This window comes from Pseudomonas sp. EA_65y_Pfl2_P74 (genome assembly GCF_963970575.1).
Lineage (GTDB): Bacteria > Pseudomonadota > Gammaproteobacteria > Pseudomonadales > Pseudomonadaceae > Aquipseudomonas > Aquipseudomonas baetica_A.
Window position 1 is genome coordinate 169,705 of sequence record NZ_CAXAOQ010000008.1, and the last position, 50,457, is coordinate 220,161.

Genomic DNA, 50,457 nt, shown 5'->3' on the forward strand with positions numbered 1-50,457 from the left:
ATGCCGCTTGGCTTGAGCACTTGAGTCAGTGCGGCGATCACGTCCTCTTTATGCGCTTCCATGGTCGCCGAGGCGATCTGCACGACCAGGATGTCGCCGAAACGGTCGACCACCAGGCCTGGGAGCAGGTCGGAATCGCCGTAGACCAACCGATAGAACGGCTTGTCGAACAGACGCTCGCGCAGGGACAGAGCCACGTTCAGGCGGTGCACCAGCAGCGATTTGTCCAGTGCTACCTTGATGTCGCGCGACAGCAGTCGGGCGCAGATCAGGTTGTTCGGGCTCATTGCCACGATGCCCAGCGGCTTGCCACCCGCCGCTTCGAGGATGGCCTGATCGCCGGCATTGAAGCCATGCAGTGGCGTGGCGGTCACGTCGATTTCGTTGCTGTAGACCCACAAGTGACCGGCGCGCAGGCGACGGTCGGCGTTGGCTTTGAGGCGCAAGCTAGGCAGGGACATGACGTCGCTCCGGAAAAAAGAGCGGGAGTATACCGTGTTGCGAGTTATGTCGGGTTTGATGAGCGATGAAACGCCGATGCGCCTTCGAGAGCCGCGAATTTGCCACCGAGCGGGTTTCGATTATCCGGTCGGTATCAAAAAGTCCGAAGCCAGGGCTTGAATGAAAGTTCCTGACAAATGCCCACCGAGGTGTCGTCTTGCGGTTTTTAAGCGTTAGAATCGCCGCCTGTCCCAGAGTGTGTACTTATGTCCCAAGAGCTGACCACCGAACAGATTCAACAATCCCTGCAAGGCATCAGCGTGCCCGCGCAGCCGCAGATCATGGTGGATCTGCAAATGGAGCAGTACATGCCCGATCCGGACCTGGAGGTGATCGCCAGACTGATCTCCCAGGATCCCGGCCTGTCCGGCTCGCTGCTGAAAATTGTCAACTCGCCGTATTACGGCTTGAGCAACAAGATCACTTCGATCCAGCGCGCGGTGAATCTGCTGGGCAGCCGTTCGATCGTCAATCTGATCAACGCGCAGTCGATCAAGGGCGAGCTGAACGACGACACCATCGTCACGCTCAATCGTTTCTGGGATACCGCCCAGGATGTGGCGATGACTTGCCTGACGCTGGCCAAGCGCATCGGCATTCAGGCCAGTGACGAGGCCTATGCCTTGGGCCTGTTTCACGATTGCGGTGTGCCGTTGATGCTGCAGCGCTTCCCCCATTACATGTCGGTACTGGAAAAGGCTTACGCCAATGCCAGTGCCGAATGTCGGGTGGTGGACACTGAAAACAGAGAGTTCAACACCAATCATGCGGTGGTCGGTTATTACACCGCCAAATCCTGGCGTCTGCCGGAGCATGTCAGCGCGTCAATCGCCAATCACCACAATGCCTTGGCGATCTTCAGGGATGAGTCGTCGCACGACAATCAGATGAAAAACCTGCTGGCGATCCTCAAGATGGCCGAGCACATCTGCGCTTCGTACCGGGTGCTGGGCAACCAGACCGAAGACTACGAGTGGGAAAGCATCGGTCCGATGATTCTCGATTACATGGGGCTGTCGGACTACGACTTCGAAACGCTCAAACAAACGATCCGCGACCTCGGCGCGCGTTGATTCGAGGACACCATGCCTGAACTGCCCGAAGTCGAAACCACCCGCCGGGGCATTGCCCCGCACCTGGAGGGCCAGCGCGTCAGCCGGGTGATCGTGCGTGACCGCCGGCTGCGCTGGCCGATTCCCGAAGACCTCGATGTGCGCCTGTCCGGGCAGCGCATCGTGTTGGTCGAGCGGCGGGCCAAGTATCTGCTGATCAATGCCGAAGTCGGCACGTTGATCAGCCATTTGGGCATGTCAGGCAATTTGCGCCTGGTCGAGGTCGGTTTGCCGGCGCTCAAGCACGAGCATGTCGATATCGAGCTGGAGTCGGGCCTGGCCTTGCGCTACACCGATCCACGGCGTTTCGGCGCGATGCTGTGGAGCAACGATCCGCTCAATCACGAGTTGCTGATTCGTCTCGGGCCTGAGCCCTTGACCGATCTGTTCGATGGCGAGCGGCTGTTCCAGTTGTCACGCGGGCGTTCGATGGCGGTCAAGCCGTTCATCATGGACAACGCGGTGGTGGTCGGGGTCGGCAATATTTACGCGACCGAAGCGCTGTTTGCCGCAGGGATCGACCCGCGCCGCGAGGCCGGTGGCATATCCCGTGGGCGTTATCTGAAACTGGCGATCGAGATCAAACGCATCCTCGCCGCCGCCATCGAACGTGGCGGTACCACGTTGCGCGATTTCATCGGCGGTGACGGGCAGCCGGGCTATTTCCAGCAGGAACTGTTTGTCTATGGTCGCGGCGGTGAACACTGCAAGGTCTGCGGCACCGGGCTGCGTGAAGTGAAGCTTGGTCAGCGTGCCAGTGTTTTCTGTCCGCGCTGCCAGACCTGAAGCAGGAAGCTGAAAAAATCCCACGGTCTATAGTGAGTTGTCTCACTGTTCAGCCCGAAGGATCGTGCCATGAAATCCTCGCAAGTGCTCCTTGTCGCATTGCTGCTGTGTTCCAGCCTGGCTGTTCAAGCCACGGAAAACGGCAGCGGTGATCCGCGCTACACCCTCCAGAACCCACCGGCCTACGCCATGATCGGCGACTTGCTGATTGCCCGACCTTTGTTGGTCGTGGCGACGGTCATCGGGGCGGGCGTGTTTGTTGTGTCGTTGCCGTTTACCGCGCTGGGTGGCGGGATAGGCGATGCAGGGCAGGCGTTGGTGGTTGATCCGGCAAAAGCGGCGTTTGTGCGGTGTCTGGGGTGTACGGGGGAGGGGTTTGAGCAGCGCGAGTGAGGTGTTCTGAATTCGGCGCGGTTGTTGATGGTCCTTTCGCGAGCAAGCCCGCTCTCACCTTTGGAATGCATTCCAGTGCGGGAGCGGGCTAGCTCGCGAAGAGGCCCGAAGAAACGCTACAAAGCGGTCAGATCAGGCCTTGCCGGTGATCTTGTTGTACTTCTCCATCAACTGTTCTTGAGTTTCAGGATGGGCTTCGTCCAGTGGAATGCAATCCACCGGGCAAACCTGCTGGCACTGCGGTTCGTCGTAGTGGCCGACGCACTGGGTGCACAGGTTCGGGTCGATCACGTAGATCTCCTCGCCTTGGGAAATCGCGGCGTTTGGGCACTCGGGTTCGCAGACGTCGCAGTTGATGCAATCGTCGGTGATGATCAGGGACATGCTCACTCCAGCCGGGGCGGCAGGCCCGGGCGCTATAAATCAATGCGCGCAATTGTGCCGCATTGGCGCCCGCAGTGCACGCGGGCGCCGTTTGAACGGTCGTTACTTCTTGAAGCGCAGGGTCAGGGCGTCTGCCACGGCTGGGTGGACGAACTTGCTGATATCGCCGCCCAACGCGGCGATTTCGCGCACCAGCGTCGAAGAAATGAATGAATAACGCTCGGACGGGGTGAGAAACAGGCTCTCCACATCCGGGGCCAATTGACGGTTCATGTTGGCCAGCTGGAATTCGTATTCGAAGTCCGACACCGCACGCAAACCACGCAGGAACACATTGGCGTTCTTCTCTTTGGCGAAATGCGCCAGCAACGTCGAGAAGCCGACCACTTCTACGTTCGGCAGGTGTTTGGTGACCTCGCGAGCCAGTTCGACCCGTTGTTCCAGCGGGAACAGCGGGTTCTTCTTCGGGCTGGCAGCGACAGCAATGATCACATGGTCGAACAGGCGCGAGGCGCGTTCGACCAGATCGCCATGGCCCTTGGTAATAGGGTCGAAGGTACCTGGGTACAACACTCGGTTCATCGCGTCGTCCTGGCGGGAGTCCGTTGGGGAGTCGGATGGTATCGCAGCCGTCCCGGTCGGCCAAGTCGCCTGTTGGGTAAGAAAGCACTATAGACGATGGGAATGATCCGGTTTTTCATGGGTTTTTCAGTCGATCGGCGAGGGACGTCGCCAATTGTGCCGTCAGCCCGTATACCGACAACTGCGGGTTGGCGCCGATGCTGGTGGGGAACAGCGAGCCGTCGTGAATCGACAGATTGGTGAGCTGATGATGACGGCCAAGGCTATCGGCGACGGCGGTTTTCGGCTCTTCGCCCATCGCACAGCCGCCCATGACGTGGGCGCTGCCCAACCGTGTGCGATACAGCTCAAGGCGCAAGCCATCGATCAACGTACGGGCCTCGGCCAGGGTCTTCACATAACGCGCGTCGGCGTGCATCGGCATCACCGCTTTGGCGCCCCCGGCGAACTGGATCTCGGCCATGCTGTGGAAGGCCCGGCGCAACCCCTCCCAGGCATAGGGCGAAACTTGATAGTCGAGCACTGGCGAGCCGTCGCCCCGCAGCTCTACGTTGCCGCCGCTGCTGTCGGGGTGAAACCCATCGCGAAGCAGCGCCAGCGTGACGTGGGTATGTGGCAGATCGGCCATGCGCTGCGCGTTGTCCTGACCAAAACCGCCGAGCAGGGTGGCCGCGAGCGCCGGTTGCAGCGGCGGCACTTCGAGTTTGTAGCCCATGGGGCCGGTGACGCCGTCCTTCCACTGGAAATGGTCGGAATAAATCGACTGCGGCGCGCCGTAGAACGGGTTGATGACGTCATCGAAGCGCCCGGCGGACATGTTCACCAAATGCAGGAATGTGCGTTTGCCCAAGGTTTTGTGTGGGTCTGGCGCGTCTGAACGCAGCAGCAGCGCCGGACTGTTGATGCCGCCGCCGGCGAGCACGTAATGCCGTGCCTTGACCGTGATGGAGCGCCCGGTCGGTTCGACGCAACGCTCGTCCATGGCGACGCATTGCAGGGCGAAAACCTTGTCGCCGGTGATCAACAGCTTTTGCACGCGGGCCAGATAAAGCAGCTCTCCGCCCTTTTCCAGGGTGGCCGGAATGGTCGTGACCATCATCGATTGCTTGGCGTTGGTCGGGCAGCCCATGCCGCAGTAACCGAGGTTCCAGCAGCCGCGCACGTTGCGTGGAATAACGTGCCAGCTATAACCGAGCTGTTCACAGCCTTTACGGATCACGTCGTTGTTGGCGTTGGGCGGAATCAGCCACGGAGCGACGCCGAGACGCTGTTCCATTTTTTCGAACCATGGCGCCATCTCGGCCGGACTGTGGCCTTTGACGCTGTGTTCTTTGGCCCAATGTTCGAGGGTCGGTTCTGGGGTGCGAAAGCTCGATGTCCAGTTGATCAGCGTGGTACCGCCGACCGCCCGGCCTTGCAGGATAGTGATCGCGCCGTCCTTGCTCATGCGGCCAATGCCTTCCTGATAGAGGCTGCTGTAGGCCTTGTCTTCAAGCATTTTGAAATCGGAACTGGTTTTCAGCGGGCCTTCTTCGATCAGCAACACTTTATAGCCGGCGGCGCTGAGGATTTCTGCCGTGGTACCACCGCCAGCGCCGCTGCCGATGATCGCGACATCGGTTTCGAGGGTCAGGTCGTCCGTGAGTTGTGCGCCGTTGTAGGTTTTCCAGCCTCGGGCGAGGCCTTCGCGGAACGGGTCGGGTACTGGCATGTTCAGGCTCTCTTGTTTTTGTTGTTCCAGCGGGCCCCTTCGCGAGCAACCTCGCTTGCCCGCGAAGGGCGCGTCTTGGGTTCAGACAGTCGGCGGGCCGGGATAACCGCAATGCGCCCAGGACTCGGCGCGGGTGTACCAGGCCATCATCACCATTTGCTGAAGCGAGCTGTGGCCCATGCGCAACAGGCTCAACGCGCTGTTTTTCCACCGGTCGAGGAAGTGGCGCATTGCTTCAGGGCTGGCGTTTTCCCAACTGCCCCAGATGCCGGTGAGGGGCCCGCGCGTCACGGCCATGCCCAGCACGTCGAACAACTGCCGGGTGAGCTTGAGCATTTCCGGCGACAGGTGATCGAGGCTGTAGTCCAGCGACTGGAGCGTGCCGTCGACCGCGCCGGGCATCTTCTCGACGGCCACGGCGCCGTCGAGCATTACCGGAATCAATGCGCGCAGAAACAAGAGATCGCCATCGCGCAAAACAGTGAAACCCTGGGCCGGGACGCTCGACGAACAACCACTGAGGCTGGCGCCGAGCCCGGCAGTGGCGAGAAACGCGGTGGCGCCGAGGCTGAATTTCAGCAGGCCACGGCGCGACAGGGCAGGTGTTTCAGTCAGGCTTGGGTGCATTGTTTTTATTACCCGGCGGCGATGACGAATGATTAGCGGATGAACAGCTTCTGAATCAGTTTCTGAATGGATTTTCCGTACGGTGGGTAAATCAGTCTGGCGGCGTTGAAACGCTGTTTGATCAGTACGCCTTTGGCTTTGCTGAACGTCAGAAAGCCTTCGCGACCGTGGTAGTGACCCATGCCCGAAGCGCCGATGCCGCCGAATGGCATGTCATCCTGAGCCACATGCAGCAAGGTATCGTTCAGGCACACACCACCCGAATGGGTTTCGTGCAGCACGCGGTTCTGTTCGCGTTTGTCGTAGCCAAAGTAGTAAAGAGCCAGAGGTCGTGGCCGCTGATTGATGTAAGCCAATGCCTGCTCCAGATCCTGATACGGCACGATCGGCAGCAACGGCCCGAAAATTTCGTCCTGCATCACGGTCATCTCGTCGCTGACATTGAGCAGCACGCTGTGTGGCATGCGGCGACCCTGGCCTTGGTCGAACAACGGAATCAACAGGGCGCCCTTGCTGGTGGCATCGCTGATGTATCCGTTGAGCCGCGCCAATTGGCGATCGTTGATGATTGCGGTGTAGTCCGGGTTGTCGGCGAGGGTTGGATAAAAGCCCTGCACGGCCTGGCGATAGGCTTCGACGAACGCGCCGACGCGGTCTTGCGGCACCAGCACGTAATCCGGGGCCACGCAGGTCTGGCCGGCGTTGAGGGTTTTGCCGAAGGCAATGCGTTCGGCCGCATCCTTCAACGGTACGTCACGGGAGACAATGGCCGGGGACTTGCCGCCCAGTTCCAGGGTGACCGGGGTGAGGTTTTGCGCTGCCGCGCGCATCACCTGCTTGCCGATGCTGGTGGCGCCGGTAAACAGCAGATGATCAAAGCGCAAACGGGAAAACGCCACGCCGATATCTGCTTCGCCGAGCACCACGCACACCAGATCCTCGGGGAAGATTCGCGCCAGCAATGCCTTGAGCAACAGCCCGGTGGCTGGCGTCGATTCGCTGAGCTTGAGCATCACCCGGTTGCCCGCCGCCAGTGCGCCGACCAACGGGCCGATGGCCAGATACAGCGGGTAATTCCACGGCACGATGACGCCAATCACGCCCAGCGGCTGGTAGACGACTTTCGCCGAGGCGGGCTGGAAGGCCAGGCCGACCTTGCGCCGCGAGGCTTTCATCCAGCCCTTGAGGTGGCGGCTGGCGTAGTGAATGCCGTGCAGGCTGGGCATCAATTCGGCCAGCAGGGTCTCGTCGGCGCTGCGGTGGCTGAAGTCGGCACTGATCGCCTCGATCAAGGCCTGACGTTCATCGCTCAGCACATCGCGCAGGGCCTTGAGCCATTGCTGGCGCTGGGCAGCAGGCGGCATCGGGTTGGCGGCATACGCGGCCCGTTGCGCGTTGAACTGCCGATCAAGCGCTTCCAGTGGCTGTTGCAGCGTTTGCAGGTAGGCTATATCGGCAGTCATAGTGGGCTCCGGAATTATTGTAATGGGGCAATTTTTAGAGCCTATACTCTAGAAAGTCAAATGGCTTCCTTGTGCAGCTTTGTTTTATCCATTTCCGGATAGGTCGTAAGATGCCCGTCACCGCACTCTGAATTAAAGCTCAAGCCATGGCCCCACGAATAAAAACCAGCGAGCGTATCGTGCTGAACAGCCTCGAACTGTTCAATCAACAGGGCGAGCGCAGCATCAGCACCAATCATATTGCTGCTCACATGGAGATTTCTCCGGGCAACCTGTACTACCACTTCCCCAACAAGCAGGCGATCATCGCCGTGTTGTTCAGTGAGTACGAAAGCCTTGTGGACAGCTTCCTGCGCCCACCTCAGGGACGCGCCGCGACGGTCGAAGACAAGCGCTTCTATCTCAAGGAGCTGCTGTCGGCGATGTGGCGTTACCGTTTTCTGCACCGCGATCTTGAGCATTTGCTCGACAGCGATCCGGAACTGGCGGCCCGTTATCGACGCTTTTCCCAGCGCTGCGTGATTCAAGGCGCGGCGATCTACGAGGGTTTCGTGGCCGCCGGGATCCTCGACATGGACCGTGTGCAGATTGAATCGCTGACCCTCAATGCCTGGATCATCCTGACGTCCTGGGTACGCTTTCTGTGCACCACCCGTGAGAACTCCAACCACCTCAGCGAGCAAGCCATCAAACGTGGCGTGTATCAGGTGTTGGTGCTGGAAGCCGGGTTTGTCACCGAGCAGGCGCGCGATCAGGTCAATGCACTGTTCGAAGAATTCTACGTACCGCTGGCCCAGGCCCTTGAGGACGTGAAGTAAACCGTTCTGTCGAATTCCACAGGAGCCCGTTATGTCGATTGCGCAACTGATCAGCCCTACCGCACTGGATGTCCGCAAGGAGCAGCCGGGGCTGGTGATTCTCGATTGTCGTTTTGCCCTCGATGACCCGGACTACGGTCAGCGCAGCTACGCCGAGGGGCACATTGCCGGAGCGAGTTTCGCCGATCTTGAGCGTGACCTCAGCGGCAAAGTGGTCAAGGGTGTGACGGGCCGGCATCCGTTGCCTGCGCCTGCGGCGCTGGTCGAGCGTCTGCAAGCCTGGGGCATCAACGCTGACAGCGACGTGGTTTTGTACGACGACGGCCCGGGTGCCTATGCGGCCCGAGCGTGGTGGTTGCTGGCGTGGCTGGGCAAGCGTGATGGCGTGTTCATTCTCGATGGCGGGCTCAAGGCCTGGCACGCGGCGGGTCTGCCGCTGAGCCTGGATGCACCGACCACTGTCCGTGGCAGTTTCAGCGGCCAGCCGGACACGACCTTGCTGCTCAGCGCCGAGCAATTGCAGCAGCGGCTCGGTCAACCGACGCTGACCCTTCTTGACGCCCGGGCCTTGCCGCGTTTCAAGGGTGAAGTCGAGCCTATCGACCCGATTGCCGGGCACATTCCCGGCGCGCAATGTGCAGCGTTTACCGACAATCTGGGTGGTGACGGTCGGTTCCTGCCGGCCGATCAACTCAAGCAGCGCTTTGCCGCCAGGCTTGGCGAGCGTTCGCCGTCGGCACTGGTCGCGTATTGCGGCTCGGGCGTGACGGCGTGTCACAACCTGTTCGCGCTGTGCCTGGCGGGTTATCCGTTGGGGGCGTTGTATGCCGGTTCGTGGAGCGAGTGGATCAACGAGCCTTCGCGTGGAATCGCTACCGGCGAGTAATTACCACGCCCTTCCTTGTGGGGGCGAGCCTGATCAATCATGACGTCAGGCCCGCCAGCCACTGCGGGATGCGCCTTTCCAGATAATAGCCGGGCTGGCGCAACGAGCCCTCGACGAATCCGACGTGACCGCCGCGAGCCAGCAATTGGAATTCAGTCGTCGCCGACAGTTCACTGGCTTGCGGCAGGCTGTGCGGGAACACGAACGGATCGTCCGCCGCTTGAATGATCAGGGTCGGTGTGCGGATCTCGCCGAGAAAGTAACGGCTCGACGCGCGGCGATAGTAATCCTCGGCATCGGTGAACCCGTGCAGTGGCGCGGTCACCCGGCCATCGAAATCCCAGAACGTGCGCATGTTTTCCAGCGAGCCGAGCGCCGCCAGTGCGGCCATACCGTCCTCGCGTCCGTCGTGCTGGAATTGCCTTTGCTTGTTCTTGATGTAGGCGACCATCTCGCGCATGAAGTGCGCCTGATAGACCCTGGAAAAACCCTGGCCGATACGATCGGCGCATTGGTCGAGGCGAAACGGCACCGACACGGCCACCGCACCACACACACCGCTGGTGTTGCCGGTTTCCCCGAGGTGCTTGAGCAACACATTGCCGCCCAGGGAATAACCGACCGCATACAGCGGCGCCAGTGGTCGTTTGGCGCGCAGGTGCCGAATGGTTTCGGCGAGGTCCTCGCTGGCACCGGAGTGGTAACTGCGCGGCAGCAGATTCGGTTCGCCTGAGCAGCCGCGCCAGTTCAGGGCGACACTGGCCCAGCCTTGCGCGGCGAGCGCGGCTTGAAGGCCGGCAACGTATGGCGAGTTCGAGGAACCGGTCAGCCCGTGCAGCACCAATACCAACGGAGCTTTGGCACTGTGAGGGCCGTGCCAGTCGAGGTCGAGGAAATCGCCATCTTCAAGCCACAGGCGTTCACGCTGGCGATCAAGATGAACGGTTTTACGCCACAACGGACCCCACAGGGTTTGCAGGTGTGGATTGCCCAGGCCAAAGGCCGGACGGAAACGAAGGGCGGGGGAAGGTGAACGTGGTTGCACGGCAAATCTCGACTAGGTCTTGCGCAAAGCAGCAGACGCCGGTCGTCTGCTGCTTTTCAATTTAAAACCTAACTTGCCACAAAGCCTGCTACGGCGCGACACATGCACTGGAAGATGTGCCGGGCGGTGTGGCCGGTGGTGCAGGCAACGGCTGCTGATCGACGGTTGCACCGATCGTCACCACGCGCCACTGATCGGCAGCCAGGTGTCGATTCAGCGCCTCTTTGATTTGCTTGAGCGTCAGGCGTTGCACCTGCTGGGCGATGTAATCGATGTCGAGTGGCAGATCATGGCGATTGATGTCCACCAATTGCTTGAGTATTTGTTTGTTGCTGGCGCTGTCCAGGGCGACCATGTTGGTCACTCTAAGCTTGATCTGGTCGAGCTCTTGTTGCGTCGGCCCGTCGCGCAGATAGTCGCGGAACATTGATCGGGTCAACGCCAGAATGCCTGCGCTCAATGACGGGCTGACTTGCAGGGAAATTGTCATCAAGCCCGCGCTGGCCCAGTGACTGTTTTGTGAATGCACGTCGTACACCAACCCGCGCCTTTCCCGTAGTTCGTTCATCAGTCGGCTGTTTGCCGTGCCACCAAAAATCAGGTTGGCCGCGTACAGCGCGGCATAGTCCGGATGCTGGCGCGACACACCGAGCTGGCCCAGTATCAACGAGGTCTGGGTCAGTGGCTGCTCCTCATGGAAGGTCCGTTTGGTGCCCAGCGGTCTTAGCGCAGGCATCGGCGTAGCCCCCGTGCCCGCAGGCATGACCGGTAATGCGTGGCTGACTTGCAGGCTGATGGCTTTTGCCTGGTCCAGCGTCAGGTCACCGACCAGGGTGATCTGTGCATGACTGGCGCCGTAGAAGCGTTGGTGGAAGTCTTTGACTGCCTGGCGGCTCAGCGACTGCAAGCCTTGATCCGTGCCATAGAACGGCAGCGAATAGGGGCTGCCCGGGGCAAGCAATGCCTTGACCGACTGCTCGGATGAATTGCCTGCCTGCTCCGACCTGAACAGGAGGTGGTCACGCAGTTCGTTTTTTACCCTCTGCAAGGCCTCGTCGGTCAGCAACGGTTCGCCGAGTATCTGAGTAAACAGGTGCAGTGCCGGGGTGCTTTTTTGAGCATCGCTCAAGCTGCGCAACACCAGGTTGGCACGTTCGTGATCGATCGTCATTTCGAGCTGCGCACCGAGGCCGTCGAAGGTTTCGACGATGGCAGGCAAGTCTTTGCCTGGCACGCCTTCGTTAAGCATGCCAAACGTGGCGGCGGCGAGCCCCGGCGTGCCGCCGTCCCGCGCACTGCCCGCCGCGAAGCTGACATGCAGATCGAACATCGGTAATGCCGTGGTGCGGATGAACAACACCTTGGTGCCGGTCAGGGTCTTCCAGCCCTTGATGGACAGCCCCCGTGGCGTGGCCGGATCAGAAACCGGCACCCGGAGAGACTCCAGGCGTGGCGCGGGGAAGTTTGCCGGCGCAACAATCGAAGTGTCTGCAAACGTTCGGGCGCCGCACAGACAGGCGATCAGGCCGAGACCTGACAATGCGACCCAGGTAGGCCAACGGTAGTCGTTCATGGGCGGGTCTCCTTGAACACATGCGCAACACTCAGGCGTTCGCGGGTCAAAAAGGTCATGGCGGCCTGCTGTATATCAGTGGGTGTCACCTGTGCCAGCTCGTCCGCATCCTGATCCAGCAACTGCCAGGGTTGGCCGATACTCTGCAATGCGGCTAACCCCTGGGCCTGCTCTACGATGGAGTCTTGCGCGTAGATCTGCCGGGCAATCAACTGAGTGCGGGCACGTTCCAGCTCATCGGCGGCTGGCGGGCTGGTTCGCAATTCTTCGATCATTTGCCAGACTCGCTGTTCGGCAGCCTCAAGATCGTCAGGGTGGGCGCTGGCAAGATTGGCGGTCAGCAATAGCAGGCTGTCACCGCGTGTGAGGGTGTCGTAAGAGGTTGCCACCTCGCTGAACAACTGCTCGGTAAATTGCAGGCGCTTTTGCAGGCGTGCACTGTTGGCACCGCCCAGCAATGTGTCGATCAGGCGCAGAGCGTGCACGGTTCGCCGATTTTCGGCGGTGACCAACCCCGGCACATTAAAGGTCATGATCAGTTGGGGGGCGGGGACGGGCAGATGCAGGATCAGTCTGCGCTCGCCGGGCTGTTTCAGCTCCGTGGGCCTTAACGCGCCCGGAACGGCTCTTGCTTGCAGATGGCCAAAGTAACGCTGCGCCAACTGCTTGACCTGATCGAGCGTCACGTCACCGACAACGACCAGCGTGGCGTTGCCGGGCGCATAGCGGGTTTCATACCAATGGCGCAGATCGCTGGCATTGAGTTGGTTCAGGTCATGCATCCAGCCAATAGTCGGCGTGCGATAGCTGCTGGCCAAATGCGTCACGGCGGTGAGACGCTCAAGTGCCAGGCCGCTGGGGTCGTCTTCGGTTCGCGAACGCCGTTCTTCGCGAATCACCGCCAGTTCCGGGGTCAGGTCTTCATCGCGCAGGTGTGCAGTTGACATCAGATCGGCCATCAGCTCGAACGCAACCCCCAGGTACCTGGGGGTCAGGGTTTGGTGATAGGCGGTGACATCTTTGCTGGTGAAAGCGTTTTCCCGGGCGCCGAGCGATTGCAGAATCGCCGTGGCCTCGCCGGCGCAAGTCTTGCTGCTGCCTTTGTAGAGCATGTGTTCGAGCGTGTGGGAGAGCCCGCTCTGGCCCGGTGCTTCGTCGGCGGAACCGACCTTGAACCAGAGTTGTGAGGTCACCAGCGGCGCGCGATGATCTTCGCGCACGAGCACCTTAAGGCCATTGTCCAGAGTGAAGTGGTGAGTCGGTGGGGGCGGGGCGGCCAGGGACATCAGGGGCGCCAGGCAAAGAAAGAGCAGCATCCGGCTGCAAAATGTGTCCATACGTGAATCGTCCTCAGTGGTTAACGCAGATTGCGGCAACCACTGTGGCGAGATTCGGAGGGGGCTGTGCGGTATCTATTTATCGCAGATCAGCTAACGCATGTTGCTTGTGATCAGGCGCTGCGTTGCCACAGCGCGTAATAGACACGGCCGGATTTCTGCTCGCGGTGCAGACGCCAGTTGGCCGGCAGGCCGAGGGTCGACGGCGCCGTTTCGCTTTCGGTGTACACCCAGGCGTCGTCGGCCAGCCACTGACGCTCTTCCAGCAGCGTGCAGACGGCGGGCAGCAGGTTCTGATTGAACGGCGGGTCGAGGAATACCAGGTCGAAAGCGCTGGCGGTCTGGGTTTCCAGATAACGCAGGGCGTCGGCCGTCTGCACCTGTCCGTTGGTGCAGCGCAGGGTGCCGAGGTGTTCCTTGAGGCTGGATACCGCGATATTGCTCGCATCCAGCGCCTGCCCCATGGCGGCGCCACGGGACAGGGCTTCGAGAAACAGCGCACCACTGCCGGCGAACGGGTCGAGGACCTTGGCCCCCTCCACATAGGGCGCCAGCCAGTTGAACAGCGTTTCACGCACGCGATCCGGCGTCGGGCGCAGGCCTGGCGCGTCGGGAAAGCTCAGCTTGCGGCTGCGCCACTGGCCGCCAATGATGCGTAGCTGGTTCACGCCGTTGTGGACGTTGTGGGCGGGTTTTTTAGGTGCTCGAGTGGCCATTAATGCTCCGGAACCCCGAGCGGTTGCTCGGCAGGTTTATCAGAAGGGGCCGGTAACGGCTTTTGCGGCACGGTCGGGCCAGCGGTGACGATGACCATTTTATCCGTGCTCAGGTGTTTGTTCAGGGCGTCGCGCACTTGCTCCACCGTCAGGCTCTGCGACTGACGCATGAAGTCGTCCAGATAGCTCAGCGGCAGATTATAGAAGCCCATCGCGCCAAGTTGGCCGACGATATCGGCATTGCTCGCGGTAGACAGCGGGAAGCTGCCGGCCAGTTCGCGTTTGGCGTCGTCGAGCTCTTTCTGGGTCGGGCCGGTTTTCAGATAGTCGGCGAGGACGTCCTGCACCAGTTTCAGGGTGCCCTCGCTCATTTCTGCGCGGGTCTGCAGGTTGATCATGAACGGGCCACGGGCCTGCATCGGGCTGAAACCCGAGTAGACGCCATAAGTCAGGCCACGTTTCTCGCGGACTTCACTCATCAATCGAGTACCGAAACCACCCCCACCGAGGATCTGATTGCCCATCGACAGCGCCGCGTAGTCCGGATCGTCACGGTCGATGCCCAGTTGCGCGAGCATCAGGTTGGTTTGTTTGGACGGGAACTCGATGTGGCTGATGCTGGCCTTCGGTTCCTGCGGCTGAGCGATTTTCGCCAGCGCCGGGCCTTTGGGCAGGGCGGCGCTAACCTGATTGGCAATGGCCTCGGCGTCAGCGCGGGACAAGTCCCCGACCAGCGCGATCACCACGTTGCCAGCGGCGTAGGCCTTGGCATGGAATTCACGCAATTGCGCGAGGGTGATCTGCGGGACGCTCTGCGCATTGCCGTCGCTCGAATGAGCGTACGGGTGATCGCCGTATAGACGCTTCATCAGTTCCAGGCTGGCGAGTTTGCCGGGGTTCTGTTTCTGGTACTCGAAACCGGCCAGCATCTGGTTTTTGATGCGCGCGAACGAGTCGGCAGGGAAGGTCGGCTTGCCCACCACTTGCGAGAACAGCTTCAGGGCCGGCTCGCGCTTGTCGGCAGCACTCAGGCTGCGCAGCGAGGCCAGCGCCATGTCCTTGAAGGCGCCGTTGCCGAAATCAGCCCCCAGCCCTTCAAAGCCTTGCGCAATGGCGCCGACGTCCTTGCCGGCGACACCTTCGTTGAGCATGGCGTTGGTTAGCACCGCCAAACCCGGTGTGTTGCCGTCCTGGCTGCTGCCAGCGGCGAAGATCAGGCGCATGTCGAACATCGGCAGTTCATGCGCCTCGACGAACAGCACCTTGGCACCTTCGGCAGTGTTCCAGGTTTGCACGTCGAGTTTGCGGCTGGCCGGGGCTTTGCCGTCGAGTTCGGTCAGCGATTGCAGCTTTTGGCTGGTCCTGGCCTTGTCCAGCGCTTCGCTGGCGTCGGTTTTAGCGCCGGGCGTCAGGACAAACGCCGCAGAGCCGATTACCGCGATGGCGATCAGACCGAGCAACAGGCGTGGGGGTTTACGCTCACTCATGAGTCGTCTCCAGAGGCAGGACGTGGGCGACGCTGAGACGTTCGCGGGTGAAATACAGCTTGGCGGCGTTCTGGATGTCTTGCGGGGTCACGCTTTCCAGGTCGGCGAGTTCAGTGTCCATCAGTTTCCACGACAGACCGACCGTCTCAAGCTGGCCGATGGCGGTGGCCTGGCTGGTGATCGAATCCCGCTCGTAGACCAGACCGGCAATCACTTGCGCACGTACGCGTTCCAGTTCTTCGACGGTCGGCGCGGTGGTTTTCAGTTGTTCCAGCAGTTTCCAGAGACCGGCCTCGGCTTGGGCGATGGTTTTTTTCTTCTGGGTGTTCGGCGTGGCCGACAGGGTGAACAGGCTGTCGCCACGGGTGTAGGCGTCGTAGCTCGACGACCCGCCGGACACCAATTCTTCGCCACGCTCCAGTTGCGTTGGAATGCGCCCACTGTAACCGCCGTCAAGCAGCGCCGAGATCAGGCGCAGGGCATTGACCGAGCGTTTGTCTTCAGTCGTGGCGATGCTTGGCACGTTGAAGCCGAGCATCAGGCTAGGCAGTTGGGTCTGCACATGCAGGGTGATCTGGCGTTCGCCGGGTTCTGCCAGTTCCAGCGGTTTTTTCGCCGGTGGCACGTCGCGCCTGGCGATTGGCCCGAAGTAGCGCTGAGCGAGGGTTTTCACTTCGTCAGGGGGGACGTCACCGACCACCACCAGCGTGGCGTTGTTCGGCACGTACCAGGATTGGTACCAGTGACGCAGCTCTTCGACCTTCATCCGGTCCAGATCAGCCATCCAGCCGATGGTCGGCGTGTGATAACCGCTGGCCGGGTAAGCCATCGCCTTGTAGCGCTCGTAAGCCTTGGACATCGGCTTGTCATCGGTGCGCAGGCGGCGCTCTTCCTTGATGACTTCGATTTCCTTGGCGAACTCGTCGGCCGGCAGGCGCAAGTTGGCCATGCGGTCAGCTTCCAGCTCAAAGGCGACGCCCAGACGATCGCGGGCCAGCACTTGGTAATAAGCGGTGAAGTCGTCGCTGGTGAACGCGTTCTCTTCGGCGCCGAGGTCGCGCAGGATCAGCGAGGCTTCGCCGGGGCCGACTTTCTCACTGCCCTTGAACATCATGTGCTCAAGGGCGTGGGACAGACCGGTCTGGCCCGGGGTTTCGTAGCTGGAACCGACCTTGTACCAGACCTGCGACACCACTACCGGCGCGCGATGGTCTTCGCGAACGACGACCTTGAGGCCGTTGTCGAGGGTGAATTCGTGGGTCGGTTGCGGGTCGGCCGCCAGGGCCGAAAGAGGCAGGCAGACTGTGCTGAGCAGCAGGCCAGCAGCGCGGCGGGCTAGAGCATTCATTCGTTTTTTAACCTGTTGGGCTGCCCGCTTGGTCTTAGCCTAGGCGGGCGAGGAGGTGCTAGGATACTGATCCGTTTTACCGGCGACCACGCCTATCAGGTTTTCAGGCCTGATCCGGCTGCATGGGTTTGCGGCAGAAAGCTGCGGTGTATCGACTAAACTACGCTTTTTCGCCGATTTTGCCGGTTTAGTCCTTCGTTAATACGATTCTTTGGGGTGCCGCTGGTGCCTCGACAAAATGTTGCGCGTGAACAAGCTGGGTGAAACACAGTCTGTTCTGCATCGAATATTTATTTGCCGGGGCGCCCTTATGGCGCGTCGCTACTGTGAGATAGCCGTCCTCCATGTTTGGTTCCAACGACGACAAGAAGACCCCAGCTGCGGCTGGCGAGAAGAAAAGCCTGTTCGGATGGCTGCGTAAAAAACCGCAGGAACCCGTCGTCGAACAGCCGCCCGCGATTCCTGAACCGGTCCCCGCACCCGCTCCTGTAATAGAAGAAGAGCCGGCGCCGACCATTCTGCCGATTGCCGAGCCAGTGCTACAACCGGCGGCCGAGCCAGAGCCAGAGCCAGAGCCAGAGCCAGAGCCGGAGGTGGTTGCCGAGTTGCCGCTGACCCCGGTTGCAGAGCCGTGGCTCACCTTGCCAGTGGCCGAAGAGCCGGTGGCGCTGGTGGAAGAAGCCGCCCCCCACGTCACGCCGCCCATTCCTGCGCCGGCCGCGTTCGTTGCCGAGGTGGCTCCGGCGCCTGTGGTTGAGCCGGTTGTCGAGCCTGCGCCGGTTGTTCCTGAGCCTGTTGCGCCCGTGGTTGTTGAGCCAGTGGCTCCAGTCGTCCAGCAACCAGAGCCAAAACCCGCGCCAGGTGTTGCCGCGCCAATCGTTGCGGCGGACGCTGCGCCCGCGCCAGTGTCGGCCGAAGCCCCGCGCACCGAAGAAACCAAAGCCGGCTTCTTCGCCCGTCTCAAACAAGGCTTGTCGAAGACCAGCGCCAGCATCGGCGAGGGCATGGCCAGCCTGTTTCTCGGCAGGAAGACCATCGATGACGAGCTGCTCGACGACCTCGAAACCCGTCTGCTGACGGCCGACGTTGGTGTCGAAGCCACCACGCAGATCATTCAACGCCTGACCCAGAAGGTCGCCCGTAAAGAGCTGGCTGACGCTGACGCACTGTACAAATCCTTGCAGGCTGAACTGGCCGCTATGCTCAAGCCAGTTGAGCAACCCTTGAAAATCGTTTCGCAGAACAAGCCGTTCGTGATTCTGGTGGTGGGCGTCAACGGCGCCGGCAAAACCACCACCATTGGCAAACTGGCGAAAAAACTGCAACTGGAAGGCAAGAAAGTCATGCTCGCCGCCGGTGACACCTTCCGCGCCGCGGCCGTGGAGCAATTGCAGGTCTGGGGCGAGCGCAACAAGATCCCGGTGATCGCTCAGCACACCGGCGCCGACTCGGCCTCGGTGATCTTCGACGCCGTGCAGGCCGCCAAGGCCCGTGGTATCGACGTGTTGATCGCTGATACCGCCGGTCGTCTGCACACCAAAGACAACCTGATGGAAGAGCTGAAAAAGGTTCGCCGCGTCATTGGCAAACTCGACGCCGACGCCCCGCACGAAGTGCTGCTGGTGCTCGACGCCGGTACCGGCCAGAACGCCATCAACCAGGCCAAGCAATTCAACCAGACCGTCGCACTGACCGGCCTGGCGCTGACCAAGCTCGACGGCACCGCCAAGGGTGGGGTGATTTTTGCCCTGGCCAAGCAGTTTGGTCTGCCGATCCGCTACATTGGCGTCGGTGAAGGCATCGACGATTTGCGTACCTTTGAAGCCGAACCCTTTGTCCAGGCGCTGTTTGCCGAGCGGGAGCGTTCATGATTCGTTTCGAACAGGTCGGTAAACGCTACCCGAACGGTCACGTCGGCTTGCATGAGCTGAGCTTTCGAGTCCGTCGTGGCGAGTTCTTGTTTGTCACCGGCCATTCCGGTGCGGGTAAATCCACCTTGTTGCGCCTGTTGCTGGCGATGGAGCGTCCGACCAGCGGCAAACTGCTGCTGGCCGGGCAAGATCTGAGCACCATCAGCAACGCGCAGATTCCGTTTCTGCGCCGGCAGATTGGTGTGGTGTTCCAGAACCACCAGTTGCTGTTCGACCGCACCGTTTTCAACAATGTCGCGTTGCCACTGCAGATTCTCGGCCTGTCCAAGGCCGAAATCGCCAAGCGGGTCGACTCGGCGCTGGAGCGTGTGGCGCTGTCGGATAAAACCGATCTGTACCCGGGCGACCTGTCCACCGGTCAGCAACAGCGCGTCGGCATCGCCCGCGCCATCGTTCACCGCCCAGCGTTACTGCTGGCGGACGAACCGACCGGTAACCTCGACCCGCGTCTGGCGGCCGAGATCATGGGGGTGTTTGAAGACATCAACCGACTGGGCACCAGCGTGCTGATCGCCAGTCACGACCTGGCGCTGATTGCGCGCATGCGTCATCGCATGCTGACCTTGCAACGCGGCCGATTGATCGGCGACGGGGAGGCCGGCGTATGAGTGCGACACGCAGTCCGAAGGTTTCCGAGCGCGTGGCCCCGAAAGCCGCCGATCCACAACCGCCAAAAAAGAAAAAGCACGACGATGACGACGGCCCGGACTTCGCCACGCTGTTTCGCGCCTGGGTCGAAAGCCACCGTGCCAGTCTGCTCGACAGTTTGCGTCGTCTGGGCAAGCAGCCGATCGGCAGTTTCTTCACCTGCATGGTGATGGCCGTGGCGCTGAGCTTGCCGATGGGCTTGTCGTTGTTGCTCAACAACGTCGAGCGTCTTGGCGGTTCGTGGCAGCGTGCGGCGCAGATCTCGCTGTACCTGCAACTCGATGCCAGCCCAGAGCAGGGCGAGTCGCTGCGCGAGCAGATCAAAGCCATGCCCGGTGTAGCTGATGCTGAATATGTTGGCCGTGACCAGGCGCTGGAAGAGTTCCAGCAGCAGTCGGGATTGGGCGAAGCCCTGCGTGAGCTGCCCGAAAACCCGCTCCCGGGCGTAGTGCTGGTGACGCCGGACGAGGTCGATAAAGCGACGCTGGAAGCATTAAGACAAAAACTTTCCGAACTGCCCAAGGTACAACAGGCGCAACTTGATCTAGTCTGGGTCGAGCGTCTGGCCGCCATCCTCAAGCTCGGTGATCGTTTTGTCTTCGGCCTGACGGTGCTTTTGGTGTCTGCATTACTTTTGGTGATAGGCAATACCATTCGTCTTCATATTGAAAACCGCCGCACCGAGATAGAAGTGATTAAACTCGTCGGCGGCACTGACAGCTATGTGCGCCGTCCTTTCCTTTATATGGGCGCGCTGTATGGCTTCGGTGCGGGGCTGTTGTCCTGGGGAGTATTGGCGTTCGGCCTGAACTGGCTGAACGATGCGGTGGTTGGACTGGCCGGCTTGTACGGCAGTGATTTCGCACTGGCCGGAGTGCCAGTTGCCGACGGTCTGTCGCTCTTGCTTGGCGCGGTGCTGTTGGGTTATATCGGTGCATGGATTGCAGTAGCACGCCATCTCAGGGAGCTGGCGCCGAAGTAGAATCTTTTTGCGCGTGATTGGCCTTACGGTTTTTTTGGGAACTTGTACCTGAGTTCCCGGTCAATTTTTCGCAGTGCTGAAAGGCACAAGTATGTAAGCCGGAGGTTTTTTCGTATGACCAATTCTTTGCAACCTGCGTACGCGTTGGTTCCGGGTGCGAACCTGGAAGCCTATGTGCACACCGTCAACAGCATTCCATTGCTGACGCCGGAGCAGGAGCGTGAACTGGCCGAGAGTCTCTACTATGAGCAGGATTTGGGGGCGGCTCGGCAGATGGTGCTCGCCCACCTGCGTTTTGTCGTACACATTGCCCGTAGCTATTCCGGCTACGGTCTGGCTCAGGCTGACCTGATCCAGGAAGGTAACGTCGGCCTGATGAAGGCCGTAAAACGTTTCAACCCGGAAATGGGTGTGCGCCTGGTGTCGTTCGCTGTGCACTGGATCAAGGCGGAAATTCACGAGTTCATCCTGCGCAACTGGCGCATTGTGAAAGTCGCGACCACCAAGGCCCAGCGCAAACTGTTCTTCAACCTGCGCAGCCAGAAGAAACGTCTGGCGTGGCTGAACAACGAGGAAGTCCACCGTGTGGCGGAAAGCCTCGGCGTCGAGCCGCGGGAAGTGCGAGAGATGGAAAGTCGCCTGACCGGCCATGACATGGCCTTCGACCCGGCTGCCGAAGCCGACGATGACAGCGCCTTCCAGTCGCCAGCCAACTATCTGGAAGACCACCGGTACGACCCGGCGCGTCAACTGGAAGATGCCGACTGGAGTGACAACTCCAACCACAACCTGCACGAAGCACTGGAAGTGCTGGACGAGCGTAGCCGTGACATCCTCTACCAGCGCTGGCTGGCAGAAGAGAAGGCCACGCTGCACGACCTGGCGCAGAAGTACAATGTGTCGGCCGAGCGTATCCGTCAGCTCGAAAAGAGTGCGATGAACAAGCTCAAGTTGTCGATTGCCGCGTAACCGCCCTACAGGCAATAAAAAACGCCCCGATCAGTAATGATCGGGGCGTTTTTTATGGTTCAGTGCAAAACCAAATGTGGGAGCGAAAGCGGTAGATCATTGAACATAGATGTTGTCTGACTCCACGCCTTCGCGGGCAAGCCTGGCTCCCACAGGGGCCTTCAGGGCGCTAAGACGACGTTTTGTCATTCGGACCAAGGCGCCCGACGCGAATCATTGAGCCCGAGCAGATAGCTCGTCCCGCCCAGTTGCCTCATCTGCTGGCGAATCCATCCCGCTCGCCGCGAGACATACGCGGTCGGATGGCTTGCGCTCCAAACCCGTGGGTTCGGCAATACGGCTGCCAGATAACTCGCCTGCTGGCGGGACAGCGACTTGGCGCTCACACCAAAGTGATGCCGGGCCGCCGCTTCGGCTCCAAACACCCCGTCATCCCACTCGGCGCTGTTCAGATACACCTCAAGAATTCGCTGCTTGGGCCAGAACACCTCGATCAGCGCGGTAAACCACGCTTCCAGGCCTTTACGCAGATAGCTGCGGCCGGACCACAGAAACAGGTTTTTCGAGACTTGCTGGCTCAAGGTACTTGCGCCACGGATCGAGCCGCCGAGTTCGTTATGGGCCAGCGCTGCCTGAATGGCGCCAAAGTCAAAACCCCAATGCTCGGGAAATTTCTGATCCTCACCGGCCATGACTGCCACTTTGAGATCGTCGGAGATTTCGTTCCACGGCTTCCACGTGCGCTGCAGGTCAATCGGCTCACCATCGACCCACGATTCAATCTTGCGTTCGACCATCAATGCCGTACCCGGCGGCGGTACGAAACGAAACACCAGCACCAGCAAGACGCTGCCGCTGGCGAACCAGAGCAGGGCCTTCGTGAGACGACGGAAAATAGAACGCAGCATAGAGATGGCTTGGCCGAACCGGTGGAGCGGGCCATTATACAGACCCTGCCGATCGAGTCTGAATGGAGTTCCCAATGTTGCGTGGCTTTCTGATGCTGGCCGCTTTCTTTGGTTTTACTGGCGTAGCCTTGGGCGCGTTCGCCGCTCATGGCCTGAAAAGCCGCCTGACGCCCGAGTACCTTGCGATTTTCCACACGGGCGTGACCTATCAACTGCTGCACACCTTGGCGCTGTTTGGTGTGGCGCTGCTGGCCACGCAGATTCAGGGGCGGCTGGTGACCTGGGCTGGCGTTTCGTTCGCTGTCGGTATCGTGTTGTTCTCCGGCAGTCTGTACGTGCTGACCACCACCGGCATCAGCAAGCTCGGCATCATCACCCCATTTGGTGGCCTGGCGTTCCTGGTCGGTTGGGTATGCCTGGGCCTCGCCGCCTGGCGCTTGCAACCAACCGCTTGACGCTTGGTGCTGACCTTTAGGTCATGATCGGGCTAGAATGCCAGCCCCTAAAAATGATGGCGGCGTTACGCATGCGCATTCAGTTGAACGGCGAATCCCTTGAACTGCCCGACGGCGAGACCGTTGCGGCCCTGATCACTCGTCTGGAACTGACCGGGCGTCGAGTGGCAGTCGAACTCAATCTGGATATCGTCCCGCGCAGCCAGCATGCCGACACCACACTCAACGACGGCGATAACGTCGAAGTGGTGCACGCTATCGGCGGCGGCTGATCGCCCGGTCCGCAAGGGCACAGAATTCTGCAAGACCCTCACCCCTAAAGAGGATTCCCCATGAGCATCGTTCGCAGCGACAAGCCTTTTGTGCTGGCCGGTCGTACTTACCAGTCGCGTTTGCTGGTCGGTACCGGCAAGTACCGTGACATGGAAGAAACCCGTCAGGCCATCGAAGCCTCGGGTGCCGAGATCGTTACCTTCGCCGTGCGCCGCACCAACCTGGGTCAGATCGAAGGCGAGCCGAACCTGCTCGACGTGCTGTCGCCGGATCGCTACACCTTCCTGCCGAACACCGCCGGTTGCTACGACGCGATAGAAGCCGTGCGTACTTGCCGCCTGGCCCGCGAGCTGCTCGATGGCCACAATCTGGTGAAGCTGGAAGTGCTGGCCGACCAGAAGACGCTGTTCCCCAATGTGATCGAAACCCTCAAGGCCGCCGAAACGCTGGTCAAGGAAGGCTTCGACGTGATGGTGTACACCAGCGATGACCCGATCATCGCCCGCCAACTGGCGGAAATCGGCTGCATCGCGGTCATGCCGCTGGCCGGTCTGATTGGTTCCGGTCTGGGGATCTGCAACCCTTACAACCTGCAGATCATCCTCGAAGAAGCGAAAATCCCTGTGTTGGTCGATGCCGGTGTCGGTACCGCTTCCGACGCCACTATCGCCATGGAGCTGGGCTGCGACGCCGTACTGATGAACTCGGCCATCGCCCACGCCCAGCAGCCGGTGATGATGGCCCAAGCCATGAAACACGCCATCGTTGCAGGCCGTCTGGCCTACCTCGCTGGCCGTATGCCGAAAAAACTCTATGCCAGCGCCTCTTCGCCGCTGGATGGTCTGATCAAGTAAGAGCCATTGATGACTGAATCGAACGACACGCCTATCCAGACGGAAGAAGGCGACGAGCGCCAACACCGCCGCATCAAGAGCTTCGTGATGCGCGCCGGGCGCATGACCGAAGGCCAGCAACGCGGTCTGGATCAGGGCGCGCCGCTTTACGTGCTGCCGCTGGCCGACGCGCCGGTGGATTACGATCAAGTGTTCGGCCGTTCGGCACCGCGCTCGCTGGAGATCGGTTTCGGCATGGGCCACTCGCTGCTGGAAATGGCGGCGGCTGCACCGGAGCAGGATTTCATCGGCGTTGAAGTTCACCGTCCGGGTGTCGGCGCGCTGCTCAATGGCGTGCTGACCCAGGGCCTGACCAACCTGCGGGTCTACGATTGCGACGCGATCGAAGTGCTCAACCGCTGCATCGCCGACAACAGCCTTGATCGCCTGATGCTGTTTTTCCCGGACCCGTGGCACAAGAGCCGTCACCACAAGCGTCGTATCGTTCAGGCGTCGTTCGCTGAACTGGTACGCAGCAAGTTGAAGGTTGGCGGCATTCTGCACATGGCCACCGACTGGGAACCGTACGCCGAATACATGCTGGAAGTGATGAACGTCGCCCCGGGCTATCGCAACCTCGCTGAAGACGGCAAGTGCGTGCCACGCCCGGCCGAACGCCCGATCACCAAGTTCGAACGCCGCGGCGAACGTCTTGGCCATGGCGTGTGGGACCTGAAGTTCGAAAAACTCGCTTAACCATCACGCAATACCCAATGTGGGAGCGGGCTTGCTCGCGAAGGCGCCGTAACAGTCGATATCAATGTCGATTGATCTAACGTCTTCGCGAGCAAGCCCGCTCCCACAGTTGTTTTGTGTGTGTTGAAAATCAGCGGCGGTCGGCGACTACGCCGATCAGTACCAGCACCACCAACAGCACTGGTGCCAGGCTGTAGTTGTTGAACTGGCTCAAGCCCTTGATCACCCATGGCGTGGCGTAGATCAACGCGGCACCGCTGCCGATCATGCACAGCAGGGCCATCAGCGGTACGCGCAGGGCGCCGGCGATGCTGCCCAGGCGTTGTTCGACCCAGCCTTTGAAGTCGGCGCCGAACAGCACCAGCAGGCAACCCACCAGGGCCAGGGCGATTTCCGAGAGGTTGCTGCGGCTCCAGCGGGAGACGGTGGCGAGCAGGTCGAGTATCAAATCCATGCGTTTTCCCTTTGGGCTGAAGTCAGTTCAGAAATTGTTGCAGCAAATCGTTTAGAAACAGTTGTCCGCGCTCGGTGGCCGCCAGGCGTGACGGTTCGACCTGCAACAGACCGCTTTGTTCTGCCGCCGCCCGGCCTTCGGCGAGGCTTTCCAGCGACAGCCCCGTGCGCTGCGGGTACAGGCGCGATTCCACACCCGCAGTGAGGCGCAGAGCGTTCATCAGAAATTCGAACGGCATTTCATCATTGGTCAGTGCCTTTTCGCCAGCCTGAAAATTTTTCGCCGGGTTGAGGTAGTCCTTCGGCAGGCGCGTCTTCCAGGTGCGCACGATGCGCCCGTCCGGGTGGCTGAGTTTGCCGTGGGCGCCGGCGCCGATGCCGATGAAGTCACCGAAACTCCAGTAATTGAGGTTGTGCCGCGCCGGGCGACCGGGCAGGGCATAGGCCGAGACTTCGTATTGCGCGTAACCGTGTTCGGCCAGCAGCGCTTGCCCGGCTTCTTGAATGTCCCACAGCGTGTCGTCTTCCGGCAGCACAGGCGGCTGGTTCCAGAACACCGTGTTCGGTTCCAGCGTCAGTTGATACCAGGAAATGTGCGTGGGCTTGAGTTCAATGGCCTGGCGCAGATCGCTCAAGGCATCGTCCAGCGACTGATCCGGCAAGCCGTGCATCAAGTCGAGGTTGAAGTTATCGAAACCCGCCTGCCGCGCCATGCCTGCCGCGCGCACGGCTTCATCGCCGTTGTGGATGCGGCCCAAGGCCTTGAGTTTTTCCTGCTGGAAGCTCTGAATGCCGATCGACAGGCGATTGATCCCCAGCTTGCGATACGCAACGAACTTCTCTTGCTCGAACGTCCCGGGATTGGCTTCCAGAGTGATTTCGATGTCGGCGGCGAACGCAATGCGCTGCTCGACGCCTTCCAGCAAACGGCCGAGGGCGTCGGCACTGAACAGGCTGGGAGTGCCACCACCGAAGAAAATCGAACTCAACTCACGACCGTAAACGGCGTGCAGATCCTCATCGAGATCGGCCAGCAACGCGTCGACGTATTCCTGCTCCGGCAGCACTGGGCTGGCGGTGTGCGAGTTGAAATCGCAATACGGGCATTTGCGCACACACCACGGAATGTGGATGTACAGCGCCAAGGGCGGCAGCGTGGGTAGCGGTGCCCGAGGCGAAGAGGCGCCGCCGCCGATGATCAGCGACGACGCAGAGGGGGTGTCGGTCATTTCAGGCCCAGACGCTGGCGCAGCAGATCCATTGCACGGGCGCGGTGGCTGATCTGGTTCTTGTCGGCAGGGGTCAGTTCGGCGCTTGAGCAATCGCGCTCCGGCACCCAGAACAGCGGGTCGTAGCCGAAACCGTGCTCGCCGCTGGCGGCGGTCAGCATGCGCCCGTGCCACAGCCCTTCGCAGAGGATCGGCAACGGATCATCGGCGTGACGCACGAGCGCCAGGACGCAGACGAATTGCGCGCCGCGTTCGGCTTCAGGTACGTCTTTGAGGGCGTCGAGCAATTTGGCGTTGTTCGCCGCATCGCCCTTGCCGTCGGCATAGCGCGCCGAGTAGATGCCCGGCGCACCGCCGAGGAAATCCACCGCCAGACCGGAATCGTCGGCCAGCGCCGGCAGGCCGGAAATGCGTGCAGCATTGCGCGCCTTGAGGATCGCGTTCTCGACGAACGACAGGCCGGTTTCCTCCGGCTCAACCGTGCTCCACTCGCCGATCGAGCGCAGTTGCACCGATTCGCCGAGCATGGCCTGGAGTTCCTTGAGTTTGCCGGCGTTATGGCTGGCCAGTACGAGTTGCTTGAGGTTCATCATTCGCCGGGAAAAAGTTCTTGGTTGAAATTGATGGTGTCGATCTTGTCACCGGTCTGCACCTTGATTTCAAAGGTGCGGGTTTCCTGCTGAGGTACCGGGTATTGGGCGATGTAGTAGATCGCGCCCTGTTCGGTGACTTGCTTGAAATTCAGCGGCACGCTCTGGCTGGTCAGGTCTTTGACCGTGCCGGTGACGCTGGCGCTCAGTGGTTTGCCGTCCTTGATCACCGAGACATTGATCACGCCCTGGTTCTTGCTGCGGATCAGTTCGGCAGCCTTGGCGATGTCGGGCGTCAGGAAGGTGGAGTTGAAGGTGTTGTAATGCACGGTGACATCACCGAACACTTCCTTGCGCTCACTCTTGATGGCATCGGCAGCCATCGCGGTGGCGCTCAGGCAGGCAGTGAATAACAACAGCGCTAAACGGCCCATGATCGTTCTCCTCGGATTGTCGTGGCTCAGACCGCGACCTTGTGGTCAGCCAGCACGGGGCTGCTGACGCGGTAGATACCAATTTCACCTAACAGATTAGGCCATATCTTACTGGCCCACCCGTGGCGGTGCTGTTGATCTACGGCAAGCCGATCAATGACCTTCGCGTCACGTTCGCGACAAAGTTCTTCAAAGTCTTCAAAGGTGCAGAAGTGGATGTTCGGCGTGTTGTACCAGGTATAAGGCAGAAACTCGGAAACCGGCATGCGGCCCTTGCTCGCCAGGTACCAGCGGCAGCGCCAGTGGCCGAAGTTCGGGAACGTAATGATGCACTGACGACCGACACGCAGCATTTCGTCGAGGATCTTGTCCGGGTAATGCACCGCCTGCAGGGCCTGGGTCATCACCACGATGTCGAAGCTGTTGCTGGCGAAGTTGCCCAGCCCCTTGTCCAGATCCTGCTCGATGACGTTGACGCCTTTGGCCACACACTCGGCGATGTTGTTGGCGTCGTTTTCCAGGCCATAACCGGTGACCTGTTTATGGTCGCGCAGCCAACTCAGCAACTCGCCGTTACCGCACCCGAGGTCGAGGACGCGGCTGCCAGCGGGGATCCATTCCTGGATGATTTCCAGATCAGCTCTCATGGCTTTCTCACAGCGTGATTCGGTTCATGTAATTGCCGAACGCCTGCAAGTAGCGGGGGATCGGAATCAGGAAGGCGTCGTGGCCCTGTGGCGCGTCGATTTCCAGGTAGCTGACGTCTTTGCGCGCCGCCATCAGGGCATCCACCAGTTCCCGCGAACGGGCCGGGGAGAAGCGCCAGTCGGTGGTGAACGACATCACGCAGAACTTGGCCGTGGCGTTCTCGAAGGTTTTCGCCAGGTTATCGTCGAAGTTCGCCGCCGGATCGAAGTAGTCCAGCGCCTTGGTCATCAGCAGATAGGTGTTGGCGTCGAAACGTCCGGAGAACTCTTCGCCCTGATAGCGTAAATAGCTTTCGACCTGGAACTCGACACTGTGGAAGTCGTAGTTGAGCTTCTCGCTCTTCAGGCCGCGGCCGAATTTCTCGCCCATGGAGTCGTCGGACAGGTAGGTGATGTGCCCGACCATCCGCGCCAGCATCAGCCCGCGCTTGGGGATCACACCCGCTTCCTGGAACGAACCGCCGTGAAATTCCGGGTCGGTGAGGATCGCCTGGCGCGCCACTTCGTTGAAGGCGATGTTTTGCGCCGACAGCTTGGGGGCCGAAGCGATGGCCAGGCAATGGCGTACGCGATCGGGGTAGGTGATGGTCCATTGCAGCGCTTGCATGCCGCCCAGGCTACCGCCGATCACCGCTGCCCATTGGCCGATGCCCAGCAGGTCGGCCAGACGCGCCTGGCTGTGTACCCAGTCTTCGACGGTCAGCACCGGGAAATCGGCGCCAAATGGCTTGCCGGTTTCCGGGTTGAGGCTGCTCGGGCCGGTGGAGCCGTTGCAGCCGCCGAGGTTGTTCAGGCTGACCACGAAGAACTTGTGGGTGTCGATCGGTTTGCCGGGGCCGATGCAGCTGTCCCACCAGCCGGGCTTGCGGTCGTCTGGGCTGTGATAGCCGGCAGCATGATGATGGCCGGACAAGGCATGGCAGATCAGTACAGCGTTGCTCGCCTGCGCGTTCAGCGTGCCGTAGGTTTCGTAGATCAGGTCATAGGCCGCCAGCGAACGGCCACAGGCCAAAGCCAGAGGTTCGCTGAAGTGCGCCGTGTGCGGCGTCACCAGACCAACAGAATCGGGGGGGAAGGCAGTTGGCATCGACCCTGCTCTCGTTGAAATGAGGCGTAAGTCTAAAGACCGCTGGGGTTAGCGGCAAGCAACGATCAGGGGCGGCAGAGCCCCGGCAAATCCGGCAACTTCTTCGGCGAGCAGATCTTCACCCGCTTCTGCCGATTCAGCTCACCACTGAGCAAACTGACCTGGCTCTTGGACACCCCGAACGCCTTGGCCAGAAAACCCATCAGGTAGGCATTGGCCTTGCCCTCGACCGGCGGCGCGGTCAGGCGGATCTTCAAACGATCACCATGCAGCCCGGCGAAATCATCGCTACGGGCCGCCGGTTGAAGATGACATTCGAGGATCAGGTCGTCCCCGTCCCAGCGAAACCAGCTCACATCAGCAGGCGCAGGATTTCCGGCATCATCGTCATCGCCGCGAGGTTGTTGATCACCAGCATGTCGATCAGTTTCAACGCGAGGAAGGCGAAGATCGGCGACAGGTCCAGGCCACCCATGCTTGGCAGGAGGCGACGGAACGGCGCCAGGGCCGGTTCGCAGATCTGATTGACCAGTTCGGCACCGGGGTTGTGGCTGCCCGGAGCGACCCACGACAGGATCACGCTGATGATCAGGGCGAAGAAGAAGATCTTCAGAAACAGCGCGGTCACGCCAATGATCGACCAAATGAACAGTTGCAGCGGGTTGCCGGTGGTGCCGTAAGTCAGCAGCAGGGTCAGCGCCATCAGCGCCAGTTGCACCAGAATCGCCAGCACCAGCGACGACATGTCGAGACCGAACACGCTCGGGATGATTCGGCGCAGAGGCTTGAGCAATGGCTGGGTGGCCTTGACCACGAACTGGCACAGCGGGTTGTAGAAATTCGCCCGCACCAGTTGCAGGACGAAGCGCAGCAGTACGATCAGCAGGTACAGGCTGCCGAGGGTTTGCAGCACGTAAACCGCTGCGGTGTTCAATCCAATCATGTAAGGCTCCTTATTTGCCCAGTTGTTCGGCCATTTCGGCCGAGCGGTGCGCGGCGGCGCCGAGTGCTTTTTCAACCAGGGCTTCGAAACCACCGGCCTGGAACGATTTGATTGCAGCTTCTGTGGTGCCGGCCGGCGACGTCACGCGGCGGCGCAGTTCGGCGGCATCAACGTCGCTGGAAGCGGCCATGTGCGCGGCGCCGAGGGCGGTTTGCAGGGTCAGTTGTTCAGCGGTTTCTTTTGGCAGGCCGAGTTTGACGCCAGCAGCGGTCATCGCTTCGATCAGCAGGAAGAAATACGCCGGGCCGGAACCGGACACCGCAGTGACCGCATCCAGTTGTTGTTCTTCGTTCAGCCACAGCGCCATGCCGACGGCGGACAGTAGCTCTTCGGCTTGCTGACGCTGCTCGGCGGTCACTGCGTCGGTGGCGTACAAACCGCTGACGCCCTGACGCAACAGCGCCGGGGTGTTCGGCATGCAGCGCACAATCGGCTGTTCGCCGAGCCAGGCGGTCATGCTGGCGCAGGTGATGCCAGCGGCAATCGAAACCACCAGTTGATTGGGTTTCAGGCTCGGGCGGATGGCTTCGCACACGGCTTTCATTGCCTGAGGCTTGACCGCGAGAACGACGACGTCGACGCCGTCGATGGCTTGGGCGTTGTCGGCAAATGTTTCGATGCCATGCGCGGCGCTGACCTTGGCGCGGGTTTCTTCACCCGGATCGCTGGCGCGGATGTGCGTGGCTTCCAGACCCTTGGCCCGCAGGCCGCCGATGAGGCTGGCGGCCATGTTGCCGGCACCGATAAAGGCAATGCGTGTGTTGCTCATGTCAGGTCCTTATCTGGAAATGTTCAGGATTGGGAATAATCTCGGGCGCCAAACAGGGCCGTACCGATACGAACCCAGGTGGCGCCTTGGGCGATAGCCGACTCAAGATCGTGGCTCATGCCCATCGAAAGTGTGTCGAGCGGCAGATTCAGGCTTTCCTGCAAACGTTGCACGGCGGCAAAAGCGGCGTCCTGTTCGGCGCGCTCTTCGGTTGGCTCGGGAATGGCCATCAGTCCGCGCAGCTTCAGGCGCGGCAGGGCGCTGATGGCCAAGGCCAGTGCCGGCAGGTCGGCCGGGGTGCAGCCGGACTTGCTGGCTTCACCGCTGACGTTGACCTGAATGCAGATGTTCAGCGGCGGCAGGTCGGCCGGGCGCTGCTCGGACAGGCGTTGGGCGATTTTCAGGCGATCCACGGAGTGCACCCAGTCGAAATGCTCGGCGATGGCGCGAGTCTTGTTCGATTGAATGGGGCCGATGAAGTGCCAGATCAAGGGCAGGTCGGCCAGTTCGAGCTGTTTGCCCAAGGCTTCCTGCAGGTAGTTCTCGCCAAAGTCACGCAAGCCGGCGGCATGCCCTTCGCGCAGGGCCTGGGCGGGTTTGGTTTTGCTTACCGCCAGCAGTTGGACGCTGTTTTCATCGCGCTTTGCAGCTTTTACCGCTGCCTGGATGCGCGAACCAACCAGTTGGATGTTGTCTGCTATCGTGGACATCAAGAGGCGCCAGCGGTCTGAAGGTTCGCGGCATTCTACTGGAATTGAGGAGCGCTATGGATATCACTGAACTGCTGGCCTTCAGCGCCAAACAGGGCGCGTCCGACCTGCACCTGTCGGCCGGTCTGCCGCCGATGATCCGCGTCGATGGCGATGTGCGACGGATCAATCTGCCCGCGCTGGATCACAAGCAAGTGCACGAATTGATCTACGACATCATGAACGACACCCAGCGGGTCGACTTCGAGAAACACCTGGAAACGGATTTCTCCTTCGAAGTCCCTGGCGTGGCGCGCTTTCGGGTCAATGCGTTCAACCAGAACCGTGGCGCCGGGGCGGTGTTTCGCACCATTCCCTCGAAAGTGTTGAGCATGGAAGACCTCGCCATGGGCGATGTCTTTCGCAAGATCACCGATGCGCCACGCGGGCTGGTGCTGGTCACCGGGCCGACCGGTTCCGGCAAGTCGACCACGCTGGCGGCGATGATCGATTACCTCAACACCCATCGCCATCACCACATCCTGACCATCGAAGATCCCATCGAATTCGTTCACGAATCGCGCAAATGTCTGATCAATCAGCGTGAAGTCCACCGCGATACCCGCAGTTTCGCCACCGCGTTGCGTTCAGCGTTGCGGGAAGACCCGGATGTGATCCTGGTGGGCGAGATGCGCGACCTGGAAACCATTCGCCTGGCGCTGACCGCGGCTGAAACCGGGCATCTGGTGTTCGGCACGCTGCACACCACTTCGGCGGCCAAGACCATCGATCGGGTGGTGGACGTGTTTCCCGGTGACGAGAAATCGATGGTGCGTTCAATGCTGTCAGAGTCGTTGCTGGCAGTCGTCTCGCAGACGCTGATCAAGAAGGTTGGCGGCGGACGGGTGGCGGCGCACGAAATCATGCTGGGCACGTCGGCGATCCGTAACCTGATCCGCGAGGACAAGGTGGCGCAGATGTATTCGGCGATTCAGACCGGCGGGTCGTTGGGGATGCAGACACTGGACATGTGCCTGAAGGATCTGGTGACCAAAGGCTTGATCAGTCGCGAGCATGCGCGGGATAAGGCGCGTACGCCGGATAATTTCTGAGCGGGCGCTTGTGTCGCTTCCATTGCACCCTTCGCGAGCAAGCCCGCTCCCACCTTTGATTTGTGAACGACACAGATCCAATGTGGGAGCGGGCTTGCTCGCGAAGGGGCCAGTACTGCTTGAACAGATTCTGGATCAGTCAGCTCAGCGCTGAACCACGCGCATCTGCTTCGACTCGTTGGGCAATACGCGTTTGGCCACGACGTAATGCTTCTGCCAGTACGGTTTGTTCAGTGTGTCGATGCTCACCGCTTTGCCACGACGTGGTGCGTGGATGAAGCGGTCGTTGCCCAGGTAGATTGCAACGTGATTGACCCGACGGCTCTTGATGTTGAAGAAGATCAGATCGCCCGGCTTCAGATCCTTGCGCTCGACTTTTACGCCGTGGCCGCTGGCCATGGCATTGGAGGTGCGTGGCAGGTCGAACGTAGCGTCGTTGAACGCGTATTTCACCAGGCCGCTGCAATCGAAGCCTTTACTGGGGCTGCTGCCGCCCCAACGGTAAGGCGTACCGAGGACGTTCACCGCACGGCTGAGGACGTTGCTGCTGGTTTTGTTCGCCATCTGCGGAAGCAGCTTGCTGTGGCCATTGCTGCTCAGGACGGTGTGTTTGACCTGTTTGCTTTTGCTCGATGGCGCAGAAGCATGGGATTTAGGGGTAAAGCCGTTAACGTTGGGAAGACGTTGCTCACGATTGGTGGCGTGGGCGGCCAGTGGCATTAATAGGCAAATAGTTAGCCATGTCTTGAAAAATGGTCGCATTAGGCGTGGCTCTTAGGTGATAGCGCGCAACTTTATAACAGCTTTTTTGTCCCTACCGAGGCCGTTGGTCGATTCAATCGGGAGGCAACGGAACCAAATAAGCTGCAAATTGACGCGATTGTCTGACAGAGGTCCAGTGTTATAAGGGTTTGACGGACGTCACCTTAACATTTGCCATACGTCGGCCACCTGTAAAAAAGTCACAAAGAATTCAAGAATATTTATCTATCGTGTGCAACGAGGTCTTCATGAACAGCTATCGGTTACCCCGTGTGAAGGAAAAAGACACCCACAGCAAAGTGATCGGCTACCTGCTGTGGATTTTCGGTTTTACCGGCGCTCACCGCTTTTATTACGGCAAACCGGTGACCGGGACGATCTGGTTTTTCACCTTCGGTTTGTTAGGGATCGGTTGGCTGATCGACGTGTTTCTGATCCCGGCGATGGACCGCGAAGCGGATCTGCGATTTGCCGCAGGACCGATCGAATACAACGTGGCGTGGATTCTGCTGACGTTCCTTGGCGTGCTCGGTGTGCACCGGATGTACCAGGGCAAGTGGATCAGCGGCTTGCTGTACCTGCTGACCGGTGGGTTGTTCTTTGTGGGTGTGCTGTATGACTTCTGGACGCTCAATGATCAGGTGTCGCTGCGTAACGCCGAAAATCGCGGCGCCTTCCAGTAAGCCTTCGCGAGCAAGACCGCTCCCACACTGGATTTGTGATCGACACCAATCCAGTGTGGGAGCCAGCCCGGTATCAAGCCTGGTGGCTGATCCGTCCGTCCACCAAGGTATAGCGAACCACACCCGGCAAGCTGTGACCGAGGAACGGGCAGTTCTCGCCCTTCGACAGCCAGCCTTCGCCGGCCACGGTCGAGGCTTTCGGATCGAACAGCACGATATCCGCCGCACCGCCGACCGCCAGTTTGCCCGCTGGCAGGCGCAGCGCCTGCGCTGGGCCTGCGCTCAAGCGTGCCAGCAGGGTCGGTAGATCGAGCAAGCCATCCTCAACCAGCGTCATCGCCAGAGGCAGCAGCAATTCAACACTGCTGATGCCCGGCTCGGTCGCGCCGAACGGTGCCAGTTTGGCGTCACGCTCGTGGGGCTGGTGATGGCTGGAAATCGCCGACACCACACCCGACTTCACGGCTTCACGCAGGCCATCGCGGTCGGCGCGGGTGCGCAGCGGCGGCTGGACGTGATAGAGGCTGCTGAAGTCGATCAGCGCTTCGTCGGTCAGAATCAGCTGATACAACGCCACGTCTGCCGTCACTTTCAAACCACGGGCCTGCGCCTGAGCGATCAGCGCGACGCCGCGAGCGCTGGTCAACTGGCTGAAGTGCGCGCGCACCCCGGTTTGCTCGACCAGCAGCAGGTCCCGGGCCAAGGCCACGGTTTCAGCGGTTTCCGGAATGCCCGGCAGGCCAAGGAAGCTGGCGGTTGGGCCTTCGTGGGCCAGCCCCCCGTCTGCCAGATCGTGATCCTGCGAGTTGAAGATCACCGTCAGGTCGAAGGTGGCGGCGTACTCCAGCGCCCGGCACAGGGTACGGGTGTTGCGGAAACTCTCCAGACCATTGCCGAATGCGACGCAACCGGCGTCACGCAGGGCGATCAGTTCGGCCAGTTGTTCGCCGTCCAGGCCTTTGCTCAGCGCGCCAATCGGGAAGACCTTGGTGTTGCCGGCCTCGCGGGCGCGGTCGAGAATCAGCTCGGCCACGGCAGAGGTGTCGAGCACCGGTTTGGTTTTCGGCGGGCAGCACAGGCTGGTCACGCCACCGGCCGCCGCCGCGCGGGTTTCGCTGGCGATGCTGCCTTTGCGGCTGTAACCCGGCTCGCGCAGGGCGACGTTCAAGTCGACCAGGCCCGGAGCGGCCACAAGGCCTGTGGCGTCGATGGTTTCGACAGCGTTGAAACCGGCCGGCGCCGCGCCCAGGGCGACGATCTTGCAGGCTTGAACGTGAATATCGGTGATTTGATCCAGGCCACTGCTTGGATCGATGACGCGGGCGCCGAGAATGCTGAGCTTCACTGGGCGTTCTCCTGCTCGAATTGACGTTGCGCAGTCTGTCCGCTCATGGCCATCGACAGCACAGCCATACGCACCGCGATGCCGTAGGTCACCTGGTTGAGGATCACCGAGTGCGGGCCGTCGGCCACCGCCGACTCGATCTCCACCCCACGGTTGATCGGCCCCGGGTGCATGACGATGCAATCGGGTTTGGCCCCGGCCAGACGTGCAGTGGTCAGGCCGAACAGGCGATAGAACTCGCCTTCGCTCGGCAGCAGGCCGCCGGACATGCGTTCACGTTGCAGGCGCAGCATGATCACCACGTCAACGTCCTTAAGGCCTTCAGTCATGTCGGTGTACACCTTCACGCCGTACTGCTCGATGCCGATCGGCAGCAGGGTTTTGGGCGCGATCACGCGGATGTCCGGGCAGCCGAGGGTCTTGAGGGCGAGCATGTTCGAACGCGCCACCCGCGAGTGCAGGATGTCGCCGACGATGGCCACCGAGAGGTTTTCGAAGCCGCCCTTGTGCCGACGGATGGTGAGCATGTCGAGCATGCCTTGCGTCGGGTGCGCGTGACGGCCGTCGCCGCCGTTGATGATCGCCACTTGCGGGCAGACATGCTCGGCGATGAAGTGCGCGGCGCCGGAGTCGCCGTGGCGCACGACGAACATGTCGGCGGCCATGGCTTCGAGGTTGCGCAGGGTGTCGAGCAGGGTTTCACCTTTACTGGCCGACGACGTCGACACGTTCAGGGTGATCACGTCCGCTGACAGCCGCTGGGCTGCCATTTCGAAGGTGGTGCGGGTGCGGGTGGAGTTTTCGAAGAACACGTTGCACACGGTCTTGCCGCGCAGCAACGGAACTTTCTTCACTGCGCGGGCACCGACTTCAAGGAACGAGTCGGCGGTGTCGAGGATTTCCGTCAGCAACTCGCGGCGCAGGCCATCGAGCGAGAGGAAGTGGCGCAGCTGGCCCTGATCATTGAGCTGCAGCGGGCGCTTGGTATCTAGAGGCGTCATCGCGAGGGGACTCTCAATAGGGCGGATTAAGGATTCAGGTCTTGCAGTTCGAGCGTCAACGGCTCGGGGCCGGACAGCTTTACGCGCTCGTGGGCGGCCAGCGACAGCGTTGCGCCGACCACGTTCGGGCGGATCGGCAGCTCGCCAGCGTCCAGATCGAGCATGCACACCAGGGTCACGCTGGCCGGGCGGCCATAGTCGAACAGTTCGTTCAGGGCGGCGCGGATGGTGCGTCCGCTCATCAGCACGTCGTCGATCAATACCAGATGCTGGCCTTCGATTTCGAAGGGCAGGGCGGACGGACGCACTTGCGGGTGCAGGCCGTTCTGGCTGAAGTCGTCGCGGTAGAAGGAGACATCCAGCGTGCCCAGTGGTGCGTCGCTGCCCAGTTCCTTGAGCAGAGCCTGCGCGACCCAGATGCCGCCGGTGCGGATGCCGATGTAACGCGGTTCGCTGATATCACGCTGTGCAAGGTGCGCCTTGAGGCGGGTCGCCATCTGACTGATCAGATCGGCGGGATTGGGCAGGCTCATGGTTGCTCCTTCTTCAGCCCGAGCCGTGTCCTACCGGACGTGGCTGGGGGTTTGGCCAAAAGAAAAGCGCCGTAGCGCTTTGCAGAATTAAATGCAGTCAGGATTCGAACAATGCAGTGTTTTCATCGAGCCAGCCTTGCAACAGCAGGGCGGCGGCGATGGCGTCCACCGGGTTGTCGCGGTAACTGCCCTTTTGTCCGCCACGTACCAGACGCTCGCCCTTGGCCTCGAACGTGGTCAGGCGTTCGTCGTGGGTATAGAAGGGCACATTAAAGCGGCCGTTGAGGCGGCGGGCGAATTTCTCGGCGCGCAGGCACATCTCGCTCGGCGTGCCGTCCATGTTCAGCGGCAAACCGACCACCACGGCGTCGGGTTTCCATTCCTTTATAAGGGCCTCGACCTGGTTCCAGTCGGGCACGCCGTTCTGCGCTTTCAAGGTGCAGAGTTCGCGGGCCTGGCCGGTGATCACCTGGCCGACGGCAACGCCGATCTGTTTGGTGCCGTAGTCAAAGCCGAGAATCAAGCGCAGGGCCATCAGGCGTGACCTGCCTGGCTGGTCAGCAGGTTGAGGTTGATCCCCAAGTGCCTGGCCGCCGCTTCAAGGCGTAATTCGCTGGTGGTGTTGAACAGGATGTCGGCATTGTACGGGCAGTTCAGCCAGGCGTTGTCGGCCATTTCGGCCTCCAGCTGCCCGGCTTCCCAACCGGCGTAGCCGAGGGCGATCAGGCTTTTCGCCGGGCCCACGCCGTCAGCAATGGCGAACAGCACGTCCTGCGAGGTGGACAGGGCCAGGTCGCCGTCGAGCTGGGCGGTGGCCTGGAACGTCTTGCCCGCCGGGTGCAGAACGAAACCACGATCGGTCTGCACCGGGCCGCCGATGAAGATCGGCACATGCTGGCAGAGGCCGGGCGGGTCGATTTCCGGGCGCAATTGCTCAAGGATGTCTGCCAGATTCAGCTCTTGCGGCCTGTTGACCACGATGCCCATGGCGCCATTGGCCGTGTGCTCGACGATGTAGGTCAAGGTGTGGGCAAAGTTCGGGTCGGCCATGTGCGGCATGGCGATCAGGAATTGGTGCTTGAGGTAGCTGGGGCTGACGTTTTTCATGTGCGCTAGTGTGGCGTTCAAGGGGTGAACTGACAAGCTGGGGATGCTGGCAGCAACACAGTTCCCACAGGGGATTTGCGGTGTGTTCAGTTGCTCGAGAGTTTGTCACCCCGGGCGAATTTCCAGGTGCGGATGATTTCCAGTCGGTCGATATCCGACAGATCGCCGGTAAACGGTGCAAACGGCGCCGCCAGCCGGACGATGCGCTGTGCCGCCTGATCCAGCAGCGGATGGCCGGACGATTCCAGCACCAGCACTTCATACAGCGAACCGTCGCGGTTGATCGAGACCAACAGGCGCAAATTACCGTAGATCTGTTTGCGCCGCGCTTCGTCGGGGTAATTGAGGTTGCCGATGCGCTCGACCTTCTTGCGCCAGTCGTCTTTGTACCAGGCGCCCTTGTCGCGCATGGTCGATGCGGCGCTCAAACGGTGGATGCGCGGGCGTTTGGCGTAGAGTTGTTGTTCCTTGGCCAGTTCCGCTTCGAGGCTGGCGATGTCGCTGGACAACTGGGAGCTGTCGAACTCCGGCGCGTCGACGGTCGGTTTGACTTTGGTTTTGGGTTCTTCTTTCTTGGTTGGCGCTTTTTTCGGCTTTGGCGCGACCGTGGTCACGGCAGCCTTCGGCGCGGCTTCCTGTACTTGCGGTTTGGCGGCCGGTGGCGGGGTGACTTTTTTGACCTGATTGTCCTGGAACGGCGCGACTTCGGTGGTCTTGGGGATCGCCTTCTTGTCGAGGGTGCCGCTGCCTTCCTGATGTTCCTGCGCCAGAAAGTCAGCTTTCTCGGGCTTCTTTTCGCTCTTGAAGGTGGCGAGGGTGATTTCCAGGGTTTTGCTGATCTGCTTGGGCTCGACCATCGTGAAGCCGACGCCAAGCAGCAGCGCCAAATGAATCAGCGCCGCGAGAAACAGGGTAAATCCGAGGCGATCGGCCGGGCGCACGCCGCGATGGGCGAGTTCAGTGGGCAGATCGGACGGGAGGGTCATGACAAGGAAACCAACATCGCGTTTTTCAGAGGCGGGGCATGATAACGCAATGTTGGTCGCATCTTGGTTGTTCTATCTCAACGAGCTTGAAGCTTCTGATCGATGGCATCCATCAACAGGCCACCAATGTCGGTGCCAAACGCGTTATCGATTTCACGGATGCAGGTCGGGCTGGTGACGTTGATCTCTGTCAGGTGCTCGCCGATCACGTCCAGGCCGACGAACAGCAGGCCTTTCTCGCGCAAGGTCGGGCCGACCTGAGCGGCGATCCAGCGATCCTTGTCGGTCAGCGGCCGCGCTTCACCACGGCCACCGGCCGCGAGGTTGCCACGGGTTTCGCCCTGCGCCGGAATCCGCGCCAGGCAGTAATCCACCGGCTCGCCGTCGATCATCAGAATGCGTTTGTCGCCGTCCTTGATGGCTGGCAGGTAAGCCTGACCCATGATCTGCTGGCCGCCGAGAGCGGTCAGGGTTTCCAGAATCACCGAGAGGTTCGGATCGCCTGCACGGTGGCGGAAGATCGAGGTGCCACCCATGCCGTCCAGCGGCTTGAGGATCACATCGCCGTGTTTGGCGGCGAATTCACGCAACACATCCGCGCGGCGGCTGACCACGGTCGGTGGCGTGCACTGCGGGAACAGCGTGGCGAACAGCTTTTCATTGCAGTCGCGCAGGCTCTGCGGCTTGTTCACCACCAGCACGCCCGCGGTTTCGGCTTGTTCGAGCAGATAAGTGGAGTAGACGAACTCCATGTCGAAGGGTGGATCCTTGCGCATCAGGATCACGTTCAGATCGCTCAGCAGGTTGTCCTGCTCGGCGTCCAGTTCGAACCATTTTTCCGGGTTGGCGAAGACTTTCAGTGGGCGCATCCGCGCCCGCGCCTGACCTTCGGCCTGATACAGGTCGCGCTGCTCCATATAGAACAGCTCCCAGCCGCGCTTCTGCGCGGCCAGCAGCATGGCCAGCGAGCTATCCTTTTTATAGGAGATGCTGGCGATAGGGTCCATGACAATCCCGACGCGAACGCTCATTGGATTTTCCTCGAAAATTGGCTACCGGATCGGTATTGAAAAAGTGCCGCCAGAGTGGCTCCGAGCGGGTTTTCGGTCAAGGAAAAACCCGTCGATAGATTGCATCTGGAGACTGTGCTAAAAAGGCTCCCATGCCGTGCTGGCCCTTGAACATCAAGGGTTTCCGGCCATCAGTCATCACAAAACGGACAATTTGATTCGCAAAGGCGACGGTAGAGCCCCCTTATGGAACAGCAGTCCAGCGCCTTGAAGGTCATGGTGATCGACGACTCCAAAACGATTCGTCGCACCGCCGAAACATTGTTGAAAAATGTCGGCTGCGAAGTGATCACGGCGATTGACGGTTTCGACGCGTTGGCGAAGATCGCCGACAACCATCCCGGAATCATTTTTGTCGACATCATGATGCCGCGTCTGGATGGTTATCAGACCTGCGCTTTAATCAAGAACAACAGCGCGTTCAAGGCAACGCCGGTGATCATGCTGTCGTCCAGGGACGGGTTGTTCGACAAGGCCAAGGGCCGGATTGTCGGCTCTGATCAATTTTTGACCAAGCCTTTCAGCAAGGAAGAACTGCTCAACGCGATTCAGGCCCATGTTCCGGGCTTCGCCGCTGTTTTGCCGCAGTAAGACACGCACAGTGACGCTCGGCCAGCGGGCCGGATGTCGACAAGAAAAATGGGGAAAACCATGGCACGTATCCTGATCGTCGATGATTCGCCGACTGAAATGTACAAACTGACCGGCATGCTGGAAAAGCACGGCCACGAAGTGCTGAAAGCCGAGAACGGCGCCGACGGTGTCGCGCTGGCCCGTCAGGAAAAACCTGACGCGGTACTGATGGACATCGTCATGCCCGGCCTCAATGGCTTTCAGGCGACCCGTCAGTTGACCAAGGACGCCGATACCAGCCACATCCCGGTGATCATCATCACCACCAAGGATCAGGAAACCGACAAGGTCTGGGGCACTCGTCAGGGCGCCAGGGACTACCTGACCAAACCGGTCGACGAAGAGACCCTGATCAAAACCCTGAACAACGTACTCAAAGGCTGATCGCGCAACCATGAGCGAATCGCTGACCGCGTTCGAACTGCTCTGGCAGATCGACCAGCGCTGCCGCTTGCTGGCGGCGGACCTGCCGTCGCAACCGGCGCGCCAGGATCGCTGGAGCGGCATCGGCTTTCGCCTCGGCGAGCACTGGTATGTGGCGCCGATGGGCGAAGTCAGCGAAGTGCTGCATGAACCGCGTTTCACTCAGTTGCCCGGGGTCAAACCGTGGGTCAAGGGAGTCGCTAACCTGCGTGGGCGGTTGCTGCCGATCATGGATCTGTGCGGTTTTTTCGGTCATGAACTGTCGCCACTGCGTAAACAGCGGCGGGTATTGGTGGTGGAGCATGGCGAGGTGTTTGCCGGGCTGATGGTCGATGAAGTCTTTGGCTTGCAGCACTTCGATCAGGACAGCTTCGAGCCCATTTCGATCAGTAAACGGCAGGGTTCCAAGGCCGAGTTCGTCAAAGGGTATTTCCGCCGTGAGCAGAACTGGCGGGTGTTCAGCCTGTTTGCGCTGGCACAATCCCCGGTGTTCATGAGCGTCGCAATTTAGTCGAAACACCACAAATCCCATGTGGGAGCGGGCTTGCTCGCAAATACGGTCTGACATTCAATTCGATGCTGGCTGACCCACCGCATTCGCGAGCAAGCCCGCTGCCACATTGAATGCGGCAGGTTTCATAGGCGAGGACCGATGACAAAAGCAAACACAGGCAAGTCGGCGGAAGGATCGCGCAGTCGCTCGCAGATCGTCGTGCTGTTCATCGCACTGATCGTGTTCATCATGCTGCTGTTCGCCAACTTCGCCTACCTCAACACCCAGGCGAACCACGACAAACAGTACATCGGCCACGCCGGGGAACTGCGCGTGCTCTCGCAACGCATCGCCAAGAACGCCACCGAAGCCGCTGCCGGCAAAGCGGCTGCGTTCAAGTTGCTCAGTGATGCGCGCAATGATTTCGCCCAGCGTTGGGGGTATCTGAAAAAGGGTGACCCGGCCACCGGCCTGCCAGCCGCGCCGTCTACCGTGCGCCCGGAAATGCGCGCCGTGCAACTGGACTGGGAGCGCCTGCTGAAAAACACCGACGCCATCCTCTCCAGCGAACAGACCGTACTGTCCCTGCATCAGGTCGCCGCGACCCTGGCCGAAACCGTGCCGCAGTTGCAGATCGAATACGAAAAAGTCGTCGAGATTCTCCTTCAGCGCGGCGCTCCGGCCGCCCAAGTGGCGATGGCTCAGCGCCAATCGCTGCTGGCCGAACGCATCCTCGGCGCGGTCAACACGGTGCTGGCCGGTGATGAAAACTCCCAACAAGCCGCCGACGCCTTTGGCCGCGACGCCACCCGTTTCGGCCAGGTACTCAACGGCATGCTTCAGGGCAACCCGACGCTGAAAATCAGCCAGGTCGAAGACCGCGACGCTCGTGCGCGCTTGAGTGATATTTCCGAGCTGTTCCAGTTCGTCTCCGGCTCCGTGGATGAAATCCTCGAAACCTCGCCGGAGCTGTTCAAGGTTCGCGAGTCGGCCAGCAACATCTTCAACCTGTCGCAAACCCTGCTCGACGAAGCTTCGCACCTGGCCAACGGTTTCGAAAACCTGGCGGGCGGGCGCAACACCGACACCATCGGTGGCTACGTGCTGGGCTTGCTGGCGCTGGCCTCGATCATCCTTATAGGCCTGGTGATGGTGCGGGAAACCAATCGCCAACTGCGCGAGACTGCCGAGAAAAACGAGCGCAACCAGAACGCGATCATGCGTCTGCTCGACGAAATCGAAGACCTCGCCGACGGCGACCTGACCGTGACCGCCTCGGTCACCGAAGACTTCACCGGGACCATCGCCGACTCGATCAACTATTCCGTCGACCAACTGCGCGATCTGGTCGCCACCATCAACCTCACCGCCGGCCAGGTCGCCGCTGCAGTGCAGGAAACCCAGGCCACCGCCATGCATTTGGCGCAGGCCTCCGAGCATCAGGCCCAGCAGATTTCCGAAGCCTCGAGCGCGATCAGCGACATGGCCGAGTCCATCGATCAGGTCTCGGCCAACGCCGCTGAATCCTCGGCGGTGGCCGAGCGCTCGGTAGAGATCGCCAACAAGGGCAACGAGGTGGTGCACAACACCATCCACGGCATGGACAACATTCGCGAGCAGATTCAAGACACCGCCAAACGCATCAAACGCTTGGGTGAGTCTTCCCAAGAAATCGGCGATATCGTCAGCCTGATCGACGACATTGCCGACCAGACCAACATTCTGGCCCTCAACGCCGCGATTCAGGCGTCGATGGCCGGTGATGCCGGACGCGGTTTTGCCGTGGTGGCCGACGAAGTGCAGCGGCTGGCCGAGCGCTCGTCCGCCGCCACCCGGCAAATCGAAACCCTGGTGCGGGCGATCCAGACGGACACCAACGAAGCGGTGATCTCGATGGAGCAGACCACCACCGAAGTGGTGCGCGGCGCACGGCTGGCGCAGGATGCCGGTGTGGCCCTGGAAGAAATCGAAGGCGTGTCCAAGACGCTCGCGGCGCTGATTCAGAGCATCTCCAATGCGGCGCAGCAGCAGACGTCGTCGGCTGGGCAGATCTCGCTGACGATGAACGTGATCCAGCAGATCACCTCGCAGACGTCGTCCGGTTCCACGGCCACCGCCGAGAGCATCGGCAACCTGGCAAAAATGGCCAGTCAGTTGCGCCGCTCGGTGTCCGGCTTCACCTTGCCGGCGGCCTCCGCGTCGGCGACGGATAAAGTGTGATTGGAGCTGCCATGGGTGATCGCCACGACTATGTGGCCCTCGAGTGGGTCAAAGGCGAAATTGCCGAAACGCTGAAACAGGCGCATCGGGCCATTGAAACCGTGCTCGATGATCCGCAGGCGACGCCTGGGCTGGACGAGTGCCTGGATTACATCCATCAGGTCCACGGCAGCCTGCAAATGGTCGAGTTCTATGGCGCGGCACTGCTGGCCGAAGAAATGGAGCAACTGGTCGAAGCCCTGCAACACGAGCGTGTCAGCCATCGCGACGAAGCCCTTCATCTGTTGCTGCAAGCCCTTGGGCAATTGCCGATCTACCTTGATCGCGTGCAGAACGCTCGGCGCGATCTGCCGTTGGTGGTGCTGCCGCTGCTCAACGATTTGCGCAGTGCCCGGGGCGAAAGCCTGCTCTCGGAAACCAGCCTGTTCAGCCCACAACTGCCCGAACTGCCGCCCCTGAACGCACAAGCGCTGGCATTGCTGGCGCCGGCAGAACTGCCAAACATGCTGCGCAAATGGCGCCAGATGCTGCAAATGGCCTTGGTCGGTTTGCTGCGCGAGCAGGACGATCAGACGCACCTCGATTATCTGGCGAAGGTCTTCACCCGCCTCGAAGCCTTGAGCGGCGATGCACCGTTGAGCCCCTTGTGGCAGGTGGCATCAGCCTTGGTCGAAGGCATGCGCCAAGGCGAGATCGCCAACAGCCCGGCGCTGCGCAGCCTGCTCAAGGACGCTGACAAGGAACTCAAACGTCTGCTCGAACAGGGCATGGCCGGCCTCAACCAACCGCCACCGCCGGAGCTGCTCAAAAGCCTGTTGTTCTATATTGCCAAAGCCGAACATCCCACCGGGCAGATGCTGACCATGAAAGATCACTACTCCCTGGACGACGCGTTGCCCGACAGCGCGATGGTCGACGAAGAGCGCACGCGCCTGGCCGGCCCCGACCGCGACGCGATGCGCTCGGTGCTGGCGGCGTTGTGTGAAGAGCTGGTGCGGGTCAAGGAGCGCCTGGACCTGTTCGTGCGCAGCGACCGTCAGCACACCTCGGACCTGGAAGCCCTGCTGGCACCACTGAGGCAGATCGCCGACACCCTCGCGGTGCTCGGTTTCGGCCAGCCGCGCAAAGTCATCATCGATCAACTGGCGGTGGTGCTCAGCCTCGCTCAAGGCCAGCGCGAGCCGAACGACGCCATCCTGATGGACGTCGCCGGGGCGCTGCTGTATGTCGAAGCCACGCTGGCCGGCATGGTTGGCACGGTCGAGCCGCAAAGCCCGGAAGATTCGCGCCTGCCGACCACCGACCTGACGCAGATCCACCAGATCGTGATCAAGGAAGCGCGCATCTGCCTGCAACAGGCCAAGGACATGATCGTCGACTACATCGACGCCGACTGGGATCGCCAGCATCTGCTGCCGCTGCCGGCGCTGCTGACCCAGGTGCGCGGTGCGCTGGCGGTGATTGCGCTCGGTCGCGCGGCCAAACTGGTCGAGGCCTGCAATGGTTTCATCCGCGAACACCTGCTACTTGATTCGCACGAACCAGGCTGGCAGCAACTGGACAACCTCGCCGACGTCATCACCAGTCTTGAGTATTACCTTGAGCGTTTGAGCGATGACCCACTGGCGCCGAGCGAGCAACTGCTGGACGTCGCGCAAAAGTCCCTCGCCAGCCTCGGTTTCTTTCCCGACGAGCAGCCCGACGAACAGCATGTGCCGGTGCTCGAGGATGTGCTCAGCCCCAGCGAAGCGCTGGTGATGCAAGACATGCAGGCGCTCGACGACCCGCACATCGTCCAGTCGCTGGCGGATGTGCTGGCCAGCCCGGTGTCGGCGGTCAACCCGCCGGCACTGATCACCCCCGGCAGCCTGATGCCGCCGCCGGCGGATGAAGAACCGGTCGACGATGAACTGCGCGAAGTGTTCCTCGAAGAGACCGACGAAGTCCTTGAAGTCCTCCACGAGTACTTACCGCGCTGGACGGCCCATCCGCAGGATCGCGCCGCGCTGAGCGAACTGCGCCGTGCCTTCCATACCCTCAAGGGCAGCGGGCGGATGGTGCGTGCGTTGATCCTTGGGGAACTGGCGTGGGCGGTGGAAAACCTGCTCAATCGCGTGCTGGAACAAAGCGTCGAACCCGGTTCGGTGGTGCAGCAACTGCTGGGCGACACCGTGCTATTGCTGCCGGAACTGATCAGCGAGTTCGCCACCCACCGTCAACGCCAGCGCAGCGATGTCGATCAACTCGCCGCCCGCGCCCACGCCCTGGCCAAGGGGGACGAACCGCTGGCCGCCGAAGACACCGATGACGTCGCGGCACTCGACCCCTTGTTGCTGGAGATCTTTCGCAACGAGGCCGAAAACCATCTCGTCAGCCTCAATCGTTTCCTCGATCAAGCCGCCGAACACGTGCCGCTGCAAGCCAGCGACGAGTTGCAACGTGCGTTGCACACCCTCAAGGGCAGTGCATCGATGGCCGGGGTCTCGCCGATTGCCGAACTGGCCGCCCCGCTCGATAAACTCGCTCGCGAATTCAAGGCCCATCAACTGGCGCTGGACCTTGATGAGGTGGAATTGCTGCTTGAAGCCGAAGGTCTGTTTCGGGTCGGCCTGCGTCAGCTCAAGCACGATCCGCTGGCACCGATTGTCGGTGCTCAGTCGCTGATCAAACGCACGGAAACACTGCTCGCCGAACGTCTGGAATCGATCCTCAATGCGCTGAACACCGGCCTGCGCGTCAAGCGCGACCCGCAACTGATCAACAATTTCCTCGCCCAGGGCATGGACATCCTGCTCGACGCCGAAAGCCTCTTGCAGCGCTGGCAGCAGCACCCCGGCGAACGTCAGGAACTCAGCGCGTTGCTGGACGAACTGACCACCCTCGGCGAAGGTGCGCACCTGGCGGATCTGCTGCCGGTCGACGTCTTGTGCGAAGCCTTGCTCGACCTTTATGGGGCCGTCGAAGAAAGCAGCCTGGCGGTCAGCGACAGGTTTTTTCAGGAAGCGCAGAACGCCCACGAAGCGCTGATCAACATGCTCGACGAACTGGCCGCCGGTCAGGAAGTCACGCCGCAGCCTGAGCGGATTCGTGCCTTGCATGACCTGCTCGATGAGAGTCTCGACCCGTCCTCCATGGGCTTGATCCGCAGCGATGGCAGCCGCAGCCTGAGCATCCGCGAGCTGGGTGCGGCGACGGCCGAACTGTCACAAACCGCTGCGTCTGCTGCGCCGGCTGACGAGATTGTCGAGATCTTCCTCGAAGAGGCGGTGGACATTCTCGACAGTTCCGGCCAGGCCTTGCAGCGCTGGTTGAAAGACCCTGACAACACCGCGCCGCTGTCGTCCCTGCAACGCGATCTGCACACCCTCAAGGGCGGTGCGCGGATGGCTGAGGTCGAGGCCATCGGCGATCTGGCTCAGGAACTGGAAAGCCTTTATGAAGGGCTGCTCGATCGGCGCTACAGCCATAACCAAGCCTTGGAGCGCTTGCTGCACAAGAGCCATGACCGGTTGGCTCAGTTGCTTGATCAGTTGCAAAACCATCAGCCGCTGACCCCGGCTCAGGATCTGATTGAAACCATTCGAAAGCTGCGCCAGGGGCAGACGCTGGGCGAAACACAGCCGCCGACGGTGGATCCCGACAGCGCCGGGCACGATCCGGAACTGCTGGAAATCTTCCTCGAAGAAGGTTTCGACATCATCGAAAACTCCGGCGCTGCGCTGCTGCGCTGGCAAGCCGAGCCGGGCAATCGCCAGGAAGTCGAAACCCTGCTGCGCGATCTGCACACCCTCAAGGGCGGCGCGCGGATGGTCGAGATCGGCCCCATCGGCGACCTCGCTCATGAGCTGGAGTACCTCTACGAAAGCGTCTCGGCGGCCACGCTGCCAACCTCGGCCGAGCTGTTCGCCCTGGTGCAGCGCGGCCATGACCGACTGGCGCAAATGCTCGATGCCGTGCGCGCCGGGCAACCGTGCCCGCCGGCGGATCGGTTGATCAATGCGATCCAGAATTTCAGTCACCCGGCGAGCCTCGACACGCCGCCGCTGTTGCCTGTGCCGGTAAAAACCGAAACCACGGCGACCGCCCCGGACGCCGGTGCGGACATGGTCAAGGTCTCCGCCGAACTGCTCGACGATCTGGTCAACCTGGCCGGGGAAACCTCGATTTTCCGGGGCCGCATCGAACAGCAAGTCAACGACGCGCAAGTGGCGCTCAACGAGATGGAAACCACCATCGAGCGCATGCGCGATCAATTACGCCGCCTCGACACCGAAACCCAGGGACGTATCCTCAGCCGTCAGCAAGTGGACGCCGAACGCCTCGGTTACGAAGAATTCGATCCGCTGGAAATGGACCGTCACTCGCAGTTGCAGCAACTGTCGCGGGCCCTGTTCGAATCCGCCTCCGACCTGCTCGATCTCAAGGAAACGCTGGATCGACGCAATCAGGACGCCGAAAACCTGCTGCAGCAGCAAGGGCGGATCAACACCGAATTGCAGGAAGGCCTGATGCGCACGCGCATGGTGCCGTTCGAACGGATGTTGCCGCGCCTCAAACGCATCGTCCGCCAGGTCGCCGAAGAGCTGAACAAAGATGTCGCGTTCGTCGTTGGCAATGCCGAAGGCGAGATGGATCGCAACGTGCTTGAGCGCATGGCCGCACCGCTGGAACACATGCTGCGCAACGCCGTTGACCACGGGCTGGAAACCGCCGAAGTACGGTTGGCAGCGGGCAAACCTGCGCAAGGACAGATCCGCCTCGACCTGTCCCGCGAGGGCGGCGACATCATTTTCGACATCCGCGACGACGGCGCCGGGGTGCCGCTGGACGCTGTGCGCCGCAAAGCGATCAAGCGCGGCATGCTCGCCGCGCAGGCCGAGATCAGCGACCGCGACGTGCTGCAATTCATCCTCCAGCCGGGGTTTTCCACCGCCGAAAAAATCACCCAGATTTCCGGGCGCGGTGTCGGCATGGATGTGGTTCACGAAGAGGTCCGGCAACTGGGCGGCAGCATGAGCATCGATTCGGTACCGGGGCAGGGCGTGCATTTTCGCATTCGCCTGCCGTTCACCGTGTCGGTCAATCGTGCGCTGATGGTGCAGTGCTTTGAAGACCAGTACGCGATACCGCTGAACACCATTGAAGGCATTGTTCGGGTATTGCCCAATGATCTGGAGGGGCATTTTCGCCAGGATCCGCCGAGCTACCAATACGCCGGGCAACGCTATGAGTTGTGTTATTTGGGCGAGCTGCTGAAAACCGCGCCGCGCCCCAAACTGATTGGCCAGAGCCTGCCGTTGCCGGTGCTGCTGGTGCAGTGCAACGACCGTCACGTCGCCGTGCAGGTCGACGCCATGGCGGGCACCCGCGAGATTGTGGTCAAGAGTCTTGGCCCGCAGTTTGCGGCAGTGCAGGGCGTGTCTGGCGCAACCATTCTCGGTGATGGCCGGGTGGTGCTGATTCTTGATTTGCTGGCGCCGATCCGGGCGATGCAGGCGCGCGTTGCGCAGCATCCGACGCTGCCGGACATCGACAGCGAACCGCACAAGCCGCTGCTGGTGATGGTGGTCGACGACTCGGTCACCGTGCGCAAGGTCACCAGCCGTTTGCTCGAACGTCACGGCATGAACGTGCTGACGGCCAAGGACGGGGTCGATGCCATGTTGCTGCTGGAAGAACACATGCCCGACCTGATGCTGCTCGACATCGAAATGCCGCGCATGGACGGCTTCGAAGTCGCCACCCAAGTGCGCCACGACGAACGCCTGCAACACCTGCCGATCATCATGATTACCTCGCGCACCGGGCAGAAACACCGCGACCGCGCCATGGCCATCGGCGTCAATGACTACCTCGGCAAGCCGTATCAGGAGTCGGTGCTGCTCGAGAGCATTGCCCACTGGAGCAAGAAACATGCATGAGCGCCGGTACAATGCGCGTAACAGCCAACTCACCGGCCTGCTGCTGCCGCTGGCCGATCGCAACCTGATCCTGCCCAACGTCGCCGTGGCCGAGCTGATCGACTACCAGGCCAGCGCGTTCGATCTCGATACGCCACCGTGGTATCTGGGGCGAGTGAGCTGGCGTGAACGGCAGATCCCGCTGCTGAGTTTTGAATCGGCGTGCGGGCAGAAAATCGTCATCGGCGAACGGGCGCGGATCGTCATTCTCAATGCCCTCGGCGGGTTGCCGGAGCTGAAGTTCATTGCGCTTCTGGTGCAGGGGATACCGCGTTCGTACAAACTCGATAGCCAGTTGAGCTATGTCGATGTGCCGTTGTGTGAATTGGAGCAGGCGGCGGTGCAGGTCGGGGAGCAGGTGGCGAAGGTGCCGGATTTGTTGGGGTTGGAGAAGTTGTTGGTGGATGCGGGTCTCGTTGACTGATCCAAGATTTGCGGTGACCAGACTGGACTCTTCGCGAGCAAGCTCGCACAGTAGGTTTATGTCGTACACAAAATCTGCGTTCTCTGAAGATCTCCTGTGGGAGATTCTATGGTTCATGCCTAGCCCCTAAACCGCTTTAGGTGAGTATTCGCTCTGGTTTTTCAACAGAGCAAATACCACCCGGGCAAGCTTGCGGGCTAGTGCGACCAGTGCTTGGGTA

The 50,457-nt window shown here is 60.9% G+C and carries 52 protein-coding genes (1 of these 52 only partly in view); 21 read left to right on the forward strand and 31 right to left on the reverse strand.

Annotation, left to right across the window (positions count from 1 at the left end):
* Window positions 1-461, reverse strand: partial view of a class I SAM-dependent rRNA methyltransferase gene (locus AACY18_RS08530; protein ID WP_339430370.1) — the 5' end (the start) only. The gene continues 736 nt to the left of window position 1, outside the view; 461 of the gene's 1,197 nt are visible here — the first part of the coding sequence; the start codon lies at window positions 459-461; the stop codon falls past the left edge of the window.
* 300 nt (window positions 462-761) lie between these two features.
* On the opposite strand from AACY18_RS08530, the gene AACY18_RS08535 reads away from it, so the two are divergent.
* From AACY18_RS08535 to AACY18_RS08545, 3 genes are all read left to right on the forward strand, one after another.
* Entirely contained in the window at window positions 762-1,574 is an 813-nt protein-coding gene (locus AACY18_RS08535) for an HDOD domain-containing protein (RefSeq protein WP_339430498.1), read from the forward strand.
* 12 nt (window positions 1,575-1,586) lie between these two features.
* Complete coding sequence (gene mutM, locus AACY18_RS08540; protein ID WP_034153682.1) at window positions 1,587-2,399, forward strand: bifunctional DNA-formamidopyrimidine glycosylase/DNA-(apurinic or apyrimidinic site) lyase; 813 nt, start codon at window positions 1,587-1,589, stop codon at window positions 2,397-2,399.
* 69 nt (window positions 2,400-2,468) lie between these two features.
* Window positions 2,469-2,792, forward strand: a complete 324-nt coding sequence (locus AACY18_RS08545) for a multidrug transporter (protein WP_221732412.1) — start codon at window positions 2,469-2,471, stop codon at window positions 2,790-2,792.
* Between the two features lie 132 nt (window positions 2,793-2,924).
* Here the strand turns inward: AACY18_RS08545 and AACY18_RS08550 are convergent, their stop codons facing one another.
* The 5 genes from AACY18_RS08550 to AACY18_RS08570 form a co-directional block, all read right to left on the reverse strand.
* Window positions 2,925-3,176 (reverse strand): YfhL family 4Fe-4S dicluster ferredoxin, encoded by a 252-nt coding sequence (locus AACY18_RS08550; protein ID WP_221732411.1) that lies wholly within the window; start codon window positions 3,174-3,176, stop codon window positions 2,925-2,927.
* A gap of 102 nt (window positions 3,177-3,278) precedes the next feature.
* Window positions 3,279-3,758 (reverse strand): pantetheine-phosphate adenylyltransferase, encoded by a 480-nt coding sequence (gene coaD / locus AACY18_RS08555; protein WP_221732410.1) that lies wholly within the window; start codon window positions 3,756-3,758, stop codon window positions 3,279-3,281.
* 115 nt (window positions 3,759-3,873) lie between these two features.
* Window positions 3,874-5,469: a GMC family oxidoreductase gene (locus AACY18_RS08560; protein ID WP_339430368.1), complete on the reverse strand. Its 1,596-nt coding sequence runs from the start codon at window positions 5,467-5,469 to the stop codon at window positions 3,874-3,876.
* Window positions 5,470-5,550: 81 nt separating this feature from the next.
* Window positions 5,551-6,096 carry a twin-arginine translocation pathway signal protein gene (locus tag AACY18_RS08565; protein ID WP_339430367.1) on the reverse strand — a complete coding sequence of 182 codons (546 nt, stop codon included), beginning with the start codon at window positions 6,094-6,096 and terminating at the stop codon, window positions 5,551-5,553.
* Between the two features lie 32 nt (window positions 6,097-6,128).
* Window positions 6,129-7,559 carry a coniferyl aldehyde dehydrogenase gene (locus tag AACY18_RS08570; RefSeq protein WP_339430366.1) on the reverse strand — a complete coding sequence of 477 codons (1,431 nt, stop codon included), beginning with the start codon at window positions 7,557-7,559 and terminating at the stop codon, window positions 6,129-6,131.
* Window positions 7,560-7,705: 146 nt separating this feature from the next.
* Between AACY18_RS08570 and AACY18_RS08575 the strand changes: the two genes are divergently transcribed.
* A complete protein-coding gene (locus tag AACY18_RS08575) occupies window positions 7,706-8,377 on the forward strand; it encodes a TetR/AcrR family transcriptional regulator (RefSeq protein ID WP_221732406.1) in 672 nt (223 codons plus the stop codon).
* A gap of 31 nt (window positions 8,378-8,408) precedes the next feature.
* Entirely contained in the window at window positions 8,409-9,263 is an 855-nt protein-coding gene (locus tag AACY18_RS08580) for a sulfurtransferase (protein WP_339464684.1), read from the forward strand.
* A 37-nt stretch (window positions 9,264-9,300) separates the two neighbouring features.
* On the opposite strand, the gene AACY18_RS08585 is transcribed toward AACY18_RS08580, so the two are convergent.
* From AACY18_RS08585 to AACY18_RS08610, 6 genes are all read right to left on the reverse strand, one after another.
* Window positions 9,301-10,308: a hydrolase gene (locus AACY18_RS08585; RefSeq protein WP_339464685.1), complete on the reverse strand. Its 1,008-nt coding sequence runs from the start codon at window positions 10,306-10,308 to the stop codon at window positions 9,301-9,303.
* An 88-nt stretch (window positions 10,309-10,396) separates the two neighbouring features.
* The gene (locus AACY18_RS08590; protein WP_339430363.1) at window positions 10,397-11,881 is read right to left on the reverse strand and encodes a M16 family metallopeptidase; all 1,485 of its coding nucleotides are present in this window, start codon (window positions 11,879-11,881) and stop codon (window positions 10,397-10,399) included.
* On the reverse strand, window positions 11,878-13,218 hold the full coding sequence (locus AACY18_RS08595; RefSeq protein WP_339430362.1) for a M16 family metallopeptidase: 1,341 nt from the start codon (window positions 13,216-13,218) through the stop codon (window positions 11,878-11,880). The genes AACY18_RS08590 and AACY18_RS08595 overlap by 4 nt, the downstream gene beginning before the upstream one ends.
* A 113-nt stretch (window positions 13,219-13,331) precedes the next feature.
* The gene (gene rsmD / locus AACY18_RS08600; RefSeq protein ID WP_221732401.1) at window positions 13,332-13,934 is read right to left on the reverse strand and encodes a 16S rRNA (guanine(966)-N(2))-methyltransferase RsmD; all 603 of its coding nucleotides are present in this window, start codon (window positions 13,932-13,934) and stop codon (window positions 13,332-13,334) included.
* Complete coding sequence (locus AACY18_RS08605) at window positions 13,934-15,421, reverse strand: M16 family metallopeptidase (protein WP_339430361.1); 1,488 nt, start codon at window positions 15,419-15,421, stop codon at window positions 13,934-13,936. Before AACY18_RS08605 ends, rsmD begins: the two co-directional genes overlap by 1 nt.
* Window positions 15,414-16,769, reverse strand: coding sequence for a M16 family metallopeptidase (locus AACY18_RS08610; protein ID WP_339464686.1), 1,356 nt, complete (start codon window positions 16,767-16,769; stop codon window positions 15,414-15,416). The genes AACY18_RS08605 and AACY18_RS08610 overlap by 8 nt, the downstream gene beginning before the upstream one ends.
* A 344-nt stretch (window positions 16,770-17,113) precedes the next feature.
* Here AACY18_RS08610 and ftsY point away from each other — a divergent pair, with 344 nt between their 5' ends.
* The 4 genes from ftsY (at window position 17,114) to rpoH (ending at window position 21,299) form a co-directional block, all read left to right on the forward strand.
* Window positions 17,114-18,640, forward strand: a complete 1,527-nt coding sequence (ftsY, locus tag AACY18_RS08615) for a signal recognition particle-docking protein FtsY (RefSeq protein WP_339464687.1) — start codon at window positions 17,114-17,116, stop codon at window positions 18,638-18,640.
* Window positions 18,637-19,308, forward strand: a complete 672-nt coding sequence (ftsE, locus tag AACY18_RS08620) for a cell division ATP-binding protein FtsE (RefSeq protein ID WP_003229148.1) — start codon at window positions 18,637-18,639, stop codon at window positions 19,306-19,308. The genes ftsY and ftsE overlap by 4 nt, the downstream gene beginning before the upstream one ends.
* The gene (gene ftsX, locus AACY18_RS08625; protein WP_221732397.1) at window positions 19,305-20,330 is read left to right on the forward strand and encodes a permease-like cell division protein FtsX; all 1,026 of its coding nucleotides are present in this window, start codon (window positions 19,305-19,307) and stop codon (window positions 20,328-20,330) included. The genes ftsE and ftsX overlap by 4 nt, the downstream gene beginning before the upstream one ends.
* Window positions 20,331-20,444: 114 nt before the next feature.
* A complete protein-coding gene (rpoH, locus tag AACY18_RS08630; protein WP_003229146.1) occupies window positions 20,445-21,299 on the forward strand; it encodes an RNA polymerase sigma factor RpoH in 855 nt (284 codons plus the stop codon).
* Window positions 21,300-21,484: 185 nt separating this feature from the next.
* Here rpoH and mtgA read toward each other — a convergent pair whose 3' ends face one another.
* Window positions 21,485-22,207 (reverse strand): monofunctional biosynthetic peptidoglycan transglycosylase, encoded by a 723-nt coding sequence (mtgA, locus tag AACY18_RS08635; protein WP_339464689.1) that lies wholly within the window; start codon window positions 22,205-22,207, stop codon window positions 21,485-21,487.
* Between the two features lie 74 nt (window positions 22,208-22,281).
* Between mtgA and AACY18_RS08640 the strand changes: the two genes are divergently transcribed.
* The 4 genes from AACY18_RS08640 (at window position 22,282) to trmB (ending at window position 24,524) form a co-directional block, all read left to right on the forward strand.
* The gene (locus AACY18_RS08640; protein WP_339430357.1) at window positions 22,282-22,662 is read left to right on the forward strand and encodes a DUF423 domain-containing protein; all 381 of its coding nucleotides are present in this window, start codon (window positions 22,282-22,284) and stop codon (window positions 22,660-22,662) included.
* 71 nt (window positions 22,663-22,733) lie between these two features.
* Window positions 22,734-22,934 carry a sulfur carrier protein ThiS gene (thiS, locus tag AACY18_RS08645; protein ID WP_122604433.1) on the forward strand — a complete coding sequence of 67 codons (201 nt, stop codon included), beginning with the start codon at window positions 22,734-22,736 and terminating at the stop codon, window positions 22,932-22,934.
* 60 nt (window positions 22,935-22,994) lie between these two features.
* The gene (locus AACY18_RS08650) at window positions 22,995-23,789 is read left to right on the forward strand and encodes a thiazole synthase (protein WP_339464690.1); all 795 of its coding nucleotides are present in this window, start codon (window positions 22,995-22,997) and stop codon (window positions 23,787-23,789) included.
* Window positions 23,790-23,798: 9 nt separating this feature from the next.
* Window positions 23,799-24,524 carry a tRNA (guanosine(46)-N7)-methyltransferase TrmB gene (trmB, locus tag AACY18_RS08655; RefSeq protein ID WP_007913622.1) on the forward strand — a complete coding sequence of 242 codons (726 nt, stop codon included), beginning with the start codon at window positions 23,799-23,801 and terminating at the stop codon, window positions 24,522-24,524.
* Window positions 24,525-24,654: 130 nt separating this feature from the next.
* On the opposite strand, the gene AACY18_RS08660 is transcribed toward trmB, so the two are convergent.
* The 10 genes from AACY18_RS08660 to AACY18_RS08705 form a co-directional block, all read right to left on the reverse strand.
* Window positions 24,655-24,978, reverse strand: coding sequence for a DUF3392 domain-containing protein (locus AACY18_RS08660; protein ID WP_095186985.1), 324 nt, complete (start codon window positions 24,976-24,978; stop codon window positions 24,655-24,657).
* 22 nt (window positions 24,979-25,000) lie between these two features.
* On the reverse strand, window positions 25,001-26,206 hold the full coding sequence (gene hemW / locus AACY18_RS08665) for a radical SAM family heme chaperone HemW (RefSeq protein WP_339430355.1): 1,206 nt from the start codon (window positions 26,204-26,206) through the stop codon (window positions 25,001-25,003).
* On the reverse strand, window positions 26,203-26,799 hold the full coding sequence (gene rdgB, locus AACY18_RS08670) for an RdgB/HAM1 family non-canonical purine NTP pyrophosphatase (RefSeq protein ID WP_339430354.1): 597 nt from the start codon (window positions 26,797-26,799) through the stop codon (window positions 26,203-26,205). Before rdgB ends, hemW begins: the two co-directional genes overlap by 4 nt.
* Entirely contained in the window at window positions 26,796-27,230 is a 435-nt protein-coding gene (locus tag AACY18_RS08675; protein WP_221732391.1) for a DUF4426 domain-containing protein, read from the reverse strand. Before AACY18_RS08675 ends, rdgB begins: the two co-directional genes overlap by 4 nt.
* Before the next feature lie 26 nt (window positions 27,231-27,256).
* The gene (gene metW / locus AACY18_RS08680; protein ID WP_339464691.1) at window positions 27,257-27,877 is read right to left on the reverse strand and encodes a methionine biosynthesis protein MetW; all 621 of its coding nucleotides are present in this window, start codon (window positions 27,875-27,877) and stop codon (window positions 27,257-27,259) included.
* Between the two features lie 7 nt (window positions 27,878-27,884).
* Entirely contained in the window at window positions 27,885-29,024 is a 1,140-nt protein-coding gene (gene metX, locus AACY18_RS08685) for a homoserine O-succinyltransferase MetX (protein WP_339430352.1), read from the reverse strand.
* A gap of 65 nt (window positions 29,025-29,089) precedes the next feature.
* Window positions 29,090-29,380: a DUF167 domain-containing protein gene (locus tag AACY18_RS08690; protein WP_169432301.1), complete on the reverse strand. Its 291-nt coding sequence runs from the start codon at window positions 29,378-29,380 to the stop codon at window positions 29,090-29,092.
* Window positions 29,377-29,967, reverse strand: a complete 591-nt coding sequence (locus AACY18_RS08695) for a YggT family protein (protein WP_339430351.1) — start codon at window positions 29,965-29,967, stop codon at window positions 29,377-29,379. Before AACY18_RS08695 ends, AACY18_RS08690 begins: the two co-directional genes overlap by 4 nt.
* Window positions 29,968-29,977: 10 nt before the next feature.
* Window positions 29,978-30,796 (reverse strand): pyrroline-5-carboxylate reductase, encoded by an 819-nt coding sequence (gene proC / locus AACY18_RS08700; RefSeq protein WP_339430350.1) that lies wholly within the window; start codon window positions 30,794-30,796, stop codon window positions 29,978-29,980.
* Window positions 30,797-30,819: 23 nt separating this feature from the next.
* Entirely contained in the window at window positions 30,820-31,506 is a 687-nt protein-coding gene (locus tag AACY18_RS08705; protein WP_339464692.1) for a YggS family pyridoxal phosphate-dependent enzyme, read from the reverse strand.
* Between the two features lie 56 nt (window positions 31,507-31,562).
* Between AACY18_RS08705 and AACY18_RS08710 the strand changes: the two genes are divergently transcribed.
* Window positions 31,563-32,597, forward strand: coding sequence for a type IV pilus twitching motility protein PilT (locus AACY18_RS08710; RefSeq protein WP_339430348.1), 1,035 nt, complete (start codon window positions 31,563-31,565; stop codon window positions 32,595-32,597).
* Between the two features lie 144 nt (window positions 32,598-32,741).
* Here AACY18_RS08710 and AACY18_RS08715 read toward each other — a convergent pair whose 3' ends face one another.
* Window positions 32,742-33,359, reverse strand: coding sequence for a C40 family peptidase (locus AACY18_RS08715; protein ID WP_339430347.1), 618 nt, complete (start codon window positions 33,357-33,359; stop codon window positions 32,742-32,744).
* A 248-nt stretch (window positions 33,360-33,607) separates the two neighbouring features.
* Here AACY18_RS08715 and AACY18_RS08720 point away from each other — a divergent pair, with 248 nt between their 5' ends.
* Window positions 33,608-34,042 carry a TM2 domain-containing protein gene (locus tag AACY18_RS08720; protein WP_339430346.1) on the forward strand — a complete coding sequence of 145 codons (435 nt, stop codon included), beginning with the start codon at window positions 33,608-33,610 and terminating at the stop codon, window positions 34,040-34,042.
* A gap of 73 nt (window positions 34,043-34,115) precedes the next feature.
* Here AACY18_RS08720 and AACY18_RS08725 read toward each other — a convergent pair whose 3' ends face one another.
* From AACY18_RS08725 to gshB, 7 genes are all read right to left on the reverse strand, one after another.
* Window positions 34,116-35,387, reverse strand: a complete 1,272-nt coding sequence (locus AACY18_RS08725; protein ID WP_339430345.1) for a dihydroorotase — start codon at window positions 35,385-35,387, stop codon at window positions 34,116-34,118.
* Entirely contained in the window at window positions 35,384-36,388 is a 1,005-nt protein-coding gene (locus AACY18_RS08730) for an aspartate carbamoyltransferase catalytic subunit (protein ID WP_339430344.1), read from the reverse strand. The genes AACY18_RS08725 and AACY18_RS08730 overlap by 4 nt, the downstream gene beginning before the upstream one ends.
* Before the next feature lie 26 nt (window positions 36,389-36,414).
* Entirely contained in the window at window positions 36,415-36,921 is a 507-nt protein-coding gene (pyrR, locus tag AACY18_RS08735; protein WP_339464693.1) for a bifunctional pyr operon transcriptional regulator/uracil phosphoribosyltransferase PyrR, read from the reverse strand.
* 97 nt (window positions 36,922-37,018) lie between these two features.
* Window positions 37,019-37,456, reverse strand: a complete 438-nt coding sequence (gene ruvX, locus AACY18_RS08740) for a Holliday junction resolvase RuvX (RefSeq protein WP_008077844.1) — start codon at window positions 37,454-37,456, stop codon at window positions 37,019-37,021.
* On the reverse strand, window positions 37,456-38,028 hold the full coding sequence (locus tag AACY18_RS08745; RefSeq protein WP_339430342.1) for a YqgE/AlgH family protein: 573 nt from the start codon (window positions 38,026-38,028) through the stop codon (window positions 37,456-37,458). The genes ruvX and AACY18_RS08745 overlap by 1 nt, the downstream gene beginning before the upstream one ends.
* Window positions 38,029-38,114: 86 nt before the next feature.
* The gene (locus AACY18_RS08750) at window positions 38,115-39,014 is read right to left on the reverse strand and encodes an energy transducer TonB (protein ID WP_339430341.1); all 900 of its coding nucleotides are present in this window, start codon (window positions 39,012-39,014) and stop codon (window positions 38,115-38,117) included.
* A 77-nt stretch (window positions 39,015-39,091) separates the two neighbouring features.
* Window positions 39,092-40,045: a glutathione synthase gene (gene gshB, locus AACY18_RS08755; protein ID WP_339430340.1), complete on the reverse strand. Its 954-nt coding sequence runs from the start codon at window positions 40,043-40,045 to the stop codon at window positions 39,092-39,094.
* Between the two features lie 225 nt (window positions 40,046-40,270).
* Between gshB and pilG the strand changes: the two genes are divergently transcribed.
* The 6 genes from pilG to AACY18_RS08785 all read left to right on the forward strand — a co-directional run bounded on the left by pilG (window position 40,271) and on the right by AACY18_RS08785 (window position 50,237).
* Complete coding sequence (pilG, locus tag AACY18_RS08760) at window positions 40,271-40,675, forward strand: twitching motility response regulator PilG (RefSeq protein WP_007913673.1); 405 nt, start codon at window positions 40,271-40,273, stop codon at window positions 40,673-40,675.
* Between the two features lie 60 nt (window positions 40,676-40,735).
* Complete coding sequence (gene pilH, locus AACY18_RS08765; protein ID WP_221732374.1) at window positions 40,736-41,101, forward strand: twitching motility response regulator PilH; 366 nt, start codon at window positions 40,736-40,738, stop codon at window positions 41,099-41,101.
* Between the two features lie 10 nt (window positions 41,102-41,111).
* A complete protein-coding gene (locus AACY18_RS08770) occupies window positions 41,112-41,651 on the forward strand; it encodes a chemotaxis protein CheW (protein WP_339430339.1) in 540 nt (179 codons plus the stop codon).
* 141 nt (window positions 41,652-41,792) lie between these two features.
* Entirely contained in the window at window positions 41,793-43,853 is a 2,061-nt protein-coding gene (locus tag AACY18_RS08775) for a methyl-accepting chemotaxis protein (protein ID WP_339430338.1), read from the forward strand.
* A gap of 11 nt (window positions 43,854-43,864) precedes the next feature.
* The gene (locus AACY18_RS08780; RefSeq protein ID WP_339430337.1) at window positions 43,865-49,774 is read left to right on the forward strand and encodes an Hpt domain-containing protein; all 5,910 of its coding nucleotides are present in this window, start codon (window positions 43,865-43,867) and stop codon (window positions 49,772-49,774) included.
* Window positions 49,767-50,237: a chemotaxis protein CheW gene (locus tag AACY18_RS08785; RefSeq protein WP_339430336.1), complete on the forward strand. Its 471-nt coding sequence runs from the start codon at window positions 49,767-49,769 to the stop codon at window positions 50,235-50,237. Before AACY18_RS08780 ends, AACY18_RS08785 begins: the two co-directional genes overlap by 8 nt.
* Window positions 50,238-50,457 lie beyond the last annotated feature (220 nt).

What these genes read in the sequence shown, in the direction of transcription:
- mutM (WP_034153682.1), top strand. Translation starts at nt 1,587, where the DNA reads ATGCCTGAACTGCCCGAAGTCGAAACCACCCGCCGGGGCATTGCCCCG.
- AACY18_RS08545 (WP_221732412.1), top strand. Translation starts at nt 2,469, where the DNA reads ATGAAATCCTCGCAAGTGCTCCTTGTCGCATTGCTGCTGTGTTCCAGC.
- AACY18_RS08550 (WP_221732411.1), bottom strand. Translation starts at nt 3,176, where the DNA reads ATGTCCCTGATCATCACCGACGATTGCATCAACTGCGACGTCTGCGAA.
- coaD (WP_221732410.1), bottom strand. Translation starts at nt 3,758, where the DNA reads ATGAACCGAGTGTTGTACCCAGGTACCTTCGACCCTATTACCAAGGGC.
- AACY18_RS08560 (WP_339430368.1), bottom strand. Translation starts at nt 5,469, where the DNA reads ATGCCAGTACCCGACCCGTTCCGCGAAGGCCTCGCCCGAGGCTGGAAA.
- AACY18_RS08565 (WP_339430367.1), bottom strand. Translation starts at nt 6,096, where the DNA reads ATGCACCCAAGCCTGACTGAAACACCTGCCCTGTCGCGCCGTGGCCTG.
- AACY18_RS08570 (WP_339430366.1), bottom strand. Translation starts at nt 7,559, where the DNA reads ATGACTGCCGATATAGCCTACCTGCAAACGCTGCAACAGCCACTGGAA.
- AACY18_RS08575 (WP_221732406.1), top strand. Translation starts at nt 7,706, where the DNA reads ATGGCCCCACGAATAAAAACCAGCGAGCGTATCGTGCTGAACAGCCTC.
- AACY18_RS08580 (WP_339464684.1), top strand. Translation starts at nt 8,409, where the DNA reads ATGTCGATTGCGCAACTGATCAGCCCTACCGCACTGGATGTCCGCAAG.
- AACY18_RS08590 (WP_339430363.1), bottom strand. Translation starts at nt 11,881, where the DNA reads ATGAACGACTACCGTTGGCCTACCTGGGTCGCATTGTCAGGTCTCGGC.
- AACY18_RS08595 (WP_339430362.1), bottom strand. Translation starts at nt 13,218, where the DNA reads ATGGACACATTTTGCAGCCGGATGCTGCTCTTTCTTTGCCTGGCGCCC.
- rsmD (WP_221732401.1), bottom strand. Translation starts at nt 13,934, where the DNA reads ATGGCCACTCGAGCACCTAAAAAACCCGCCCACAACGTCCACAACGGC.
- AACY18_RS08605 (WP_339430361.1), bottom strand. Translation starts at nt 15,421, where the DNA reads ATGAGTGAGCGTAAACCCCCACGCCTGTTGCTCGGTCTGATCGCCATC.
- AACY18_RS08610 (WP_339464686.1), bottom strand. Translation starts at nt 16,769, where the DNA reads ATGAATGCTCTAGCCCGCCGCGCTGCTGGCCTGCTGCTCAGCACAGTC.
- ftsY (WP_339464687.1), top strand. Translation starts at nt 17,114, where the DNA reads ATGTTTGGTTCCAACGACGACAAGAAGACCCCAGCTGCGGCTGGCGAG.
- ftsE (WP_003229148.1), top strand. Translation starts at nt 18,637, where the DNA reads ATGATTCGTTTCGAACAGGTCGGTAAACGCTACCCGAACGGTCACGTC.
- ftsX (WP_221732397.1), top strand. Translation starts at nt 19,305, where the DNA reads ATGAGTGCGACACGCAGTCCGAAGGTTTCCGAGCGCGTGGCCCCGAAA.
- rpoH (WP_003229146.1), top strand. Translation starts at nt 20,445, where the DNA reads ATGACCAATTCTTTGCAACCTGCGTACGCGTTGGTTCCGGGTGCGAAC.
- mtgA (WP_339464689.1), bottom strand. Translation starts at nt 22,207, where the DNA reads ATGCTGCGTTCTATTTTCCGTCGTCTCACGAAGGCCCTGCTCTGGTTC.
- AACY18_RS08640 (WP_339430357.1), top strand. Translation starts at nt 22,282, where the DNA reads ATGTTGCGTGGCTTTCTGATGCTGGCCGCTTTCTTTGGTTTTACTGGC.
- thiS (WP_122604433.1), top strand. Translation starts at nt 22,734, where the DNA reads ATGCGCATTCAGTTGAACGGCGAATCCCTTGAACTGCCCGACGGCGAG.
- AACY18_RS08650 (WP_339464690.1), top strand. Translation starts at nt 22,995, where the DNA reads ATGAGCATCGTTCGCAGCGACAAGCCTTTTGTGCTGGCCGGTCGTACT.
- trmB (WP_007913622.1), top strand. Translation starts at nt 23,799, where the DNA reads ATGACTGAATCGAACGACACGCCTATCCAGACGGAAGAAGGCGACGAG.
- AACY18_RS08660 (WP_095186985.1), bottom strand. Translation starts at nt 24,978, where the DNA reads ATGGATTTGATACTCGACCTGCTCGCCACCGTCTCCCGCTGGAGCCGC.
- hemW (WP_339430355.1), bottom strand. Translation starts at nt 26,206, where the DNA reads ATGACCGACACCCCCTCTGCGTCGTCGCTGATCATCGGCGGCGGCGCC.
- rdgB (WP_339430354.1), bottom strand. Translation starts at nt 26,799, where the DNA reads ATGATGAACCTCAAGCAACTCGTACTGGCCAGCCATAACGCCGGCAAA.
- AACY18_RS08675 (WP_221732391.1), bottom strand. Translation starts at nt 27,230, where the DNA reads ATGGGCCGTTTAGCGCTGTTGTTATTCACTGCCTGCCTGAGCGCCACC.
- metW (WP_339464691.1), bottom strand. Translation starts at nt 27,877, where the DNA reads ATGAGAGCTGATCTGGAAATCATCCAGGAATGGATCCCCGCTGGCAGC.
- metX (WP_339430352.1), bottom strand. Translation starts at nt 29,024, where the DNA reads ATGCCAACTGCCTTCCCCCCCGATTCTGTTGGTCTGGTGACGCCGCAC.
- AACY18_RS08695 (WP_339430351.1), bottom strand. Translation starts at nt 29,967, where the DNA reads ATGATTGGATTGAACACCGCAGCGGTTTACGTGCTGCAAACCCTCGGC.
- proC (WP_339430350.1), bottom strand. Translation starts at nt 30,796, where the DNA reads ATGAGCAACACACGCATTGCCTTTATCGGTGCCGGCAACATGGCCGCC.
- AACY18_RS08705 (WP_339464692.1), bottom strand. Translation starts at nt 31,506, where the DNA reads ATGTCCACGATAGCAGACAACATCCAACTGGTTGGTTCGCGCATCCAG.
- AACY18_RS08710 (WP_339430348.1), top strand. Translation starts at nt 31,563, where the DNA reads ATGGATATCACTGAACTGCTGGCCTTCAGCGCCAAACAGGGCGCGTCC.
- AACY18_RS08715 (WP_339430347.1), bottom strand. Translation starts at nt 33,359, where the DNA reads ATGCGACCATTTTTCAAGACATGGCTAACTATTTGCCTATTAATGCCA.
- AACY18_RS08720 (WP_339430346.1), top strand. Translation starts at nt 33,608, where the DNA reads ATGAACAGCTATCGGTTACCCCGTGTGAAGGAAAAAGACACCCACAGC.
- AACY18_RS08730 (WP_339430344.1), bottom strand. Translation starts at nt 36,388, where the DNA reads ATGACGCCTCTAGATACCAAGCGCCCGCTGCAGCTCAATGATCAGGGC.
- pyrR (WP_339464693.1), bottom strand. Translation starts at nt 36,921, where the DNA reads ATGAGCCTGCCCAATCCCGCCGATCTGATCAGTCAGATGGCGACCCGC.
- ruvX (WP_008077844.1), bottom strand. Translation starts at nt 37,456, where the DNA reads ATGGCCCTGCGCTTGATTCTCGGCTTTGACTACGGCACCAAACAGATC.
- AACY18_RS08745 (WP_339430342.1), bottom strand. Translation starts at nt 38,028, where the DNA reads ATGAAAAACGTCAGCCCCAGCTACCTCAAGCACCAATTCCTGATCGCC.
- AACY18_RS08750 (WP_339430341.1), bottom strand. Translation starts at nt 39,014, where the DNA reads ATGACCCTCCCGTCCGATCTGCCCACTGAACTCGCCCATCGCGGCGTG.
- gshB (WP_339430340.1), bottom strand. Translation starts at nt 40,045, where the DNA reads ATGAGCGTTCGCGTCGGGATTGTCATGGACCCTATCGCCAGCATCTCC.
- pilG (WP_007913673.1), top strand. Translation starts at nt 40,271, where the DNA reads ATGGAACAGCAGTCCAGCGCCTTGAAGGTCATGGTGATCGACGACTCC.
- pilH (WP_221732374.1), top strand. Translation starts at nt 40,736, where the DNA reads ATGGCACGTATCCTGATCGTCGATGATTCGCCGACTGAAATGTACAAA.
- AACY18_RS08770 (WP_339430339.1), top strand. Translation starts at nt 41,112, where the DNA reads ATGAGCGAATCGCTGACCGCGTTCGAACTGCTCTGGCAGATCGACCAG.
- AACY18_RS08775 (WP_339430338.1), top strand. Translation starts at nt 41,793, where the DNA reads ATGACAAAAGCAAACACAGGCAAGTCGGCGGAAGGATCGCGCAGTCGC.
- AACY18_RS08780 (WP_339430337.1), top strand. Translation starts at nt 43,865, where the DNA reads ATGGGTGATCGCCACGACTATGTGGCCCTCGAGTGGGTCAAAGGCGAA.
- AACY18_RS08785 (WP_339430336.1), top strand. Translation starts at nt 49,767, where the DNA reads ATGCATGAGCGCCGGTACAATGCGCGTAACAGCCAACTCACCGGCCTG.